Here is a 56,001-nt window from a genome sequence, read left to right on the forward strand (position 1 = left end):
ACCGTGGTTGCGGTGGTGTTGGCTGTGCGTGCGGTGTGGCGGATGGTGGCGGTGATCCGGTTGGGTCAGCCTGATCCGTCCCGGTTTGTTGGTAAGTCGGTGCGGTTGAGGCGGATGTTGGCGGAGACGTTCGGGCATACCCGGATGTTGAAGTGGTCGGTGGTGGGGGCGGCGCACTGGTTTGTGATGGTCGCGTTCATCGTGTTGTCGCTGCTGGTGCTCGAGGCGTATTTCGAGGTGGTCGACCCGCACGCGGGTCTGCCGATCGTGGGTGGGTGGGCGGTTTACGGGCTGGCGACCGAGGTGATCGGGGTGTTCGGCCTGGCCGGTATCGCGGTGTTGATCACGATCCGGTTGGTGAACCGGCCGACCCGGCCGGCTGGGCGGTCGCGGTTTACCGGGTCGACGATGTGGCAGGGCTACTTCGTGGAGTGGGTGATCGTCGCTGTTCTGGTCTGCGGGTTCGTGATCCGCGGGTTCAAGACCGCGACCGGGCACATGCCCTGGCCGGCCTGGGCCGCCCCGGTCTCACACGCCCTCGGCGATCTGCTGCCCGCCTCCGAGGCTGGGCTGTCGATCGTGGCGGCGGTGAAGATCGTGGTGTCGATGACCTGGCTGATCACGATCGCCACGAACCTGACCATGGGGGTGGCGTGGCACCGGTTCGCCGCGTTCGTCAACATCTTCTTCAAACGGGACCCGGCCCGCCCGGCCGGCTCCGGGCTGGGCGCTGTCAAACCGATGACCTCGGGCGGCAAACTCCTGGACTTCGAGGAAGCCGACCCGGACAAGGACCAGTTCGGGGTCGCCGCCGTCGAGCAGTTCAGCTGGAAAGGGCTGCTGGACTTCACCACCTGCACCGAGTGCGGCCGCTGCCAGTCCCAATGCCCGGCCTGGAACACCGGCAAGCCGCTATCCCCGAAACTGTTGATCCTGTCGCTACGCGACCACGCCTACGCCAAAGCCCCCTACCTGCTCGCCGACACCAACAGCGACCACTCGACGGTGGACGCCCTGGCGTTGGCCGAGGCGCAGCGGCCGCTGATCGGCGGCGCCGACGAACAAGGGGTGATCGACCCGGACGTGTTGTGGTCCTGCACCACCTGCGGCGCCTGCGTCGAACAATGCCCGGTCGACATCGAACACGTCGACCACATCGTGGACATGCGCCGCTACCAGGTCCTGATCGAATCCGCGTTCCCGTCCGAAGCCGGCGTCATGCTCCGCAACCTGGAAAACAAAGGCAACCCCTGGGGCGCCCCACCCAACACCCGCGAAGACTGGACCAAAACCCTCGACTTCGACATCAAACGCGCCGACGCGGAGACGAAGTTCGAATACCTGTACTGGGTCGGCTGCGCCGCCGCGTTCGAAGACCGAGCCAAGAAAACCGCCCGCGCGGTGGCCACCCTGCTCCACCAAGCCGGCGTCGACTTCGCCATCCTCGGCGAAGGCGAAACCTGCACCGGCGACCCCGCCCGCCGCCTCGGCAACGAGTTCGTCTTCCAAATGCTCGCCGCCCAAAACGTCGAAACCCTCACCGAAGCCAACGTCACCAAGATCGTCGCCTCCTGCCCACACTGCTTCAACACCCTCGCCAACGAATACCCCCAACTCGGCCTCACCAACGTCCACGTCGTCCACCACACCCAACTCCTGGCCGACCTGGTCACCACCGGCAAACTCACCCCCGTCCAACCCCTACCCGGCACCATCACCTACCACGACCCCTGCTACCTCGGCCGCCACAACCGCGTCTTCACCCCACCCCGCCAACTCCTCACCACCACCACCGCCACCGGCATCACCGAAATGCCCCGCAACCAAGAACGCTCCTTCTGCTGCGGCGCCGGCGGCGCCCGCATGTGGATGGAAGAACGCATCGGCAAACGCATCAACACCGAACGCGTCGACGAAGCCCTCCACACCGGCGCCACCACCATCGCCGTCAGCTGCCCCTTCTGCCACACCATGATCAACGACGGCGTCACCGGCAAAGGCGCCAACGACCACGTCGAAGTCGTCGACGTGGCGACCGTCCTCCTCCGATCGGTCAAGGCCGAGGCGTAACGGCGTCAGGTAAAAAGGACCGTCTGAGAGTGAGAGGCGGTGTCCCGTGCTGGGCTGGGCGAACGACTTCCTGGCGCAACCGTGGCCGGCGCTGACGTTCGCCGTGCTGGCCGTGGTGGCCGCGTTGGCGCACCGCCCGGTCGCGCGCCGGCTCGGCTGGGCACCCTGGCCCACGCTGGGCGCGATGCTCGGCGCGGCCGCCGTCGCCACGCTCACGCTGCTGCCCGCCCCCGGCACCCCGCTGGCCGGACCGGACCTGGGAGCGATCGGCTCCTGCGCGGGTGCCCTCTTCGACCCGGCGGCGCTCTGGCACGCGTTCACCACCACCGCTGACCGGGGTGAGCGGGTGGGAAACGTGCTCATGTTCGTACCGATGACGTTCTTCGCCATACTCGCCTCGCGGCGCCCCGGCCTCGTCGCGGGTGTGGCGGTACTCGTGCCGGTCGCGATCGAGTTCACCCAGGTGGTCATGAGCGCGGGACGGGCCTGCATCGCCAACGACTGGGTCAACAACGCGATCGGCGCGGTGCTGGGCGTACTCCTCGGCGTCCTCGTCAGCCGCATGTCAACCCGCCAACACGCTCGCGTGGGAGAATCACCGCCGAGGTGAACCGACCATCGACGGCCTTCTACTGACCACCATCCTGCCGCTGCTCGGCTTCGCTGCCCTGACGGCGGGTAACGCCTTCTTCGTCGCCGCCGAGTTTGCGCTCGTGACGGTCGACCGGGCCGAGATCGGCCAGCGCGCCGAGGCGGGCGACCGCCGGGCCGCCGCGGTGCAGAAGGCGCTGCACGCGCTGTCGTTCCAGCTCTCCGGCGCGCAGCTCGGCATCACGATCACCGCGCTGCTCACCGGCTACCTGGCCGAGCCGGCACTGGCCAAGCTCTTCGCCCCGGCCATCCGCCCGCTCGCCGGCGACTCCACCGACTCGGTCACCCCGGTGCTCGCCCTGGTGCTGGCGACGCTGCTGTCGATGCTCTTCGGCGAGCTCGTACCCAAGAACGCCGCCCTCGCCCGCCCGATGCCGGCGGCGCTCTCGACGGCCGGGCCGATGCGCGGCTTCTCGATGGTCTTCGGGTGGCTCATCCGGACCCTCAACAACTCCGCGAACTGGCTGGTCCGCCGCCTCGGCGTCGAGCCGCAGGAAGAGCTGGCCAGCGCCCGCTCGCCGGAGGAGCTGGGGCTGCTGGCCGCCATCTCGGCGCGGGCCGGCGCGCTGCCCACCGAGACGGCGCGGCTGCTGCAGCGCACGATCCGCTTCGGTGAAAAGCGGGCCGCCGAGGCGATGACCCCGCGGGTCGACGTGGTCGCGCTGAAGAGCACCGCCACCGTGGCCGAGCTCATCGCCGCCGCCCAGGAGACCGGGCGCACCCGCTTCCCCGTGTACGAGGACACGCTCGACCTGGTCACCGGCGTGGTCGGCGTGCCGGACGCGCTCGGCGTACCCCCGACAAGAAGGTCGACCACGACGGTGGCCGCGGTGGCCCGCGAGCCGGTCTACGTCCCGGAGAGCCTGGATCTCGACGGTGTGCTGGCCGCGCTCCGCGCGGCCGACGCCGACCTGGCGATCGTGGTCGACGAGTACGGCGGCACCGACGGCGTCGTCACGGTGGAAGACCTCGTCGAGGAGCTGGTCGGGGAGATCGCCGACGAGTTCGACCCGGACGCGGTGGAGGACGCCGGGCCGGTGGAGCTGACCGTGCCGGGCGGCGAGCGCACGTTTCAGGTCGACGGGGTGCTGCGCGAGGACGAACTGGCCGAGCAGATCGGCTTCCGGCTGCCCGAGGGGCCGTACGAGACGCTCGCCGGCTTCCTCATGGCACGGCTCGGGCACATCCCGGTGGCCGGCGAGACCGTGGTCGAAAAGGGCTGGGAGTTTACGGTCGTGGAGGTCGACCGGCACCGGATCGAGCAGGTGCGCGTGGTGGCGCCGGAGGTGGCGCAGCCATGACCAAGGTACTGATCACGGTGGCGCTGCTGCTCGGCAACGCGTTCTTCGTGGGCAGCGAGTTCGCGCTGATCGCCTCCCGCCGCACGGTCATCGAGCCGCTCGCGGAAAACTCCCGGCGGGCCCGCTGGGCGCTCTCGGCGATGAACCAGATCCCACTCATGATCGCCGGCGCCCAGCTGGGCATCACGCTCTGCGCACTGCTGCTCGGCGCGATCGCGGAGCCGGCGCTGGCCCACCTGCTGGAGGGGCCGTTCCACGCGGCCGGCGTGCCGGACAGCGCGCTGCACCCGGTCGCGTTCGTGCTGGCCCTGGGCATCGTGGTCTTCCTGCACACGGTGATCGGCGAGATGGTCCCGAAGAACATCACGCTCGCCGGGCCGGAGCCGTCCGCGCTGTGGCTGGGGCCGGCGATGCTGGCGTTCTGCCTGGCCACCAAGCCACTGCTGCTCGCCATGAAGTGGGCATCCCGGGCGGTGCTGCGGATCTGGCGGGTCGAGGCCACCGACGCGGTCAAGACCGTCTTCACGGCCGAGGAGCTGGCCGGCCTGGTGTCGCAGGCGCGCACCGAGGGACTGCTCGACGCGGAGGAGCACGCCCGGATCACCGGCGCGCTGGCGCTCGGCCGCCGTACCGCCGCCGACGCGCTCCGCCCCTGGGCGCAGGTCACGACCGTCGCCGAGGACGTCTCGCCGGCGTCGCTGGAGGTGCTGGCCACGCGGACCGGCCGGTCGCGGTTTCCGGTGGTGCACCGGGCGACCCGCCGGGTGCTCGGCTTCGTGCACGTGAAGGACGTGCTCGGGTACGAGGGTCCGCGCCGGACCGCCCCGGTGCCGCAGGAGATCGTCCGCCCGCTGGCCGTGGTGCCACCCGAGCGGACGCTGGCCGAGCTGCTGCTCTCCATGCGCCGCGAACGGCGGCACATGGTGCTGGTCAGCGACGGCAGCGCCGCGCTCGGGGTGGTCACCCTCGACGACGTCCTGACCGCGGTCGTCGGCCCTCGCGCCGGCGTCTGAAGCGGTCAGGCCGTGATCGAAGCTCCCCCCATGTCGTTAGAACGACTTGACGGGAGCTTCGATCACCAACGCGGGGAACTAGAACAGCGACGGCACGATCGACACGTCAGCTAGATTTACAAACATGATCCGGTGTCCGAACTGGATCTGGACGTACTTCTTCTCGCCCCGGATCACGGTCCAGTCGCCGGGTGACGAGCCGTCGAACGTCACCGCCCGGTAGTACTCGCTGGGCAGCACGTCGCCCACGGCGTACCGCTGGCCGGCCGCGAACGTGTACTGCAACGGCGTGATCGTCTGGTACGGCACGCCCTCCGGGTAGGCCGCCTGCTCCGGGTAGGCCCGTCCGTACACCGGTATCGTTGCCTTTCCCGGTTTTGGTGTTACCACCAGTCCGGTGGCCCACTTGGCGGTCGGCGCCGAGCGCGGGTTGTGGAACCACGCCTTCTGCCCCAGGTACCAGATCGCCGTCCAGTCGCCCTGCCGGCCGGCCACCGCGTACGTCTGCCCGGCCGACACCCGCGCGCCGTGGTCGGAGACGTGCATGGTCGCGTCCTCGCCGCCCGGGCGGAGGCCGATGTCCTTGACCAGCGGTGCCGACGCGTCCGGCGCGGTGTGCAGGATCACCGCGGAGGAGCCGCGCGGCGGGCAGGGCGCGACCGGGTCACTGCCGCACCCGACGAACGCCGGCTTGTTCGCCGCGAACTCCGGGTCGATCGTGACCAGCCCGCCGCCCGGCCACCCGGTCGTGCGGAAGGGGGCCTTGAGCAGGTCGAAGTAGTGCGACCAGTCCCAGTACGGACCCGGATCCCAGTGCATGCCGCGCACGTTGGCCGGCAGGATGCCCGGCACGTTGTCGTGGCCGATGATGTGGTTGCGGTCGAGCGGGATGCCCAGCCGCAGCGCGAGGTAGCGCACCAGCTTGGCCGACGTGCGATACATCGCCTCCGTGTACCAGGTGCCCTGCGCCGCGAAGCCCTCGTGCTCCAGGCCGATCGCCTTCGCGTTGACGTACCAGTTGCCCGCGTGCCACCCCACGTCCTTGGCCTTGACGTGCTGGGCGATGTGGCCGTCGACCGAGCGGAGCGTGTAGTGCCAGCTCACGTACGTGGGGTCGAGCACCAGGTCGACCGACGGCTGGAAGTAGCCCTCGGTGTCGTGTATGACGATGTACTCGATTTTCTGCTGCTGCGGCCGGTTGCCCTTGTCGTGGTTGCCGTAGTCGCCACCGCCCAGGTCCTGGTAGGGCGCCGGGATCCACTCGCAGGAGATGTCCCTGGGGCACTCCAGGCCGTCCGGGCGGGCCAGCTTGCGCAGGCCCAGGCGGGCCAGCCAGCTCCGCGCCGGCGCCACGTCACGCGCGGCCAGCGCCACCCGCTGCCCGTCGTCGGTCACCCGCGCCGCCCCGCCCCGGATCGTCGCGAAGACCTCGTCGGCGAAGGCCGCCGCGGCATCGGCACTGTCCGCGCCGCTGTACCTGGCCACCGCGCCATACCAGGCCGCCGGGTCACTCGCGCTCCCCGCCGGTCCACCAAGATCCCTCTGGTACGAGGCGAGGAGTGCCGCCCCGCCGGCGATGTTTGCCGAGGGGGTGGAGCGGAGGGCAGCCTCGGACGCGCCGGTGATCGCCGCGGCACGGTCGAGCGTCTGGAGCGCCGCCGGGGCCGGGGCGGGCACGCCGCCCGAGTCGACATTTCGCACGGGGCGGCCGGTGTCGCCGCGCGGGTCCTCGCCGTCGTGGTCGTGGTGGTTGCCGGGCAGCGACGTCACGTACTCGGCGTCGGTCAGGTGCATCGGGCCGTACCCGCCGCTCGTGCTCGGCGTGCCGGCGTTCGTGTCCCAGCGGGACTCCAGGTACGACACGCCGAGCAGCACGCTCTCCGGCACGCCGTACTCGGCCGCGGCGGCCGCGTACTCCCGCTGCCTGATGTCTTGTGCGGGGCTGGCGGCGGGGACGGCGGCGGCTGGCACCAGGGTCGCCGCCCCGACCACCGCTGTCGTGAGGGCGATGCGCGTTGTCAGGTTGGGCATCAGGACCTCCGTTCGGGGGATGGGGTCACCCTGGCCGCCGTCGATGGCTGCCGTCAATAGGTTCCGCCAGATGTAGCGTGCTCGTAAAAAAGCTTCAAACCCCCGGTCGAGTGATTGCCCCGTAATGCTACGAATCTCCACAATCGAGCAATGTCGCTCAGGATGCACATGACACGCCGGCTGGCCGTACTGCTTTTCGGCGCCGCGAGCCTGCTCCTGGCCGCTTCCGCGCAGCCGGCGCAGGGTGGGCCGCCCGCGCTGTCGCTGCGGTACACGTTCGACGGCTGGTGGCACGGCTCGGTCACCGACGTCACCGGGCGGTACCCGCTCCAGGCCCGCGGCGACCTGGAGTACGTGCGCCGCGGCGAGGGTTGGGCGGCCCGCTTCCCGCCCCGCTGCACGGAGGGCGACTGCCCCCGCGTGATCCTCGAAGGCACGCCCGCGCCCGAGCTCAACCCGGGTACCCGTGGCGTGCGGTTCGGTGCCTCGGTGCTGATGACGGCCGCGGACACCGGCGACGGCGCGAACGTTGTGCAGAAAGGGTTTTCGACCGGCGGCGTGACTCAGCTCAAACTCCAGGTCGACGGCCGCGCCGGCCAGCCGAGCTGCGTGGTGGCCAGCAAAACCACCATCTACCGCGCGGTCGCCCGGGTGAACGTGGCCGACGGGCGGTGGCACGCGCTCGCCTGTTTCCGCTCCGGCCGCTGGCTGGCGATCGAGGTGGACGGAACGCAACGCGCTGCGGTCACGATGCCACCTAGTGTGTCCATTGTGAACTCCGAACCGCTGCGAATCGGCGGAAAGAGTGTGTCCGTCGACAATGACCAGTATGCCGGCCAGCTCGACGACGTGTTCTTAACCATTGACTGAGACCGTTTCGATACACGCGGTGCTACCACTCGGTATACGCAACGAAGGGGTTGTCCACACGGCTTGCGCGGGCGATTGCGCCACTCCTACCCTTGGGGGTCGTTGAGCCGGCGGTCGGCCTCCCAGCCTGGGAGACCACGGCTCAGCCCGCCGAGTCGCACGTTGAAACGAGCCGGGGACCCAAGCACCTCGGGGTGAATCCGCGAAAGCGGTAGGGCGCGCTCTCCCGCCCGAACCCGTCAGCTAACCCGGTAGGCGGCCAGGGAGAAGGAGTAACGGCTCCGGTGGCACGCTATGCCGCGCGTCGCACCGTAATCACCGCTCTCGTCGCTGTCGCGACCGTGCTCTCCAGTGGCACGGTGGCGCACGCCCAGCCGAGCCCAGCCGAGATTGAAAAGCAGATCGACGAGGCCTGGGTCAAGCTGGAGCCGCTGGCGGAAAAGCACAACGCGACCAGGCTGGACCTCCAGGCGAAGCGCAAGAAGGCTGACACGCTCGCGAAGAAGATCGCGCCGCTGCAGCTGCGGATCGACCTCGCCATGGCGAAGGTGGGAGAGTACGCGGCCGCGCAGTACAAGGGCGGTAACTTCTCGGCGGTCAACGCGGTGCTTACGACGGGTTCGCCCACGACGTTCGCTGACCAGCTCGAAGTGCTCGAGATCTTCGCTCGACGCTCACAAAAGGACATCCAGGCGGTCGTCGACCTCCGCGCGCGCTACATGGCGCAGAAGGAGCCGCTCGACCAGCTCGTCGGCCAGCTCACCGAGGAAGAGGCGCAGCTGGCGGTGAAGAAGAAGCAGCTCGACGCCGAGATCACCAAGCTGGAGAAGATGCGCCTCACGGCGTACGGCTCCGGTGGCGGCATCGGCGACCTGCGGCCGGCCCCCTGCCCCGTAGAGTACGACGGCAGCGCCGGCGCCAAGGCGGCCAAGTTCGCCTGTGCCCAGATCGGCAAGGGCTACGTCTTCGGTTCCGAGGGTCCCAGCACGTACGACTGCTCGGGCCTCACGATGAAGGCATGGGCCGCCGCGGGCGTGGGTCTGCCGCACAACGCCGCCCGCCAGCGCGGTCAGGTCCCCTCGGTCAGCCGGAGCAACCTCAAGGTCGGCGACCTCGTCTTCTACTACAACGACCTGCATCACGTCGGCATCTACGTCGGCGGCGGCTACATCGTCGACGCGTCCAAACCCGGCGTCCCGATCCGCATGCGCACCATAAACGCCGCGCCGATCCACAGCTACGGCAGACCCGGATAAGCGTTACCCACCCCCGTGGCCGCCGCATGTCGCGTGTTCCCCCGTCACGCGACCCGCACCGGCCAGTAAAGGAGACGCCCTCCCATCCACCCGGGGTGGGAGGGCGTTTCTTGCTGCGGTTTCCCTTGCCCTGAGTTGCTCGCCGGTCGGCGTTCGGCTGCTTGTCGGCGCTCGGTTGCCTGGCGCTTGGCTGCTTGTCGGCGCTCGGCGCTCGGTGTGGCGCTTACTTGCCTGTTGGCCAGGTCCGCCAGTTCTTCCATGCCCGGCTCGGTGTGGGGCCGCGCTGTCCCTGGTAGCGGGAGCCGTAGACGGTCGAGCCGTAGGGGTGCTCGGCCGGCGACGAGAGCCGGAAGATGCAGAGCTGCCCGATCTTCATGCCCGGCCAGAGCGTGATCGGCAGGTTGGCCACGTTGGAGAGTTCCAGAGTCACGTGGCCGGTGAAGCCCGGGTCGATGAAGCCGGCGGTCGAGTGGGTGAGCAGCCCCAGCCGGCCCAGGCTCGACTTGCCCTCCAGGCGGCCGGCGAGCTGGTCGCCGAGGGAGATGACCTCCAGCGTCGAAGCCAGCACGAACTCGCCTGGGTGCAGCACGAACGCCTCGCCGTCCGGCACCTCCACCTGCGAGGTGAGGTCGTCTTGCCGCACCGCGGGGTCGATGTGCGTGTACAGGTGGTTGTTGAACACCCGGAAGAGCCGGTCGAGCCGCACGTCGATGCTCGACGGCTGGACCAGTGCCGGCTCGAACGGATCGAGCGCGAGGTTGCCCGCCTTGATCTCGATGACGAGGTCACGGTCGGAGAGCAGCATCAACACACCATAGGGGACTACCTGTGTCGAACATACGTTCGATAAGATGTTGGTCATGGCATCCTGGTCCGACTTCTCCACCGACGAGCCCCGCCTCGCGGACGCGATCCGCACCCTCATGCAGCAGTACGGCCCGGGTCTGGGCTATCTGGCGACCGTGCGCGCCGACGGCGGCCCGCGGGTGCACCCGGTCTCGCCGGTCATCACAGACGACGGGCTGTATTGCTTCGTGGTCGACTCGCCCAAGCGCCGCGACCTTGAGCGCGACGGGCGATACGCGCTGCACTCGTTCCCGCCGGAGGACAGCGACGACGAGGCATACCTGGCCGGCCGCGCCACCGTCGTCACCGACCGTGCCAAGGTCGCCCGGCTGGCGGGTCACCTGCGCGCGGCGCCGCACGTCGACTGGCGCCTGTTCGAGTTCACGGTCGACGTGGCGATGATCGCCCGCCACGGCCGCAACGGCGCCACCCCGTTCGCGGTCGAGCCTCCGTCCCGCCCAGCGGTGCAGGTGTGGCTCGACCCGTCGGCCGCTTCGTCGTCACCGGCGCCGGTCGCACCTTCCGCGGAGGCGGCCTCGGGCTCGTCGACCGTCTCGGTGGGACCGGGCAGGGCGGCGACCGACGTCCCCGCTAGGGCGCCCGAAACGCGTCCCATCCGCTCAGCATTCGGGCTGCCTGCCCCGGCGTGAACTCGTACATGCAGGCGTCCGTGCTGTAGTCCATGTAGTTGTGGATCGGGTCCTCACCCGGATCCTCCGTGCACGTGTCCCGCCCAGCCGGGCAGCCACTCGCCTGCGACGCCTCCGCGGGCGTGTCGTCTACGAGGTCGCCGTCCTCGGTGCATCCGTTCTGAAACGTGTGGAAGAGGTTGAGCCAGTGCCCGACCTCGTGCACGGCCGTGTCCCCCTCGTTGTAGGGCAGCGAGGTCCCACCCGGCAGCGACTCGCCCAGGATCACGACGCCGTCGCTGGGGTCCAGGGCCGGCTGCGGGTAGGTGGCCCAGCCGAGGAGGCTGTCGCTGAGGTCGCCGAGGTAGAGGTTGAGAGTGTCCATGCCGCCCACCCGGAGCGCGCTCTTCATGGCCAGCTCGGCCGCCGACTCGTAGACGATGGGGTACCAGTCCGGGTTGACCAACCGATCGACCCGCACCAGCTCAAACACGAACTCGGTCGACGCCCCGTACGCGGCGTTGAGCACCTCGATCTGCGCGGCGATCATCTCGTCCGGGATGTTGCCGCCCTCCCTGGTGTCGTCGCCCGCGATGACATGGACGACGACCGGGACCGTCACCGCGGCCGTGGTCCGGGGCTGACCGGCAAGCCCTCGACGGGCGAGCGCCTGCTCCGTGAGCCGCTGCCGCTCCCGGACCTGTTCGGCGGTGAGATGATTCGGGTCACGAACGGCCGTCGCAGCCCCACCCGGCCGCCCCCGCGCCGCGACGCCGACACAGCCGCCATCGTCGCTGGCGCTGGCGGCGTCGATGGCCGTGCCGCTCCCGCCGCCGGTCGCGCTGGCGCGGACGGTGCTGGCCTCTGCTGTGTCGGTGCTGGCCTTGCCTGCGCTGTCGGTCGCCGCGCTGGCGGTGCCGGGCCCGCCACCCGCTGCCGGGCCGCCGACGAACGCCGCAGCGGCGACCATGGCAGCAGCCACACGCCAAGCCCGCATCGCAAAGCCCTCCCCAGGTAACCCGAGCCAGCCTGCAGCGGACATTACCGTGCATCGATGTTCTTGAAAATAGGTACGTGCGGATTGGCACACCTTTGGGCGGCTTAAGCCCAGCTCCGGTGAGGTGCGTGCGTGCCCGTTGACCGACCAGGTACAGTGGTCTCCGCTTGCGGGTGTAGTTCAATGGCAGAACATCAGCTTCCCAAGCTGACAGTGCGGGTTCGATTCCCGTCACCCGCTCCACAGACGCCGACCTGGGCTTTCGCTCGATCTCGATCTCTATCCGTCGTTCGTGCCCGCTGTGCCCCTCCGGCATACGGGACGGACAGGCGGGAGGGAGACTGTTGACTGAGCTGCCACGAGCCGGAGACGATCGCCTAGAGTGACCGGCGTGTCTGCCGTGTGGATCGCATACATCGAGGGCCACCGAGCGTCGAAATGAAGATCCGTACTCGGCGAGGAGTGACCGGCGATCAAGTGCGCGCTGCGTGCCAGTGGCCTGCGAAGCCGGTACGCGCGGGCTGGCACGACCATCCTGAGCACGGGCGCCGGCTGCTGGTGGTCGCCCACGACGAGCAGGGCCGGCTACTGAAAGTGATCCTTCAACCGGTCGACGTGGCCGATGGCACTTGGCGCCTTCGCACTGTCATCGTCGGAGGGTAGAGCGCATGATAGAGAGCATGCAGCAGGACGAACTGGCCGAGATCGACGTCACCGAGGACGAGTTTGACGCGATGATGGCTGCGAGTGAGCCGGTGGAGGTGACCGGCCCTGCCGATTCTGCCCGCAACGTTCGGTTCGAGGTGATCAGTGGAGCTTCGCACACCTATCGGTGGCGGGTAGTTGCGCCGGACGGTGAGATCCTCGCTGTGAGCGCCAACGCGTATCGCAGCAGGGGAGACGTCCACCGCGCCCTCTCTCTGCTCGTGACCGCTATGCAGCACGCTCCCGTGGTGGACGACGAGGAGATGATCGGCCACCGCAAGGCTGGCTAGCTGCCCTCGTGCTCCTACGTGCCCGGCTTACAAGTGCGGGTTCGATTTCCGTCACCCGCTCCAATGCCTCCAGGGCTTTCGCTTTCCAGGCGTGTGACGGTGCTACGTCATGTCGACGAGCTGGAGGCCGTCGTAGGTCGCAAACGCGGCGAAGTCCTCGGCCCTGAGCGTGGCCAGCGGCAGACCTTCGGCCAGACAGCAGGCCGCGATCCAGGTGTCGTCGACCGGCCGGGGACGGCCGCGGAGTTGGGCACGCGCCTGGAGGGTGCCCCACGTCGTCGCCACCCGCTCGTCGTACCTCAGCACCGTCACGTGCTGGCGCCAGGTGGCGAGTGCGGCGCGTCGCTGCGGTCCCCGGCTCCGGCTCGCCGTCCACTTGGCCAGCTCGCCCAGCGTCACGAACGTGGTGCAGGGCTCCCTGGTCGCCAGCCAGGCGTGGAGGTGATCGGGCAAGCGGCCCAGAAAGCTGGCGGAGGCGACGTCGGTATCGAGTACGACGAAGGTCACGCCATGCCGGCCCGGCGGGACGCGTACAGGTCGGCGAGGAACTCGTCCAGCTCCTCATCGGACTCGAACATGCCGGGCACGACCAGCTCGTCCACCGAAGTGAGCGGGCGGACGCCCTGCCGGCGCGCCTGTTCCTCTGCCGGGACATGTTCGTCGTCGGTGTGCCGTTCGGGCAGCCACTCCGGGTTGCTCGACGTCAAAGCGCTCACCTCCTCCGCTCGGCGCTCCGGCCATCGTCCCACCGATCGTGCCTGGTGACAGGCGCCCACAGGAGGGCCTGGTCACAGACGCCCACAGGAGGGCCCTGGTGACAGACGCCGAAGGAGGGTCTGGACAGGCGCCCAAGGCGGATCGCGCGGACCAGCGGGCAAGCCCACGCCATCTTGCTGAGAGACTCGCGGGCATGGGTGATCGGTTGGTGGAGTTTCAGGAGGAGGTGCGGGCCTTCGCCGAGGTTCGCGACTGGCAGCGGTTCCACACGCCGAAGAACCTTGCGATGGCCCTCGCCGGCGAGGTCGGCGAGCTCCTCGCGGAGTTTCAGTGGCTCACCCCGGAAGAGTCGGGTCGGGTGATGGGTGACCCCGACGCTGGCGGGCGGGTGGCGGCCGAGATCGGTGACGTCGTGGTCTACCTGGTGCGGTTGGCGGACGTGCTCGGCGTCGACCTCGTGGACGTCGCGCGCGCGAAGCTGGCCGACTCCGCGAAGCGTTACCCGGTGGGCTGGCAGCCGGCGTCAATCCGGGGCGAGGTCGTCTGAGGTGAGCAGCGACCTGATGCTCAGCTCGGCCGCGACCTGCTTCCCGCAGTCGGCGACCACCGTCGCGCATCCCACGGGTGCCGCGCCCAGCGTGCGGATCACCTCGTAGAGCGCGCGTACCTGGGCGCCGGTCGTCACCCAGTCGTCCACGACCAGTACGCGGTCGGACGGGCCTATCAACCTGCTCCGGATCCCCAGGCCCAGGCTCCGTCTCCGGTAGTCCGGTGCGGTGCGGGCCCAGGTGACCGGCTCGGCGATCTGGCGGTCGGCGCCCTCTTTGTGACCGGCCGCGAAGCCGACGCCCAGTGCGGTGGCCACCAGCGGGCCCAGCAGGTAGCCGGTCACCTCGGGCGAGACCACCACCGTCGGGCGCGAGGGGCGGAAGGGGTCGGCCAGGGCCGGCCCGAGCGCGGAGAGGATCTCCGCGTCGCGCCACCAGCCGGACATGTCGCTGACCAGGTGGGTGCTTTCCGGACCGGGGTCGATCCACCGGAACGTCTGGATTAGGCGTTTCACGAGGTCAGGCACAGGAACATCTTCCGCCAGTGGGACAACCGACCCACGGCGCCTCCTTCGAATGGCTGAACGTTTCACTGCAAAGTTGTACGAAAGCCATAGATCACTTTGACATCGGAAGCGCGCGGCTGGCTACGGTCCGCCGGTGACCGGAAAGCATCATCGCAGGTCCCAGGGGAGTCGGATCAGCGCCGTGGCCTCGGCGGCCGTGGTTGGCGCGCTGCTCGTCGGCGGTGGCGTGGGCGCGGTCCAGCTGGTCGGCGCGCGGAGCCCGGAGACGGTGGAACTCGTCCCGCCGGCGACGGTGAGCCCGTCAGCGACGACCGACGCGCCGACGCCGGCCGCGACGAGCCAGGCCGCGCCCACGCCGAGCCCGACGAAGACACCGCAGCGGGCATCGCGCGGAAACGCCCGGAGCGCCGAGGCCAGCCCGACGCCGACCCCGAAGAAGTCCAGCCCCGAGCCCAGGACGGAAACGGTCACCTCCACCGGAAGCTGCGGGGCCTCCTTCTACGACGAGCCGCAGGGGACCGCGAACGGCGAGCAGTTCGACCCCGAGGCGCTGACCGCGGCGCACAAGACCTGGGCGTTCGGTACGCGGGTGCGGGTGACCAACCCGGACAACGGCAAGTCGGTCATCGTGCGCATCAACGACCGCGGGCCGTACGTCGACGGGCGGTGCATCGACCTGTCCCGGGCGGCGTTCCGGGCGATCGCCTCGCTGGATCTGGGGCACATCGACGTGCGCTACGAAATCCTGAAATGACCGGGTGAGCCGAAATGACCGGGTGAAAGGCAACCCCCAGCCAAGCCGATCGCGAACTTTGCACCAGGTGGCCAAAACCCCATCGGTCGAGGGGTCAACTTCGTTCAGTCGCGCCCGTCGATCAGGCATGCTGTTCGGCGTACCCATGCGTTTGTTGCCGCCGGGCCGCCGCCCGTTGAGCCCTGGTTCCCGCGCCGGCCTCGGCGCGGCCCTTGTGCTGCTCGCACTCGTTTCCGCGATCGAGCTCGCGGACGGCTCCGAGGCCCGCTACATCGGCCTGATCGTGGCGGCGCCCTTCCTGGCCGCCGCGTTCGCCTCGTGGCGGGTGGTGCTGGGGGTCGGTGTGCTGGCCACTGCGGTGGGTGGGGTCTTCGCCCTGGCCGGGCGGGAAAACCGGCTCGCCAACCTGACCATCGTGGTGGGCATCGGCCTGGCCACGGGCATCGCGGCTGCGGTCGCGTTCATCCGGGAACGGCAGGCCGAGCGCATCGCCGAGCTCTCCCGGCTGGCTTCCGTGGCGCAGCAGGCGGTGCTGCGGCCGCTCGGTCCACAGGTGGGCACGCTGGCGGTGGCCGGGCGCTACATCTCCGCGACGGCGGCCGCCGACATCGGCGGTGACCTGTACGAGGCGCTGGACACGCCCTACGGCGTCCGCATGATCATCGGCGACGTGCGGGGCAAGGGCCTCGACGCGGTACGCCTGGCCAGCATCGTGCTCGGCTCCTACCGCCACGTGGCGTACGAGCGGGCCGACCTGCGCGCGATCGTGGCCGACCTGGACCGGGCGGTGGCCCGCAGCGTCGGCGACGAAGACTTCGTGACCGCGGCGCTCGTGGAGGAGCGGGGCGGCACGCTCACGATCGTCAACTGCGGCCACCCGGCACCGCTGCTGCTGCGCCGGGGCGAGGTGATCCCGCTGGAGCCGCCGGCGCCGGCGCCACCACTCGGCTTCATGCCGGTGGTACGCCCGCGGGTTGAGCGCCTCGAACCGGGCGACCGGCTGCTGCTCTTCACCGACGGGCTGGGCGAGGCGCGGCGGGATGGCGAGTTCTTTCCGACCGCCGACCGGGCCTGGCGGCTGCTCGGCCACGGCACCGTCGGCGACGGGCTGGCCTCGCTGGAGACCGCCCTGGTCGAGTGGGTGCACGGCCGCCTCGACGACGACATCGCGCTCGTGCTGATGGAGTACGCCGGCGCCCGTCCGGTCACCGCCGCCGCCGTGCCGAGCTGGGAAGTCGGGGCCCCGGAAAGCTGAGGGTCGGGCTCCGGAAAGCTGAGACCGGCAACGCCGGCGGAGCCCTGAAGCGCGGCTCAGCGGGCCCGGTGGCGGCCCACGTAGCGGCGGGTCAGGTGGGGCTCGACGAGCAGGTTGAGAAATTTGGCGATCATGGCGGCCTCCCCGGGTCCGTCCGCCTTCAGGTGGCGGGTATCCGACCCAACGAGGGGGCATCGACCGGCGTGACGAGACTGTCGGCGTGCCGACTTGTCTATCCGGCCTATCACCGCTAAAGGGACAAAAAATCGCCCTGTGGCGACGGTCACTTCGACCGTCTCCTTGTCGGCCCTTACTGGCCGGTAATAAAATCAACATTACTGACCGGTAACCACTGCCCGGGAGCGGGGGCCAGCAAGCATGACGCACTACAAGAGCAACGTCCGGGACCTCGAGTTCAACCTCTTCGAGGTCTTCGGCGCCGACGGGGAGGCGTTCGGCCGAGCGCCGTACTCGGATATCGACGCCGACACGGCCCGCAACATCCTGGGCGAGATGGACCGGCTGGCGCGCGAAGACCTCGCGGCCGGCTTCGCCGCCGGTGACCGGACGCCGCCCGTCTTCGACCCGGCGACCCACTCCGTCACGATGCCGGCGGAGTTCCGCAAGTCGTACGAGGCCTTCATGAAGGCGGAGTTCTGGCGGCTCGACCTGCCCGATGTGCTCGGCGGCACGCCCGCGCCGCGGATGTTCTGGTGGGCGCTGGCCGACCTGGTGCTCGGCTCGAACGCGCCGGTCTGGATGTACGCGTCCGGCCCCTCTTTCGCCACCACCCTCCACCGCGAGGGCACGCCCGAGCAGAAGGAGTGGGCGAAGCTCTTCGTCGAGAAGCGCTGGGCGTCGACCATGGTGCTCACCGAGCCGGACGCCGGCTCGGACGTGGGCGCCGGCCGCACCCGGGCGATCCCCCAGCCGGACGGCAGCTACCACATCGAGGGCGTGAAGCGGTTCATCACGAGCGGCGAGCACGACCTGGCCGAAAACATCATCCACTACGTGCTGGCCCGCCCGGTCGGCGTCGAGGGCGCCGGCGGCCCGGGCACCAAGGGGCTGTCGCTCTTCGTCGTGCCGAAGTTTCACTTCGACCCCGCGACGGGTGAGCTCGGCGAGCGCAACGGCGTCTTCGCCACCAACGTCGAGCACAAGATGGGGCTCAAGGTCTCCACGACCTGCGAGCTGACGTTCGGCGGGCACGGCGTGCCGGCCAAGGGCTGGCTCCTCGGCGACGTGCACGAGGGCATCCGGCAGATGTTCCTGATCATCGAGTACGCCCGGATGATGGTCGGCACCAAGGCGATCGCGACCCTGTCGACCGGCTACCTCAACGCGCTGGAGTACGCCAAGGAGCGGGTCCAGGGCGCCGACCTGCTGCAGATGAGCGACAAGACGGCGCCCCGCGTGACGATCACGCACCACCCGGACGTGCGGCGGTCGCTGATGCTGCAGAAGTCGTACGCCGAAGGGCTGCGGGCGCTGGTCACGTACACGGCGACGTGGCAGGACCGGATCAACATCGCCGAGGCGGCCGGTGACGAGCGGGCCGCCAAGGTCGCCAAGCGGATCAACGACCTGCTGCTCCCGCTGGTAAAGGGCGTCGGCTCCGAGCGGGCGTACGAGCTGCTGGGCCATGAGGCGCTGCAGACCTTCGGCGGCTCCGGCTACCTGCAGGACTACCCGCTCGAGCAGTACGTCCGCGACTCGAAGATCGACACCCTGTACGAGGGCACCACCGCCATCCAGAGCCTCGACCTCTTCTTCCGCAAGGTGGTCCGGGACGGCGGCAAGGCGCTGATGACCGTGGCCGCCGAGATCCAGGCGTTCCTGGAGAGCGAGGCGGGCAACGGCCAGCTCAAGGAGGAGCGGCTGGCGCTGGGCAAGGCGCTGGCCGAGGTGCAGACGATTCTCGGCACGATGACCGGATGGCTCGGCGAGGCGCAGGGTGGCGAGCCGCGCGCCCTGTACAAGGTGGGGCTCAACTCCCGCCGCCTCCTGCTCGCGCTCGGCGACCTGATCATCGCGTGGCTGCTCCAGCGGCAGGCCGAGGTGGCCCTGCGCGCGCTGACCGGCGAACCCTCCGCCGCCGACAAGTCCTTCTACGAGGGCAAGGTCGCCGCGGCCCGGTTCTTCGCGCACGAGGTGCTGCCGCGCATCGGCGCCGACCGCCGGATCATCGAGTCGACCACCCTCGAACTGATGGACCTGCCCGAGGACGCCTTCTAGGTTCCAGAGGACTTCGAGCTACCGCGACGTCCGCGGTGGTCCGGACGGGTGCGTTCCCGCGGCCTCACCCTCCGCGGTCGACAACCCCCGCCGGCCATCGCGGTCGTCCGGCCCGCCGCGCGGCTCGATGGTGCGGACTGTGCGCGATGTGTCAGTGCCCGGCATTTCGCTGCGCATCGCCCATAACGGACGCTGTAATGGTCCGATGGGCATCAGCGGCGGGATCTTCCTGATCGCGCTGGGCGCCATGCTGGCGTTCGCGATCCGTTTGGATCCATGGTGGATCGACATCGACATGGTCGGCGTGGTGCTCATCCTCGCTGGCGTAGCCGTGATCCTCGTGACCATCTGGTACTGGAAGGATCGGCGACGGCGCGTCATCCGCTCGTGGGTCGAGGAAAACCGGCTCTCCCACCAGACCGGCGACGGTGGCTCGCAGCCTCCGATCCCACCGGACGCGCCACCCCCACCGTCACCGTCCGGCTGAGACGCCCTAGCCGCGAGCGGTGTGGGTATCGGTCAGCAGGGCCTTGCCGGGCTCGACATCGGCCCACGCGCCCTCGAAGCGGTGCACCGCCAGCCCGCTCGTACGCAAGCCGTCGGAGTCGCGTGCCGCGGCGGGGTCGAGCAAGCCGGACAGGTCGGAGACGGTCGGGTTGTGGCCGATGACCAGCACGCTGTCGACCCCGCCGGCCACGGCGCGGATGAGGTCGAGCAGGTCGCGGGCGGTTCCCCCGTACACGATGGGCTCGTAACGGACCTCGGGCCCGGAACCGCCCAGCGCCAGGGCGACCCCGTGCCAGGTCTGGCGGGTCCTCTTCGCCGGCGAGCAGATGACCTCGGCGGGCAGCAGGTCGCGGCGGGTCAGCCAGGCGCCCGCCGCGGCGGCGTCGGCGTGGCCGCGGGCGGTGAGCGGGCGGTCGATGTCGGCGGTGCCCGCCGGGCGCTCGGCCTTGGCGTGGCGCAACAGCACGAGGGTGCGTTCCGTCATGCGTAACAGCTTGCCTGATTGAGGTACGAAACGCCTGGGTAAGCAACCCGTATGGGTATCGGTGGAAGCATTTTTCTCATCGCCTTGGGCGCGATTCTCGCGTTCGCGGTCGAGTTTGACGTCGGTTGGCTCGACATCAACGTCGTGGGCTGGGTGCTGATGGTCGCCGGGTTGGCCGGTCTCGTTCTCACCATCTGGTTCTGGCAGAACCGCCGCCGTACCACGGTCGTGCAGCAACCGACCGAGCGCGTGGTGCCCCTGCAGACCGAGCGGGTCGAGGAGCGCCACGAGGTGCGGCGCCCGAGCGGCCGGCTCTACGAGTAGAGCGCGAAGTAGATCGCGATGTGGTGGCAGAGCGCCGCCACCAGCGTGCAGGCGTGAAAGAACTCGTGGTGGCCGAAGACCGTCGGCCACGGGTTGGGGCGGCGTAGGGCGTAGAAGACGGCACCGACCGTGTACGCCACGCCGCCCACCATCAGCAACACCAGAGCGGCCGGGCCGCCGTGCCGGCCGATGTCGGGCAGCACGGCGATCGCGACCCAGCCCAGCCCCACGTACAGCGGTGCGGACGCCCAGCGCGGCGCGTGCGGCCAGACCAGCTTGAGCGCCACGCCGCCGACCGCGCCGACCCACACGATCGCGAGGAGGATGGTAGCGAGTCGCTGCGAGAGCAGGAGTACGCAAAACGGCGTGTACGTGCCCGCGATGAAGATGAAGATCATGGAGTGGTCGAGGCGCCGCATGATCTGGAAGCCGCGGGGCGACCACACCCGCCGGTGGTAGAGCGCGCTCGTGCCGAAGAGCCCGCACACCGTGAGGCTGTAGATCACGCAGCTCACCAGCGGTGCGACGCCGGGCCGGGTGGCGGCCAGCGAGCAGAGCACGATGCCGCAGACCGCGGCCACGAAGAACGCGTACGCATGCAGCCAACCGCGCATGCGCGGCTTGCCCACGTCCACCGGGCGGAGCCGGACAGGTGCCTGAGTCACGGCATCCAGGTTACGACACCGTAGGTTACTTGCAAGTAGAGCTGGGGCGTCAGGCACGATGACGTCATGCACACCCGCCGGGCCGGACGCGCCGCCCTCCTCATCGACTGCGCGGACGGCGCCGAGGTGGAAGCGTGGCGGGCCGAGCTGTGGCGCCGCCGCGAGCGGGGCGAGCTGGCCGCCGTCGAGATCGTCCCGGGCGCCCGCACCCTCCTCCTCGACGGCTTGGCCGACCCCGAAGAGACGGCCGGCCTGGTCGCCGGCTGGGCGCCGCCGCCACCCGCCAGCACCGCGCCGGGCCCGCTCCGCAAAATCCCCGTCCGGTACGACGGTGTCGACCTCGCGGCCGTGGCTTCAGAGTGGCGGGTGCCGGTGCGGGAAGCGGTGGAACGCATCGCCGGGACCGAGCTACGGGTGGCGTTCTGTGGCTTCGCGCCCGGATTCGCATACCTGACCGGGCTGCCCTGGCCGGTACGCCGCCTCGACACTCCACGTCCGCGCGTGCCCGCCGGCTCGGTGGCGCTGGCCGGCGAGTACGCCGGGATCTACCCGACCGCCTCGCCGGGCGGGTGGCGGCTGATCGGGAGCACCGACGCGCTCCTCTTCGACATCGACCGTGACCCGCCGGCCCTGCTCGCGCCCGGCACCCGAGTGCGGCTGGTGGCGGCGTGATCGAGGTGCTCTCGGCCGGACCGCTCACGACCGTGCAGGACCTGGGCCGGCCGGGCTACGCGCACCTGGGCGTTCCGCGCGCGGGCGCCCTGGACGGGCCGGCGTTGCGCCTGGCCAACCGCCTGGTCGGCAACCCGCCGGACGCGGCCGGGCTGGAGGTGACGGCGGGCGGGTGCGTGCTGCGGCTGGTGTCCGCCGGGACCGTGGCGCTGACCGGGGCGCATGCGCCGCTCTCCGTGAACGGCCGGCCGGTCGGTCTCGGCCTGCCCGTGCCGGTACGGGCCGGTGCGGTCGTCAGGGTGGGGCGGGCGGTGCACGGCGTGCGGTCGTACCTGGCGGTGGGGGGTGGGATCGCGGTCGAGCCGGTGCTCGGCAGCCGTTCGACGGACACGCTCTCCGGGCTGGGGCCGGCACCGCTGCGGGACGGCGACGCGTTGCCGGTCGGCGTGGCGGGCGAGCCATCCACTGTGGACTTCGTGCCGTGGCAGCCACCGCCGGCCTCGCTCCGGCTCCGGATCACGCTCGGCCCGCGGGCGGACTGGTTTACACCGGAGGCGGTCGCGGCGCTGCTCGGCACCGCGTACACGGTGAGCCCGGTCAGCAACCGGGTCGGCGCGCGACTCTCCGGCGCCGCCCTGACCCGCGCGGAGGCCGCGGAGCTGCCCAGCGAGGGCGTGGTGCTCGGCGCGATCCAGGTGCCGGCGAGCGGCCAACCGTTGATCTTCCTGGCGGACCACCCCACCACCGGCGGTTACCCGGTGATCGGCGTGGTCGACGACGTGACACCGCTCGCCCAGGCGGTGCCCGGCACTACGGTGAACTTTCATGGATCTCAACGCTGACCTGGGCGAGGGCTTCGGCGCCTGGCGACTCGGCGACGACGACGCGCTGCTCGACGTGGTCACCTCGGCGAACGTGGCGTGCGGCTTCCACGCCGGCGACCCGGTCACCATGCGGCGGGTCTGTGCCGCCGCCGCCAGCAAGGGCGTCGCGGTGGGCGCGCAGGTCGGCTATCGCGACCTGGCGGGCTTCGGGCGGCGCCGGATCGAGTACGCCTTCGACGAGCTGCGCGACGACGTGCTGTACCAGATCGGGGCGCTGGACGCCTTCTGCCGGGTGGCCGGGACGCGGGTGCGGTACGTGAAGCCGCACGGCGCCCTTTACAACACCGCGGCGATCGACGAGGCACAGGCGGCGGCGGTGGTCGCGGCGGTGGTCGACTACGACCGCGGGCTGCCGGTGCTCTGCCCGCCCGGTTCGGTGCTGGGACAGCTCGCGACGGGTGCCGGGCTGCGGGCGGTGGCGGAGGGCTTCGCCGACCGGGGGTACCTGGAGAGTGGTGCGCTGGTGCCGCGTTCCGCGCCGGGCGCGCTGGTGAGTTCGCCGGACGAGGTGGCCGCGCGGGCGGTGAGCATGGCCGTGGACTCGGCGGTGCGGACGGTCGACGGGACCGGGCTGCACCTGCCGGTCGAGTCGATCTGCGTGCACGGCGACACGCCCGGCGCGGTGGCGCTCGCCCGCGGGGTCCGGGCCGCCCTTGAGCGGGTCGGCGTCCGGCTCAGCCCTTTCGTGGAGGTCCCTGACCTCCGGGGGTTGTGAATCCACTGCGGAGGGTGAGGCCGCGGGAGCAACGGTCCGGACCACACGCGGACGTCGCGGTAGCCCAAATCCTTGTCTTCTAGGCGCCTTCGTCGAGGCCGCGCAGGACCAGCGGGAGTCGCATCGCGCCCTGCTGGGTCAGGCGGATCGGCACGCCCCAGTCCTGGCGGGTGAGGTGGCAGGCGGCGTGCTCGGCCTCTGCGTCGCAGGTGGCGGCCTGCGCGACCACCTGCAGCACGCCTTCGGGCACGGCGGGGTTGAGCACCAGGCGGCGGGTGAGCTCGGTGGTGGTGCCGGCGCCGTCGAGCAGGAGTTCCGGCGGGGAGGCCGACACCTCCAGGCGGGTCGACGGGCCGAACGACTCGTCGAGCTTTTGCCCCGGCGCCGGCGTGAAGACCACGTCGAGCGCCACCTCGCCGGCGGCGAGGTCGGTCGGGGGCCGCTCGGTGCGGTGGCGGGCGCCGGCGACCGTCGCGGCCCGCGGGATCGCGCCGGGCGCCAGCCGGACGATCCGGTGCGCGCCCGACTCCACCACGAGCACGTCGCCCTCGGCGGTGAGTACGACGTCGCTCGGCTCGGCCAGGTCACTCACCACAGTGGACACCGTGTCGGTGGTGGGGTCGTAGTGGCGTACGGCGCCGTTGTAGGTGTCGGCCACCAGCGCGGAACCGTCCGGCAGCGCGCACACGCCGAGCGGGTGCTGCATCAGCGCCTGGGCGGCCGGCCCGTCCATGTGGCCGAAGTCGAAGAGTCCCTGCCCGACCGCGGTGTGCAGCTCGCCGTCGCGGATGTAGCGGAGGGCGGACGTCTCGCTGTCGGCGAGCCAGAGCGTCGTCCCGCCGGTGGAGAGTCCCGATGGCTGGGCGAGCCACACGTCCGGGATCGGGCCGTCGCGGAGCGCCTCGACGGTGGTGCCCGCGTACACGCCGGTGGTGCGCTTGACCGGGTCGAACCACCACAGCTGGTGGATGCCGGCCATCGCGATGATCACCCGGCCGTCGTACCAGGCGGCGTCCCACGGCGAGGAGAGGTCGGCGGCGAGCGCGTCGTGCGCGTGGTTGTCCACAGTGGAACGCCAGGGGTGCCCGGTGCCGGCGATGGTGGTGACCTCGCCGGTGTCGAGACGTACGCCGCGGAGCAGGTGGTTGACGGTGTCGGCGACGAGCACGTCGTATCCGGCGATGCCGGCCGCGTGCTCGGGGAGCAGGCAGAGACCTTGCGGCTCGTTGAAGCTCGCCACGCCGGGCCCGCCGTCGGCGCGGCCCCGCCGGCCCGAGCCGATCCGGCGGACGAGTGTCTCGCCGTCGGGCGCCAGTTCGACCACCGAGTGGTGTGCCGAGTCGGAGACGAGCAGGTTGCCGCTGGGCAGGACGAGTGCCTTGCCGGGGAAGCGCAGGGCGGTCGCCGGGCTGGCCGGCGGCACGTACGGCCCGCCGCCCCGGTGCAGCGTCCCCTTGGCCTCATGGCTGGCGATCAGCTCGTCGATCAGGCGGCCGAGCCCTTCGGCATGCCCCTCGCCGGCCATGGAGGCGACCACGTACCCCTCCGGGTCGACCACGGAGAGCGTGGGCCAGGCCTTGGCCGCGTACTGCTGCCAGGTCTCCAGCTCCGGGTCGTCGAGGACGGGGTGCGCCACGCCGTACCGCTCGACGGCGGCCGCGAGCGCGTCGGCGTCCCGCTCGTGCTCGAACTTCGGCGAGTGCACACCGACGATCACGAGCACGTCGCCGTACTTCTCCTCGAGCGGGCGGAGCTCGTCGAGGACGTGTAGGCAGTTGATACAGCAGAACGTCCAGAAGTCGAGCAGCACGATCTTGCCGCGCAGGTCGGCGAGCTTGAGCTGCCGGCCCCCGGTGTTGAGCCACCCGCGCCCGCGCAGCTCAGGAGCACGTACGCGGGCGTGCCGGCCGGTCACTGCCCACCGCCTGTGGCCGGCGTCCGCCGATCACCCGCCGGCGTTCGCCCGGCTGGTCGGCTCTCTGCCGCGCGTGCGCGGCCGGCCGTTCGGTGGCTGGGTGGTCGGGCCGGCGTCTGGTGGCCGGCCGCCGGGGCGTGGCCGGGTGTTCGGTGGTCTACCGCTGGTGTGCGGCGGCGCGGCGTTCGGTGCTCAGCCACCGGCGGCGGGCTTGAGGCAGAGCACCTCGTCCTGACCGCCGTTACCGGCGAGCACGATGTGCGGCTGGCTCTTGTCGGCGCACTTGTCGGCGCTGGTCTCCTTCGACACGACGGTGAACGCATTCGGCTCGCCGCAGCCGGCCGCGACGGCGCCGGTGGAGCCGGACTGCTTGACGCAGGTGCCGACATCCGGGCTGAAGGCGCCGTCCGAACCGCGGGTGAAGACCCACACCGCGCCCAACGGAACGATCACCAGCAGCGCGGCGGCGATCACGACCAGCACGAAGACGCGCAGGTTGCGCTCCTTCGGCTCGGGCTTGGCGACCTGGGTCTCGACCGCCGGCTCGGGCTGGAACGCGTTGAAGCGATCCTGCTCACCGTCCGGCGCTCCACCCCAACCAGCGTTGGCGCCACCTTGGGGCCCCGCCTCGCCGCCTGGCGTCCCACCCCAGCCAGCGTTGGCGCCGGCCTGGGGTGGCCCCGGCGGGAAGCCCGCGGCGGGGAAGGCCGCAGTGCCCTGCGGAACGCCTCCCGGCGGACCCTGCGGGTGGCCATGCGGCGGCTGGAACGCGCCGGGCGGGTTGTGCGGGTCTTGCGGCCCGAATCCACCACCGGGCGGGCTGTGTGGTGGCTCGAACCCACCGGGCGGTCCGTGCGGCGGACCCTGTGGCGGCGGGAAGCCACCGGGCGGTGGCGGGTAGGTCGACGGCGGGTACGTCGTGGGCCCGGGCGGTGCGCCGAAGCCCTGGGGCGGCTGGTTGGGGACCATCGGCCCGGCGGGACTGCCCGGGGGCGGGCCCACTGGGCTGCCGATGCCGACCGGGCTGCCGGTCCCAGCAGGGCTGCCCGGCGGGGCGTCACCGTACGGGGAGCCGCCGGGAAAGACGCCGGTGGGCTCGGAGTACGGCGCTGCCGGAGAGCCGGGCGGCCCGGGCGGGGCGCTGGACGGCGGGGCCACCCGCGCGCTGGCCGTCACGCTGCCCTGGCGGGGGGCGGGTGGCGGTGGTGGCGGCGGGGCATCGTCCGGGTCGGCGGGTGCGGGCCGGCCGTACACGCGGGGCTGGGGCGTCGACACCGCTGGCGGTACCGGCTGCTCGTTGGGGGGTGGCGCGATCCGGCTGGCGACGGGCACCGAGGCGCTCGCCGATACCGGCTTGGGCTCCACGCCGGGCGCGCGTGGCTGCGGTACCGGCGGCGGGGCGTCCGGGGGCGGCGAGCCGAACTCGTGGCCGTTGGAGCCGAAGGGGCCGGCACCTGGCACCGAGGCGGCACCACTGGGGCGGGGAGCCGAGGCCCGCGCCGGCGGCGCCTCCTCGTCCATGCTGAACAGCCCGCGGCCGACCCCCGGGTCGCCGGGCGGCGGGGTGCCGAGGTGGGCACCGGGGATCCGTACCTCCTGGCCCTCGAACGGCCGGGGTGGCGGGGTGTCTTCGCGCTCGGGCTGCCGATGACCCGTACCGAAGCCGGGCTGGTCGTAGCCGCCGCGCTCGTCGTGCCCCTGCTGGGGCGGCTCGAACCCCCGGCCAGCCTCGAACGCGGCTGGCTCCTGCCGGCCAGGCTCGAACCCTCGGCCGGCCTCGAACGCCGCGGCCTCCTGGCGGCCGGGGTCGAAGCCGCCGCGCTCCTGGCGCCCAGGGTCGAAGACACCGGCCTCGAAGCCGCCGGGCTGGAAGCCGCCCTGGTCGCGGCCGCCGAAGTCGACGCCGCTCTGGTCGCGGCCGACGCCGCCCTCCGGGAAGCCACGGCCACCCGCGCCAGCACTCGGGCCGAACGGGCCGCCCGCGAAGCCGTTGGAGGCAGCGCGGTCGACGTCGTCCCGATCGTGATCGGCGAGACCGCCTTCGGGGTGCCCCAGGGCCTCGTACCGGCTCGGCGGCTCGGCCCGGCCTGGGCGGCTGGAGTCGAAGGCGTCCGGCCAGGCGGCACCGAAGCCGTCCACCTCACGTGGCCCGGAGGAGCCGCGCGGGTCCGGAGCCTCGTGCTGGCCTTCATGCGGGCCGGGGGCGGACGTAAAGGCGCCCGAGCCATCCCGGCCGCCCTCCCCGAAGCCCTCCCGGCCGGCGGACCCGAAGCCGTCGCGCCCAGCGGCGCCGAAACCCTCGCGACCGCCCTGCTCGTAGCCGTCACCGCCCGAGGAGCCGAAGCCCTCACGGTCGCCTTGGCCGAAGCTGTCACCGCCCGAGGGACCGAAGCCCTCGCGAGCGGGACCCCCAGCCGGGCCGAAGCCCTCGCGGTCGCCCTGGCCGTAGCCGTCACCGCCCGAGGGGCCGAAGCTCGCCTGGCCGTAGCCTTCCCGCTCACCCTGACGCGCTGCGTAGGCGCCGCCAAAGCCCCGGTCGTCCGCACCGCCGTGCTCGCCCGAGCCGGCGGGCTCTTCGACGCGGCCTGCATCGAAGCCGCGCTCGTCTACGCCGCTGGCGCTGAAGCCCCGGTCGTGGCCGGAACCGTGGTCGTTACGGCCGCCACCACCGAAGCCACCGCTGTCGCCGAAGCCGCGATCGTCGCCGGGCTCGCGGTCGGAGCCGAAAGCACCGCGATCGCCGTCGGAACCGAAGCCGGACGGCCTGGACCGTCCGCCCGCGAATCCACCCTCGTCCGCGAAGCCATCCCGGCCACCGTCGAAGCCGCCACCCTGCTCGCGGCCGAAGCCGCTCTGGCCGGAGGGGCTGAAGCCCTCCTGGCCGGAGGGACCGAAGCCGCTCTGGCCAGGGTGACCGAAGTCAGGCTGGCCGGAAGGGCCGAAACCGCCCCGGTCAGAGGGTCCGAAGTCGGGGGCGGAACCGAAGCCGCCCCTGTCAGCTGGGGGACCGAAGTCAGGCTCGTCGGGGCGGAACCCACCCCGGTCGGTGCCGAAGCCGTCCTGGCCTGGGTCGAAGCCGCCCTGGTCGGGGCGCGGAGCGCCGCCGCTCTGGGCGGAGCCGAAAGCCGCCTCGCGCGACATCGGCTCGAGTGGCTCGAACCGGCCGGGCTCACGCTTGGGCAGGTCGCTGCGGCCGCCGCTGGTCGGCGCCTCGGGGGGTGAGCCGGGTGCCGGCAGGTCGGGCGGCGGAAAGCCCAGGCCGGGCTGGTAGCCCGGCGGGAGTCCGCGCCCCTCGCCCTGGTCCGCCCCGGATGCTTGCGGGAAGCCGGGCTCGGGCGGGAAGCCGGAGGCCGCCCCGGATGCTTGCGGGAAGCCGGGCTCGGGCGGGAAGCCGGAGGCCGCCCCGGATGCTTGCGGGAAGCCGGGCTCGGGCGGGAAGCCGGAGGCCGCCCCGGGCGCCTGCGGAAAGCCGGGCTCCGGCGGGAAGCCAGAGGCCGCCCCCGACCCTTGCGGGAAGCCGGACTCCGGTGGGAAGCCCGAAGCCGGCGCGGAGCTAGAGGGCCGGCCCGAATCCGGCGGGAGCCCGGAGGGGGGCCCCGAGGCCGGTGGGAAGTCGGAGGCCGGCGGGAAGCTAGGTGGCGGGGCCGAAGCTGGTGGGAAGCCGGGAGTGGGCCCGGAGGGGGGCGGAAAGCCGGACACCGGTGGGACGCTGGGCGGGGCCGGCGGGGGGTAGGCGCTGGGCGGCGAGGTCGGCGAGGGTGGCCACGAGCCCGTCGGTGCCCATGCCTCAGGTGGCAGGCCGACCGGCTCCGCGCCGGGACGCGGCACCGAAGCGGACCCCTGCGGCGCCGAGGCCGAGCCGTGTGGCACCGAGGCGAAGCCCGGCGGGACTGAGGCGGCGCCCTGCGGTCGAGCGGACCCGAAGGCGCCGCTTGACGGGACGGAGGCCGAGCCGCTGGAAGCGGGCGGCGGCACGGAGGCCGAGCCGGACGGGCCAGCGGGCGCGGGTGGTGGGGGATATGCGGCCGGCGGGGGCGGGTAGGCCCCGGGGTGGGGGGACCAGCCGGCGGGGAAAGCCGGTGCGGGCGGAGCGGGCTCAGCACCACCCGGCGGCGGTGCGCCCCACGACGGGGTGCCCCACTCACTGTCGTGCGCCGCCTGGGGCGCGGGTCCGCTGGCGCCCCGCGCAGCGTCGTCCGGCTCGTGGCCGGGGTGCTGCGGGCCCTCGGACGTCATGTTGCGCCTCCTCCATCGCATCTCGGCCGTGCCGCCTCCGCGCGGGAGGTCCGGCGAAGCCGGCCGTGCACGTCGCCGACCCTTTACACACACCCGCTGCTACCTGTGGTTGATCGATGACGGCGGGTGCGTGGTGCGCCGGCGGCGACCCCGCCAACCGTACCGGGCGCTCGCAGCCGTGAGGAATCCCGGTCTCAGGACGTGTGAATGCCCAAAACGGCCAGCACACATGCCAACGACCCGCCCGGTGAAACCGGACGGGCCGTAGATCTTAGCGGTGAATCTACCCGTAGTAGCGCTGCGCGATGATGCGGATCTCGTCGCGTACGGCAGGCGAGCTGGCCTGGCGAAGCGCGCGCTCGATGGCGCGGGCGCGGCGCGTGGCCTCCCGGTGGCTGCGGTAGCGGTCGATCATCTTCATGGCACTGTCCCTCCCCCTGCTGCTCCCTTCATTGAAGCGCGGGAGAGGGGCGGGCGACCAACGATTATTAGGTGAGGTCGGCCACCTGCCTAACAAACTAAGTCCAAGCCAGGAGGCTTGCCTCCGGATCGGTGAGGAAGGCACCCACGTCACGCAGGAACTTCGAGCCCAGCTCGCCGTCGATGATCCGGTGGTCGAACGACAAACCGAGCGTCGTGACCTGCCGCACACGGATCTTGCCCTTGTGCACCCAGGGCGCCTCCTTGACCGTGCCGAGCGCGAGGATCGCGGACTCGCCCGGCGGCAGGATGGGCGTACCGGTGTCGACGCCGTAGATGCCGACGTTGGTGATGGTGAAGGTGCCACCCGTCATGTCGGCCGGTGCGGTACGCCCCGACTTGGCGGTCTGCACCAGCTCGGTCATCGCGTCGGCAAGCTCGCGCAGCGAGAGCCGCTCGGCGTCCTTGATGTTGGGAACGATCAGGCCACGGTCGGTGGCGGCGGCGATGCCGAGGTTGACGTACTGCTTGACGACGATCTCGTCGCCCGCCCAGGTCGAGTTGATCAGCGGGTGGCGACCGATGGCCACCAGTACCGCCTTGGCGACTATGAGCAGCGGGGAGATGCGTACCTCCCGCCACTCGGGCAGCGCCCGGAGCCGGTCGAGCGCCTTGACCGACCGGGTCATGTCGACCGTCAGGAACTCGGTGACGTGCGGCGCCGTGAACGCCGAGGAGACCATGTTTTCCGCCGTGAGCTTGCGCACGCCCTTGACCGGGATGCGCTGCTCCCGCCCGACGAAGGCGGGCGAAGGCGGTGCCGACACCGCGGCTTGGACGTCGTCGCGCGTGATCGAGCCCTCCGGGCCCGTGCCGGTCAGCGACCCGAGGTCCACCCCGAGGTCACGGGCGAGCTTGCGCACCGGGGGCTTGGCCAGCACGTTGGGCTTGGCCAGCACCTCGGGAGCGGGGGCAGGAGGAGCGACCGGCGGCGGAGGGGGAGGCGGAGCAACCGGGGAAGGAGGCGGGGCCACGGCCGTCGTACTCCCATTGGTCTTTCGGGGGCGACGCGACGCTGCGGCCGTCCGCGGACCGTAACCCACCAGGACCGGGGTGCGCTCCGCCTCGGCCGGCTCGCCGGCGTCGGGGTCGGTGTCGATCGAGATGATCGGCGTGCCCACCTCGACGGTCGCACCCTCTTCGAAGTGGATGGCGTGGACCTTGCCGGCCCACTTGGCCGGGATCTCGACGGCGGCCTTCGCCGTCTCGACCTCGACGATCGGCTGGTTGAGCTCGATGGTGTCGCCCACGGCGACCAGCCACTTGATGATCTCGCCCTCGACCAGGCCTTCCGCGAGGTCGGGCAGCGGGAACTCCTTGATCCGCGACATCCCGCTCACCAGCCGAACGTGCGGTCGACGGCGTCGAGCACCCGGTCGAGGTCGGGCAGGTAGTCCTCTTCCAGCCGCGCGGCGGGGTACGGCGTGTCGAAGCCGGTCACCCGCAGCACCGGAGCTTCCAGGGAGTAGAAGCACCGCTCGGTGATCCGGGCGGCGATCTCGGCGCCGAGCCCCACGTTGCTGGGCGCCTCGTGCACGACCACGCACCGGCCGGTGCGGCGCACCGACTCGTACACCGGCTCGAGGTCGAGCGGCGAGAGCGTGCGCAGGTCGAAGACCTCCAGGTCACGGCCGTCCTGCTCGGCGGCGGTCGCGGCGTCGAGGGCGGTGCGGACCATCGGGCCGTACGCCAGGACCGTCGCATCGGTGCCGGGCCGCAGGCGGCGCGAGGCGTGCAGCGGGTACGTGGCGTCGAGGTCGACCTCGCCCTTTTCGTGATAGCGCCGCTTGGGCTCCAGGAACACGATCGGGTCGTCGGAGGCGATGGCCTGCTGGATCATCGTGTACGCGTCCTGCGGCGAGCTGCACGCCACCACCTTGAGGCCGGCGGTGTGCGCGAAGTACGCCTCGGGCGACTCGGAGTGGTGCTCGACCGCGCCGATGCCCCCGCCGAACGGGATCCGGATCACCATCGGCACCTTGACCTTGCCCTGGGACCGGAAGTGCATCTTGGCGACCTGGGAGACGATCTGGTCGTACGCCGGGTAGACGAAGCCGTCGAACTGGATCTCGCACACTGGGCGGTAGCCGCGGATCGCGAGGCCGATGGCGGTGCCGATGATGCCCGACTCGGCCAGCGGGGTGTCGATCACCCGGTCTTCGCCGAAGTCCTTTTGCAGGCCGTCGGTGATCCGGAAGACGCCACCCAGCTTGCCCACGTCTTCGCCCATCACGAGCACCTTGGGGTCGTGCTCCAGGGCACGGCGGAGACCGGCGTTGAGCGCCTTGCCAATGGTGAGCTTTTCGGCCATCAGTGCGCACTCCCCTCGAACGAGTCCAGGTACTCGGCGAACCGCTCCCGCTGCGCGTCGACCACGGGTGAGCCGTTGGGGTACACGTGGTCGAAGAGGGTCAGCGGGTGCGGGTCGGGCATGGCGAGCACCCGCTCACGCAGGTGCAATGCCTCCTGCTTGGCCTGCTCGTCCACCTCGGCGAAGAAGTCCGCGCCGGCGATCTGCTGCTTTTCCACGAACGCTCGTACCCGGGCGATCGGGTCCTTCGCCTGCCACTCCTCGACCTCGCTCGCCACCCGGTAGCGGGTCGGGTCGTCGGTGGTGGTGTGCGCGCCCATCCGGTACGTGTACGCCTCGATCAGCGTCGGGCCCTGGCCGTGCCGGGCGTTGTCGAGCGCCGCCCGGGTCACCGCGTACGTGGCGAGCACGTCGTTGCCGTCGACGCGCAGGCCGGGGAAGCCGAAGCCGTCCGCCCGCCGGTACAGGGGGATGCGGGTCTGCTTTTCGATCGGCTCGGAGATCGCGTACTGGTTGTTCTGGCAGAAGAAGACGATCGGGGCGTGGAAGACGCTGGACCAGATGAACGCCTCGTTGACGTCGCCCTGCGAGGTGGCCCCGTCGCCGAAGTAGCAGAGCACCGCCTCGCCGTCGTCGCCGCCGACCTTGCCGTCCTTGGTGATGCCCATCGCGTACCCGGTGGCGTGGAGCGTCTGCGCGCCGATCACGATCGTGTACATGTTGACCTTGAACTCGGCCGGGTCCCATGCGCCGAGGTCGACGCCGCGGAAGAGGCTGAGCGGCATGATCGGGTCGATGCCGCGGCAGTAGAGCACGCCGTGCTCGCGGTAGGTCGGGAACGCCATGTCCTGTGGCCGCAGCGCCCGGCCGGAGCCCACCTGCGCCGCCTCCTGCCCCAGCAGGCTGGCCCAGATGCCCAGCTCGCCCTGGCGCTGGAGGGCCGTGGCCTCGGTGTCCAGGCGGCGGATCACCACCAGGTCGCGGTAGAGCCCCCGGTACTCCTCGTCGGTGAAGTCGACCGTGTACTCGACGCCGTCGGCACCGACCGACTTGTCGATCCGCTCCCCATCCGGGGTGAGTAACTGGACGAAATCCGGCACTGGTTCGCCGGCAACCTCCGTGCCGCGGGCAGGAGCCCCGCGGTCGCCCTTCGCCATCCGTCTCTCCCTGTCGTCGGTGCGGCTGCCGGGGGTGTCCCGGACCGCGCGGCTCGGTCGCCACGCCTAGCCCGGGTGTGGGTTGCCGCGCGGCGGTGCGGCGGCCCGTCTCGTGATCACCGCGGCTGGGGCGGAGATTACGGTGGCGGTGCCGTCGGGTCCATATTCGCAGAGGTGAGGAGGCTCTCTATAGAGCCACCTCAGAACCGGCGGCAGTCTTCTCCCAGCCTGCCTGGTGACGGCTCGTCTATGAACTTGTGGATCAAAAACCGCAATACCGGATCAAGGTCAACTGCGGGAGGAGATTGGCCGGATTACGCCGGAAAGTTGGCACATTGACACGCTCTACAGTAGTGGCGCTGTGTGTCACCTTGGTCCACCCTGTGTGAGGACCTTGACGCAAAGGAGCTTCGGTCGTGCCGCACTCCGGGGATAGCCCGGTGCCACTGCTCGTTCGCCACCGGCGGACGGGTGGCACGCACATCGCGGATCGGCGGGTCGCCGGGGTGCACCGAGCGGCCGGCCTGGCTGGTCCCACCCGGCGATACACGATGATCGTGGCCATGCTGGCGACCATGTCCTCGCTGCCGATCATCGCGGGCATCAGCGCCGGCTCGGCGAACGTCGGCGACTCGGTCGACGCGAGCGGCACCACGCCGTTCATCGCACCGCCCTCGGAGGGGCCGGTCGTCATACCGCAGCCCCCGCCCTCCGCCCTGCCGGCCGAGGCGCCGCTCGCGTTGGGTGTGGCCGAGCAGCTGCGCGCGACGGCGCCCAAGCGCGAGACCCGCGAGCCCCGCAAGGTGCGAAAGGTCCGCCGCCCGGCACGCACCACCGAGTCGACGACGCTGCCGCAGCGGCCGCCCAGCGCGCCGGTGAAGCCCGAGCCGACCAGGCCGTCCCCGCCGCCGGCGACGACACCACGGCCGACGACACCGCCGCCGACCACGCCCCCGGTCTCACCGTCTCCCTCGCCGACCCCGTCGCCGTGCCCACCGACCCTGTCCCGGCCGCCGCTGCCCTCCCCGCCGTACCTGCCGCTGCCGCCGTCGGCGACCCCGTCGGTGATCCCGCCGACCGGGCTGCCCACCTGCTGGCCCGACCTCGAAGAGTGCCTGTCACACCTGGGCGCTAGCTTCCGGCCATGAGCGAGCGAATCATCGGGCACCGGCGGCTGGGAGCCGCACGGCCGCCCGCGGCAGAGCGAGGGCGGCCATGAGCGTTCACTACCAGGTGACCTTCTCGACCGCCGATCCGCACGGCCTGGCGGCGTTCTACGCCGAGGCGATCGGCTACCTGGTGGAAGACCACTCCGGCCTGATCAAGTCGCTGCTGGAGCAGGGCGCGACCACCGACGACCAGGTGGAGACCGTCGACGGGCGGCTGCGGTGGCGCAAGTACGCGGCGATCCGCGACCCCGACGGGCCCTACGACGAGCGCTCCGGCACGGGCCGGGGTGGCCGGATGCTCTTCCAGGACGAGCCCACGCCCAAGACCGCCAAAAACCGCCTCCACCTCGACCTGCACGTCGGCGAGCGCCGCGACGAGGTGATCGAGCGACTGACCGCGCTCGGCGCGCGGCGGCTCTGGGAGGCCTCCACCGGCCCGATGAGCTGGGTGACGCTGGCCGACCCGGACGGCAACGAGCTCTGCGTCAGCTGAGGTCGTCGCGGTTGGCCTCGATCCAGGCGTCCAGGGCCGCCGGGTCGCTCGGGTCGATGCCGTCCGCGATCAGCTGGGCCACCGCCGCGGTCGCGGGGCTGCGCCGCTCGCCGGTCGTGTAGAGCCGGACGAACTCCGGGATCATCTCCTCCACCGCCGCGTCGGTGCGCTCCGCGGCCGGCGACGGGAGGCCCCGCTGGCGGTTGGCGTACGCCGCCCAGGCCCGCACCACCCGGGGCAGCATCGCCGCGTCGTCCATGTCGAGCACCGCCCGCCGGTGCACCCAGTCGAGCAGGAAGAGGCCGGCCACCGCCGGGCTCCAGCGCATCGGGTCGGGATCCGGAAACGAGTCGGTGTGGTCGAAGATCAGGCTGAGGCAGAAGTGCAGCGACGGCAGCTCGGCCTCGGAGACGTGGGTCAGGCCGAAGCGGGCCGCCTCCGAGGAGTCGAGAAACCGCCGTACCAGCCGGGTGCGCTCGTCGGACGAGGGCGGCTCGGGCTCGGCCGGCACCACCGTGAGCGCGGGCGCGGGCAGCAGCGCCAGCCGCGCGCCGGCCAGCGCCCGGTCGGTGGCGAGCGAGCCCTCCTCCGGCAGGTTGGTCAGGCCGTCGGTGATCCGCAGGTGGCGGGCCACCTCGCCGCGCAGCCGGCGCGGGTCCTCCTCGCGAAACCAGGTCAGCTCGTCGCCCGCGCACATCTCGCGCACCTGTTCCAGGATCCGCTCGGCCGGCCCGCCCACGAAGACGTCTTTGGTGATGCCGATGTTGTGGTCGACCAGGGCCACCACGGCGTGCTCGGGCCCGCCCGAGTCGCGGTCGTCGTAGGCGAAGGTGGCCAGGTAGGAGGTCTGGTCGCCCCAAACGTCCCCGTACGCGTAGGTGCCCGTCAGGCGTACCCGGCCGAGCTGGTCGGCCCACGACGGCGCCTGCGCCCCGCGCTTGACGGTGGCGGCGCCCGGCGCCTCGGGCACCAGCGTCGCGAAGATCTCCCGGATGGTGGTCGCGGCGGCGGCGCGGCGGCGCGACGTGGCCGCCAGGAACGCGCTCACGAAGTCGCGCACCGCGTCCGCGCGGTCGTCTTCGGCGACGGCGTAGACGCTCCCTAGCAGGGCCGTCCCGAGCATCTCGGCGTCGAGCGCGCAGTCCAGCTTGGTCACGTCCCGCGCGGCACGGAGCACCGCCTCGTATGGGGTCTGTGGCGTGGCCATGTGCCAGACCCTACGCCCGCTTTCGCCGATCCAGTACCAAAAGCGTGGCCGGGACAACCACGCCCATCATCAGCGCCGCGAGCGACGCCACCAGGTCCGCGCCCGCCAGCGAGCCGTGGTCGCGCAGGTGAAAGGCCAGGTGAAGGGAGGAGAAGACGAGCACCCCGCAGAGGACCACCGCGGTCACCTTGCGGTCCGCGAGCCAGGCCGCCAACAGCAGGAGTACGCCCAACGTGGTGAACGTGGCACCGAGATCCGTCACGAGATGGGCGTTGTAGGGCGGATAGGCGGCCGTCCAGGCGTGCCCGAGCCCGGGGAACGTGTCGAAGAACCACCGCGGCGCCAGCGTCGCCGGCACGCCCCACGAGAGGTGGAGCACGCCGAGCAGCACGAGCCCACCGCGGACGAGGAGGGTCGTCATGACCGGGCGGACTGGAGCGCCTCCCGCGCCTCGGCGTACGAGTGCAGGACCGTCCGCACCGGCGCGACGACGTGCTCGCGGGCCACGCCGGTGACCGCCGCCCGGAGCCGGTTTTCCGCGCGCCGGCGGGCCCGGCGGGACGCCTGGCGGATGAGCGGGCGCACGAGCAGGCCGAGCAGCAGCCCGGCCAGGAGGCCGCCGATCAGCATCGCGGTGGGCAGCGGGACCACGCCGACCTCGGGGTAGTCCAGCGGCGGGAGGCCGAGCACGCGCAGGGCGTACCCGAGGACCAGCCAGAGCAGCCCGCCCAGCGCGGTGAGCGTGACCAGCCACTGCAGCCAGCCGACCGCGCGCCACCAGGTCGGGCTGTGGTCCATGTGCAGGTTGGTGCTGGCCACCGCCTTGTCCAGCGCGTCGGGTACGTCGCGCAGGCGCGAGCGGGCCGCCGTGTTGACCGCGGCCGCCCAGGGTGCGGGCAGGGGCTTCGCGGCGCGGTCGGCGACCGAGCGGACGGCGAGGCCGACCGCCGCCCGCTGGGCGGAGTCCGGGTCCGGGACGGAGGTGGCGCCGACCGGGGTACCCGGCTCGACCGGTCCTTCCGGCAAGTGCAGCCGGCGCAGCGGGTCGGTGCGCAGCCGCCGCCAGCCGCGCACGATCGGCCAGCCGGTGGCCTTCGCGGCCCGGTGCTGGTAGGCGCGCTCGGTCGCCTCGGCCACCGTCGGTACGCCCGCGGCCACCGACAGCGCGTCGGTCAGCTCGCGTACGGTCTCGCGGTCGACCTCGTCTTCGGCCACGGCCGGTCCGACCAGGTCGGAGAGCTGGTCGACCACGGTGTCGACGTCGCCGGCGAGGCGGCGTAGCGAGGCCTGGCGCTCGGCGACGGTGCGTTCGAGCAGGCCGCGCAGCTCGGCCATCGCCGGCTGGTGCAGCGCCGTGGTGGCCAGCAGCGGCACGCCCTCGAGGTCGTCGGCGTCGAGCAGCTTGCGCAGGTCGTCGAGGACCCGGTCGACCTCGTCGCGGGGCAGGCGGTCGGCCTGGTTGAGCACCACGACCGTGACGTCCTTGTGGTTGCGAAAGGCCTGGAGGTAGCGCGTGTGCACCACGCGGTCCGCGTACTTCTGCGGGTCGACCACCCACACGACCAGGTCGACCAGGCCGAGCAGGCGGTCCACCTCCAGCCGGTGCGAGCGCTCGACCGAGTCGAAGTCGGGCAGGTCGAGCAGCACCAGCCCGCGCAGCGCGGCCTCGTCGTCGGCGTCGAGCGCGCTCTCCCGGATGAACCGGTGCCGGGGCAGCACGCCCACCCAGTCGAGCAGCCGGTTGGCGCCCTGCAGGTTGCCCCAGACGCAGGCGTGCGCCATGCCGGTCGTCGGGCGGCGTACGCCCACCGGCGACAGGTCGAGGCGGGCGAGCCCGTTGAAGAGGCTGGACTTGCCGCTGCCGGTCGCGCCGGCCAGCGCCACGACCGTGTGGTCGCGGGAGAGCGCCAGGCGGGTGCCGGCCCGCTCGACCGCGGTGTGTGCCGCGATCAGCCGCTGCTCCGGCAGGTGGCCGCCGACCGCGCGGACGAACCGGTCGATCGCCTCGACCCGCCCGGCGAGCTGGTCGGCGTCGATCCGCTCCTCGCCGCGCAACCTACTCAACAGACTCACGCTTCCACCCCCGGCAGGGTCAGGCCGGCGCCGCTGGTCAGCTCGGCTTTCGCCCGCGTGTACTCCACCAGGGCGGCGGCGTCGCGCAGGTCCTTGCCCGGGTCGGCGCTGATCCCGGCGGCGATGAGGCGGTCGGCGTACCGCCCGGCCTCGGCGTCGAGCAGGGCGTTGGTACGCGAGATCAGGTCTTCGCGGGCCTTCGTCGCCAGGGCGCGGATGGCCTGGTCACCGAAGATCGCTTCGAGCACCTTCTGCGCCGCGACCGTGGTGCCGCCGGCCACCGCCACCTCCGCACCCGTGGGGATGAACGCCGTCGAGGCGAACACCCCGACCATGACGAGAAGCCCGGTGGCGTTCACCGCGTACGCGGCGCCGCGGGCGGTCGTCCGCTTGTGCCCCGCCTCCTTGCGGATCAGCTCCAGCACGCCGCGCTGCCAGTCGCGGACCAGCCGCTCGGCCCGCTGCGGCAGGTCCTGGCTGGGGCGGCCGAGCGGCGGCTCCAGCAGGGCGGCACCGGCCGGGTGCGCCTGCCACGCCGTGTACGCCGACTCGGCCGCGTCCGCCGCCGCACCCCGGATCAGCGTCACCAGGTTGGTCTCGATCGCCGACTTCAGCTCGCGTCCCGGCTGGGGGCGGCCGGTCAGCGCGGCGACGACCCGGTCGCGCAGCCGCCCGACCCGCGCCTCCAGCGTGCGCAGGAACTCCCCGGTGCCGATGAACTCCTGCCAGCGCGCGAGCACCTCACCGCGGAGCAGCCGCCCGTCCTGTACGCCCTGCGAGATCGTGCGGCGGCCGGTCCGGTACGCGGCCCGCACCCGGTCGTCGAGCGTGTCCGCCGTGGTCACCTGCTCGTCGGCGGCCACCGCGAGCTCCTCCACCGCCGGCACGAGCGCGGCGAGCGCCCCGTCGAGCGTCTGCCGTACCACCGCGGCGCGGGTGGCCGCATCGGTCGCGATCCGCTCGAACCACTCGCGCAGCGGCGCCGTGACCCGCTCCGGCAGCAGCCCCTGACGGTCCACATCGGTCTCCGGCAGTACGAAGAGCGGGGCGGCGTGCAGGCCGTGGATGGAGAGCATCTCCAGCAGGTGGGCGGTGACCTCCTCGGCCGCCTCGGGCGGTACGCGGTCGAGCACCAGCGCCGTCACCGTGCCCCGGAAGCGCGCGGTCTGCAGCAGCTCCCACGGCACCGCGTCCGCGTACCGGGCCGCGGTCGTGAGGAAGAGCCAGAGGTCGGCGGCGGCGAGCAGTTGCGCGGCGAGGGCCCGGTTGGCGTCCACGACGGAGTCGATGTCGGGCGCGTCGATGAAGGCCAGCCCGGGCGGGAGCGCGGGCGCGGCGACAATCTGGAGCGAGTTGGGGTCGGCGGTCGCCTCGACGGTGCGGGTCAGCCCGGGCAGCAGGTCGCCGCGGCGGAACCACTGGCTGTCGGCCGGGTTGCAGACGAGCACGGGTGTGCGCGTGGTGGGGCGCAGCACACCGGCCGGGCTCACCGGCGCCCGCACGAAGCTGTTGACCAATGTGGACTTGCCGGCTCCGGTGGAGCCGCCGACCACGACCAGCAGCGGCGCGTCGAGCCGCGCGAGGCGGGGGAGCAGATAGTCGTCCAGCTGCGCGAGAAGGGCCGCGCTGAGCCGGCGGGCATCCTCCGCGGAGGCAAGAGCCAGCGGGTACGCCGAGCCGGCGATCGCCGCCCGGAGCCGGCGCAGCGCCTCGGCCACCTCGGCACCGGTGTCGTCGGCCTGGTCCGCTCGCGGGCTTGGCGACGCGTGCGCTGCCGGCGCCGGCCTGGCTGGCTGGATCTTGTGAGCGGGCTCGCTCGCCGGCTGGGTCTTGGCCGCGAACGCCGCGAACGCGGTGAGCGTCGGCGCCGGATCCTTGGCCACCAGCGGACCGCCCTCGGCCGCGCCGGCCCCAGCCCCAGCAGCGGACGCCGCAGGGGTTGCTTCGCCGCCCTGCGTCTCAGCGGCGCCGGCCTTCTCCGTGGCGGCAGCGGTCTCGGCTGCGCCGAGCGTCTGGCCGGCCTTCTCCGCGGCGCCGGCCTTCTCAGCGGTGGCGGCTGTCTCGGCGGTGCCGGCCGTCTCGACCGCAGGATCCGTCTCAGCGTCAGGGCCCGTCTCGGCGGCGGTCGTCTCGCTGGGCGTCTTAGCGGCGCCGGCTTTCTTCGTGGTGGCAGCGGTCTCGGCTGCGCCGAGCGTCTGGGCGGCCTTCTCGATAGCGCCGGTCTTCTCGGTGGCGCCGGCTTTCTCGGGGGCGGCGGTCGTCTCGGCAGTGGTCGTTTCGCCGGGCTGCTGAGCGGAGATCGCTCCGGGGGGAGCCTGGGCGGGAGTCGCTCCGGCGGGCGCCTGGGTGGCCGTCGCTTTCTCACCTGCCTCGTCAGGCTCAGCGGTCGCCTTGCCCTCGTCGGCGCGCGGTCCGGCCGTCGTCGCCTCGTCGCCCTCCGCGGCGGTCTCCGGGGCCTCCCCAGGCGCGCCAGAAGGCTCGCCCGTGGTCGCGATGGCAGGCCCGGCGGCAGCCACGGCCGGCTCGGCTGTGCCCTCGGCCGCCTTGGATTTCGCGGTCGGCACGGCCGGTGCCGGCTCGGCGGCCGCCTTGGGCTCTGCGGGCGGCGCGGTGCTCGGCTTGGGCTCGGCGGTCGGCCCGGCGGCCGCCTTGGGCTCAGCGGTCGACGCGGCGGGCGGCTTGGACTCAGTGGGTGGCGCGGGATCGGCCGGCTTGGCGGGCGGGTCGTCGGCACTTGCGGTGGGGGGCTCCCCTGCCGCCGTGCTGGTCGCCTCGTCCGGGTTGGCGTCGGGAGGGGAGTCTGTCGAAGCCTTGGCAGCGGGCTCAGCGTCGTTCACGATGGGGTTTGTGCCGTTTTCCTGGTTTTTGGGGCCTTGAAGGGTGACCTTACCCTCCGCTTTCTCCTCGTCCCGGTCCGGCGTGGCCGTAGGCTCCGGTGGCGTCTCGCGCTCAGCGTCGTCTGTGGCGCCGGCGCCCTGGTCAGGCCCCGGCTCCGGGCTGTCCGGCGGTGCCTTTGGGGTCACGGTAGGCGTGCCAGATCTGCCCGCCGGCATGTCACCGTGCGACGTCACGGGTAAAGACTGCCCGATCCAGGCATCGCAGACAACAGGAACCCTGCGGCTTCCGCGCGCCTTTGCCGGTTTTGGCCGGACCGGGGATCGCCCGGCCGATTCATCAGGATCTTCGGGGTGCGGCGACGTTGCGCGTGCTTGGCTCAACCTCTAACTTGACGCTGGCCGAGCCCGTGGCACTATTGAGTCCGGTCCACTCAACTTGACACAAAGACTCACGTCAGAAGCGAGGGAAGCGAACATGGCACGTGCGGTCGGCATCGACCTCGGCACTACGAACTCCGTCGTAAGCGTGCTCGAGGGTGGCGAGCCCACCGTCATCGCGAACGCCGAGGGATCGCGCACCACGCCGTCGATCGTCGCGTTCGCCCGTAACGGTGAGGTGCTCGTTGGTGAGGTCGCGAAGCGCCAGGCGGTGACCAACCCGGACCGGACGATCCGTTCGGTCAAGCGGGAGATGGGCTCCAACTGGACCATCGACATCGACGGCAAAAAGTACACCCCGCAGGAGATCTCCGCGCGGGTGCTGATGAAGCTCAAGCGGGACGCGGAGTCCTACCTGGGCGAGCGGATCACCGACGCGGTGATCACGGTGCCGGCGTACTTCAACGACGCGCAGCGCACCGCCACCAAGGAGGCTGGCGAGATCGCGGGCTTCAACGTCCTGCGGATCGTCAACGAGCCCACCGCGGCCGCTCTGGCGTACGGGCTGGACAAGGGCACCAAGGAGCAGACGGTCCTGGTCTTCGACCTCGGTGGTGGCACCTTCGACGTGTCGCTGCTGGAGCTCGGCGAGGGCGTCATCGAGGTGAAGTCCACCAGCGGTGACAACCACCTGGGCGGCGACGACTGGGACGAGCGGGTCATCGACCACCTGGTCAAGACGTTCCGCGGCCAGCACGGCGTCGACCTGTCGCAGGACAAGATGGCCATGCAGCGGCTCAAGGAGGCCGCTGAAAAGGCCAAGATCGAGCTGTCGGCGGCCACCACGACGAGCATCAACCTGCCGTACATCACGGCTGGCCCGGCCGGCTCCGACGGCAGCCCGTCCGCGCCGCTGCACCTCGACGTGACCCTGAGCCGCGCCGAGTTCCAGCGGATGACGCAGGACCTGCTCGACCGCTGCAAGGGCCCGTTCGAGCAGGCGATCAAGGACGCCGGTGTAAAGCTGGCCGACGTCGACCACGTGATCCTGGTCGGCGGCTCGACCCGTATGCCGGCCGTCTCCGACCTGGTCAAGCAGCTCACCGGCAAGGAGCCCAACAAGGGCGTCAACCCGGACGAGGTCGTGGCCGTCGGTGCCGCGCTGCAGGCCGGCGTGCTCAAGGGCGAGGTCAAGGACGTCCTGCTGCTCGACGTGACGCCGCTGAGCCTGGGCATCGAAACCAAGGGCGGCATCTTCACCAAGCTCATCGAGCGCAACACGACGATCCCGACCAAGCGCTCCGAGGTCTTCACCACGGCCGACGACAACCAGCCCTCGGTGCTGATCCAGGTGTTCCAGGGTGAGCGCGAGATCGCGGCGTACAACAAGAAGCTCGGCACCTTCGAGCTGACCGGCCTGCCGCCGGCGCCGCGGGGCGTGCCGCAGATCGAGGTCACGTTCGACATCGACGCGAACGGCATCGTCCACGTCAACGCCAAGGACCTGGGCACCGGCAAGGAGCAGTCGATGACGATCACCGGCGGCTCGGCGCTGCCGAAGGACGACATCGACCGCATGATGCGGGACGCGCAGGACCACGCCGACGAGGACAAGCGGCGCCGTGAAGAGGCGGAGACCCGCAACCTCGCCGAGCAGCTCCAGTGGCAGACCGAGAAGTTCCTGGCGGAGAGCGGCGACAAGCTGCCGGCCGAGTCCAAGGACCAGATCAACGAGGCGCTCGGCGACCTGCGTGCCGCGCTGGGTGGCAGCGACATCGAAAACATCAAGTCGGCGCACGAAAAGCTGGCCGCGGTCTCGCAGCAGGCCGGCTCGCTCCTCTACGCGCAGCAGGCCGAGCAGGCCGGTCCCGGCGGCGGTGCAGACGCGGGTGCCGGTACGGCGGGCGCGGCCGGTGCCGGTGCCGGTGGCGCCAAGCAGGACGACGTGGTCGACGCCGAGATCGTTGACGAGGACGACAAGAAGTGACCTCTGCACGAGACGATGGCCAGGCCGCCGAGCGGGTCGTCATCCGTGACAAGCGGAAGATAGATCCGTCCGGCGGCAAGGCGAAGGACGCCGAGACCGCCGCGTCGGACCAGACCGACGAGGCGCCCGCCGAGGCCACAAAGGACAGTGCGGCGACCGACAACGCCAAGAAGGAGCGGAAGCCCAGCCACGCGGCACCGGAGCCGGACGAGGCAGCGGCTGCCACCGACAAGCCGGCGGCGGACAAGGCCGAGCCGGGCGGGCCGCTCGGCGCCGAGCTGGAGGCGCTGCGGGCCGACCTGGAGGAGCGCACGCGCGACCTCCAGCGGGTCACCGCCGAGTACGCCAACTACCGCAAGCGGGTCGACCGCGACCGGGGTGTACAGGCGGAGCAGGCCACCGGCCTGGTGATCAGCGCGCTCCTGCCGGTGCTCGACGACCTCGACCGGGCCCGTGAGCACGGCGACCTGGTGGGTCCCTTCGCCGCGGTCAGCGAGCAGCTGGTCGCGGCGCTGGGCAAGTTCGGGCTGACCGCGTTCGGCGAAAAGGGCGACCCCTTCGACCCGACTCGGCACGAGGCGGTGGCCCACCGCACCTCGTCCGAGGTCACCGAGCCCACCTGCGTCGAGGTCATGCGCCGCGGCTACCTGCTGGGCGACCGCCTCCTGCGGGCGGCCCTGGTGGCGGTAGCAGACCCCGAATAACACCCCTCAGCTGATCAGGGAGTTGGTGCGGCGCCGCGCTGAGCGACCGCACCAACTCCCTCATCGGTAGCAAAGACGGAGGAGCGAGTGAGTTCAAAGGACTGGCTGGAGAAGGACTTTTACGCCGTCCTGGGGGTGCCGAAGTCCGCCTCCTCCGACGAGATCAAGAAGGCGTACCGCAAGCTCGCCCGCGAGCTGCACCCCGACCACAACCCCGGCAACACCAACTCCGAAGACCGCTTCAAGGCGGTCTCCGAGGCATACTCCGTGCTCTCCGACGAGCGCAAGCGCAAGGAGTACGACGAGATGCGCGCGCTGTTCGGGTCGGGCCAGTTCCGGCGTAACGCGCGCGGTGGCGGGTTCGACCCGTCCGACATCTTCGGCGGTTTCCAGGGCGCCGGCTCCGGCGCCGGTGGCGGCGACCGGCGGTTCGGCGGCGCCGGGTTCTCCGACCTCTTCAGCTCGATCTTCTCGGGCGGCACCGGCGGCGCGACCCGTACCCGCGGCCCGGTCCGCGGCCGCGACGTCGAGGCGGAGGTCGTGCTCGACTTCGGCGACGCCATCCGGGGCGTCACGCTCCCGCTGTCGCTCCGCTCGCCGGGCGTCTGCGACACCTGCCACGGCAGTGGCGCCAAGCCCGGCACCGAGCCGCGCACCTGCCCGGTCTGCCTCGGCTCCGGCCTGGTGACCCGCAACCAGGGGTCGTTCAGCTTTTCCGAGCCGTGCCGCGAGTGCCAGGGCGTCGGCTCGATCGTCGACGAGAAGTGCCCGGAGTGCCACGGCACCGGCGGGGTAACCAAGACCCGAACCATCAACGTCCGCTTCCCGGCGGGTGTCGCCGACGGCCAGCGCATCCGGCTGGCCGGGCGGGGCGAGCCGGGCGAGCGTGGCGGGCCCTCCGGCGACCTGTACGTGCTGGTCAAGGTCCGCCGGGACGACCTCTTCGGCCGCGCCGGCGACGACCTCACCCTCACCGTGCCGATCACCATCCCGGAAGCGGTCCTCGGCACCGACCTGCGGGTGCCGACGATGGACGGCACGGTGACGCTGCGGGTCCCGCCGGGCACCCCGAACGGGCGCACGCTCCGGGCCCGCGGCAAGGGTGTGGCCCGGCGCGACGGCAAGGTCGGTGACCTGCTGGTCACGGTCGAGATCGAGGTACCCAAGGACCTGACCGACAAGGCCCGCGACGCGATGGAGACGCTGGCCGGCGAGATCCCACCCGCCTCGCGGGAACAGTTGGACGCGCGGGTGCGTCGATATGGTTGACCACACGAGGAGGTGAGCCGGGGTGGAAGAGGAGTTCACGATTTCCGTCGAAGCCGCCTCCGACGCGAAGGTCTTGATCATCTCGGTGGCGGCGAGGCTGGCGGGCATGCATCCGCAGACCCTCCGGCAGTACGACCGGCTGGGGCTCGTGCAGCCCGGCCGGGCGACCGGTGGCGGCCGGCGATACAGCGCTCGCGACGTGGCGCTGCTGCGCGAGGTGCAGCGGCTCAGCCAGGAAGACGGCGTCAACCTCGCCGGCATCAAGCGCATCATCGGGCTGGAGCAGCTCGTCGCCGAGCTCCAGGAGCGGGTGAGCGAGCTGGAGGCGGCACTGGGTGAGGCCTACCAGCGGCTGGCCGAGTACGAGGCCGGCGCGTACCCCCGGCGGGGTGACCTCGTCCCGACCACCCGCACCTCCAACGCCCTTGTCGTCTGGCGTCCCCGCCGCTCCTCCTGATTCCCCCCGGATCTGCGTTTTCGCAGCGCAGGTGGGTACCCCTCGACTAACCTGACCTTTGGCCTGGACGGCACATTCCGGGCCAAAAGGAAGACAGAGGAGGGGTCAATGGGGATCGCCGATTCTTTCAAGGACAAGGCTGAACAGGCCGTCGACAAGATTGGCGGCGACCGGGTCAAGCAGGGCGTGGAGAAGGCCGGCGACAAGATCGACGAGATGACCGGTGGCAAGTTCGCCGGCCAGGTCGACAAGGGCCAGTCCGCCGCGTCTGACTACGTCGACAAGATGGACGACGACTCGAACCGCTGAGTTTGTCGGGCGCGATTTGGCGACAGCGCGCGGGCGGGGATCCACGGGGGGTCCCCGCCCGTCTCCGTCGTCAGGGGTGCTTGGCCGGGCTCAGGCCAGGCGGCGGGACTGGCGCACCAGGCCGCCCTCGCACCAGTCGTGGTAGTCGAAGAGGTCGGGCTTGGCCAGCAGCACGCGACTGTTGTGCGCCCAGGTGACCATCAGCTCGTCGCCGTACTCCTCGGCCTGCTCCACCAGCTTGCGCAGGCGCCGCTTGGGGTGGGCACGGAAGCTGGTGCGGATGCCGTCGGCGGCGTAGATGTACAGGCAGTGCAGCGCGAAGCGGCGCGCCGGGCACGAGCGGTCCATCGCGAGGTCGAAGAGGGTGCCGATCAGGCGGTCGCCGGACACGAGCAGGTCCCAGTCCTGCGGCATCGTCTGCAGCGGCACCGAGTCGGGCTGGTAGGCCCAGGCGCGCAGCTCAGCCGCCGTGGGATCGACAGCGTTGGCGAAGCCCCGAAACGTAGACTGCTGTAAGGTCACCCGCCGCTCCCCTCGCGAGCATGCCTCCGCAGCCCTGGAGCCCCGACCCCCAGGATTCTGCGGCGAAACGGTAACGCGTGGCGAGGTATTTGCGGAAGAGGCGATAAGCGCCATTCGCCAACCCGTTACGTAGGGGGTCCCTGTCAGTCCGTCGTCGGTAACGGCTCCGGACGGCGTACTGAGCGCTGAGTGCGCCGGATAATCCCCTTGAACCAGGCGAAGTCCGGCAGCCGCGCCAGCATCGGTCCGGTCACGACTGTGATCAAAACGTAGGCCGTCGCGAGCGGCGCCAGCTTGGGTTCGATGCCGGGCGTCGCCACCGCCAGGCCGGCGATGACGATCGAGAACTCGCCGCGCGGCATCAGCCCCAGCCCGGCCCGGACCCGACCGGGCAGCGCGATGCCGGCCCGCTTCGCGGCGACGTACCCAGTGATGATCTTTGTGCCCATGGTGACGGCGGCGAGGCCGAGCGCGGGCAGCAACACCGGCGGCATGTCGCTCGGGCTGGTCGCCAGCCCGAAGAAGACGAAGAACACCGCGGCGAAGAGGTCGCGCAGCGGAGAGAGCAGCTCGGTGGCGTGGTGGGCGACCGGCCCGGAGAGGGCGATGCCGACGAGGAACGCGCCCACCGCAGCGGAGACCTGCAACTGCGCCGCGAGGCCGGCGACGAGAAGGGTGAGGCCGAGTACCCCCAGCAGGAGGGCCTCCGGGTCGCGGGCCGAGATGAACGCCGAGATCGCGTGCCCGAACCTGAGCGCGACGATCAGCACCACGATGACCGTGCCGACCGCGATCGACAGGGCCTTGGCGCCGCCGATGAAGCCGGTGCCGGCCAGCACGGCGGTGAGCAGCGGCAGGTAGAGCGCCATGGCCAGGTCTTCGATCACCAGGATCGAGAGCATGACCGGGGTCTCCCGGTTGCCCAGCCGGCCCAGGTCGGCGAGCACCTTGGCGATCACGCCGGACGAGGAGACCCAGGTGATGCCGGCCAGCACCAGCGCGGCCACCCAGCCCCAGCCCAGCAGTAGGCCGAACACCAGGCCCGGTACGGCGTTGAGCAGCCCGTCCAGCAACCCCGAGCGCGCGTTGGTGCGCAGGTTGCCGATGAGCTCGCGGGCCGAGTACTCCAGCCCGAGCATCACCAGCAGCAGGATGACGCCGATCTCGGCGCCGACCGCGATGAACTCCTCGCTAGCCGAGAGGGGCAGTACGCCGCCGTGGCCAAACGCCAGGCCGGCGAGCAGGTAGAGCGGGATGGGCGAGAGCCCGATCCGCCGGCTGAGCCGACCGAGGAGTCCGAGGCCGAAGAGGATGGCGCCGAGCTCGATGAGCAGGACCGTGGTGTCATGCATACGGTCAGCTGTCCGGGTCGCCGTCGGCGAGGATCCGGCCGACGCCGTCGAGCCCCTGGCGGGTGCCGACGACCACGACCACGTCACCGGCCTGGAAGACGAACTCGGGTCCGGGGGAGACGATCACCTGGCCGTCGCGGAGCACGGCGACGATGGACGCGCTCGTGCGGGTGCGGGCCTTGGTCTCGCCCAGGCGCCGCCCGACGAAGCGCGAGGCGGCTGGGATCGAGATCTGCTCGGTGAGCAGGCCGGCCGCCTGCTGGCGCAGGCCGGAGAGCTGGCCGAGCATCAGCGAGGCACCGAGAACGTCGGCCAGCGCCTCCGCCTCGTCGTCGTTGAGCGGGATCGAGGCGATGCAGGAGTCTGGATCGTCATCGTCGTAGAGGACGAGGTCGCGACGCCCCGTCCGGTGGGACACGACGCCTACCCGCCGGCCTGACTCGGTTACCAGATCGTGGCGCACGCCGATGCCCGGCAGCGCGGTCTGCTCTACCCGTACTCGCACGTCGAACACGGTACCTTTCAGCTGTGAGCGAGCTTTCCCCTCAGCGTCGCGAGCTTCGCATGTCCGATGCCGACCGGGAGCGCGTTGTGCGACAGCTCAACGCCGCGGTCGGGGAGGGCCGGATCACGCTGGCCGAGTTCGAGGAGCGGGTCGCCGGGGTGCTGGCCTCCCGCACGTTCGGCGAGGTCGAGCCGTTTCTGGCCGACCTGCCCCAGCCTCCCGCGCCGCCGGTGCGCGACGTCATCGAGCTGAAGTCGATGGCCTCCACCCTCAACCGCTCGGGCGCCTGGACCGTGCCCCGCCGGCTCGTCGTGCGCAACTCGGCGGGGAGCGTAAAGCTCGACTTCACCGACGCGGTGATCACCTACCCGGTGGTCGAGATCCACCTCGACGTGCTGGCCGGCACCACAGTGCTCGTACTGCCGCTGGGCGCGACGGTCGACGCCGGCGAGGTGCACACGATGGCCGGCAGCCTCAAGATCCGCCAGCAGATCGGCGAGCACGGCGGCGACGTGCACTTCGTGGTGACCGGGCGGCAGCGGATGGGCGACCTCGTCGTGCGCCACCAGTACCGGTTCTGGCACTGGCGCTGGTGACTTCCGCGCGCCGTGCCGGGTGGGGCGCGGCCGTTGCCGGCGGAGCGCGCTAAAGTTGAGTGGTCCACGCTCAACTCTGGGGAGCCAGCTTGAACGCCGAACGTTTGACCACCAAGAGCCGCGAGGTCATCACCGGCGCGGTCGCCATCGCCAACCAGCGCGGGCACGCCACCGTCGAGCCGTGGCACCTGCTGCTCTCCCTGCTCGACACCGGCGGGTCCACCGCCGGCGGCCTGCTGCGTGCGGTCGGTGCCAACCCCGCCGACATCCGCCGGGCCGCCGCGCGCGCGGTCGAGACGCTGCCGAGCGCGCGGGGATCCAGCGTCGCCGAGCCGAGCCTGTCCCGCGAATTCGTCAACGCCATCGGTGCGGCCGAGCAGATCGCCCGCCCCCTCGGCGACGAGTACACGTCGACCGAGCACCTGCTCGCCGGCCTCGCCCGGGTCGGTGGCGCGGTGGCCGAGACCCTCAAGGCCGCCGGCGCGACCGAGGAGAGCCTGGTCGCCGCGTTCCCGAGCGTCCGTGGCGGCGACCGCCGGGTGACCACCGCCGACCCCGAGCAGACCTACCAGGCGCTGGAGAAGTACGGCGTCGACCTGACCGCGCGGGCCCGTGACGGCAAGGTCGACCCGGTCATCGGGCGCGACTCCGAGATCCGCCGGGTGATCCAGGTGCTCTCCCGGCGTACCAAGAACAACCCCGTGCTCATCGGCGAGCCCGGCGTCGGCAAGACCGCGATCGTCGAGGGCCTGGCCCAGCGGATCGTCGCCGGCGACGTGCCCGAGTCGCTGCGCGACAAGCGGCTGATCTCGCTCGACCTGGGCGCGATGGTGGCCGGCGCGCAGTACCGCGGCCAGTTCGAGGAGCGGCTCAAGTCGGTGCTCGAAGAGATCAAGAACTCGAACGGCCAGGTCATCACGTTCATCGACGAGCTGCACACGGTCGTCGGGGCTGGCAAGGGCGAGGGTTCGATGGACGCCGGCAACATGCTCAAGCCGATGCTCGCCCGCGGTGAGCTGCGCATGGTGGGCGCGACCACGCTGGACGAGTACCGGGAGAACATCGAGAAGGACCCGGCGCTGGAGCGGCGCTTCCAGCCGGTGCTGGTCGGCGAGCCGACGATCGAGGACACGATCGGCATCCTGCGCGGGCTCAAGGAGCGGTACGAGGTGCACCACGGCGTGCGCATCACCGACGCCGCCCTGGTCGCCGCGGCCTCCCTCTCCGACCGGTACATCACCGACCGCTTCCTGCCGGACAAGGCGATCGACCTGGTGGACGAGTCCGCGTCCCGGCTGCGCATGGAGATCGACTCGCGGCCGGTGGAGGTGGACGAGATCGAGCGGGCCGTACGCCGGCTGGAGATCGAGGAGATGGCGCTGGCCAAGGAGCCGGACGAGGCCTCGGCCCAGCGGCTGGAGCGGCTGCGGCGAGAGCTCGCCGACAAGCGCGAGCAGCTCACCGCCCTCTCCGAGCGGTGGCGCCTGGAAAAGGAGCACATCACCAAGATCTCCACGGCCAAGGAGGAGCTGGAGCGGCTCGGCGGCGAGGCCGACCGGGCCGAGCGCGACAGCGAGCTGGAGCGGGCGGCCGAGCTGCGGTACGGGCGGATTCCCCAGCTCCAGGGTGAGCTGGCCCGGGCCGAGGCGGAGCTGGCCGTGCTCCAGGCCGACGGCGCGATGCTCAAGGAGGAGGTGGGCGCCGACGACATCGCCGCCGTGGTCGCCTCCTGGACCGGCATCCCGGCCGGCCGCCTGATGGAGGGGGAGACCGCCAAGCTGCTGCGCATGGAGCAGTCGCTGGCCTCCCGGGTGATCGGGCAGGCCGAGGCGGTCGCCGCGGTCTCCGACGCCGTACGCCGGGCCCGGGCGGGCGTCGCCGATCCGGACCGCCCCACCGGCTCGTTCCTCTTCCTCGGCCCCACCGGTGTGGGCAAGACCGAGCTCGCCAAGGCGCTCGCCGAGTTCCTCTTCGACGACGAGCGGGCCATGGTGCGCATCGACATGAGCGAGTACGCGGAGAAGCACTCCGTGGCCCGGCTCGTGGGCGCCCCGCCCGGCTACGTCGGGTACGAGGAGGGTGGCCAGCTGACCGAGGCGGTGCGCCGCCGGCCGTACTCGGTGGTGCTGCTGGACGAGGTGGAAAAGGCCCACCCGGACGTCTTCGACGTGCTGTTGCAGGTGCTCGACGACGGGCGGCTCACCGACGGCCAGGGGCGTACCGTCGACTTCCGCAACGCGATTCTCGTGCTCACCTCCAACCTGGGCTCGTCGGTCATCGCCGACCCGATGCTCTCGGAGGACGAGCGGCGCGAGGCCGTGCTGTCGGTGGTGCGCTCGCACTTCAAGCCCGAGTTCCTCAACCGGCTCGACGACATCGTGGTCTTCCACTCGCTGACCGGGCCGGAGCTGACGTCCATCGTGGACATCCAGCTCGACCGCCTGCGCAAGCGGCTCACCGACCGGCGGCTGACCGTCGAGGTCTCCGACCCGGCGCGGACGTGGCTGGCCGAGCACGGGTACGACCCGATCTACGGCGCCCGCCCGCTGCGCCGGCTGGTGCAGTCGGCGATCGGCGACCGGCTCGCCAAGGCGCTGCTGGCCGGCGAGATCCGGGACGGCGACACGGTCCGGGTGGACCTGGCCGACTCCAAGGACGGGCTGTCGGTCTCGGCCGCGCGCGCCGGGTCTTGATCGCGAAGTACGGGTGCGCCCAGGCCAGGGCGGGTAACAATCGGGTATGACCGGATCCATCGCCGCGGCGGTTCGGGAGCTGGCGAGCGCGGAGGTCGTCGCGTTCGCCGGCGTGGGGCTGGCCGCCCGGGTGCTGCCGGTCACGGAGGCGTACCGGACGGTCGAGGCCACGCTGCCCGAGGGGGCCGACGAGGCCCGCCCGCACCTGGCCTGGCTGCTGGCGAACGGCTCGCCGGCCGGCAAGGCGTACGCGGCCACGCTCCTGGCCACCTTCGACCCTGAGGCGGCCCGCGCGGCCTGGGGATCACTCAGCCACGAACCGGCGGAGTTCACCACCTTCCACGGCTGCATCATGGATCGCACGACCCTCGGGCAGTACGCCACCGGCCAGCTGACCGTCGCGTAACACCGCGGACACAGTGGACTGCGGGCACCGTTTGCATCGCTCAACTGGCAGGGTATGCATACGTACTGACCGTGATCTAGGGAAGGAGCGTCGTGGCTGATCCCACGAGCCCGGCCGTGCCCGCGCGTCCGGCGACCGTCAATATCTCCAGCTACCTGCTCTACCTGTACGCCGCGCTCGGGGTCATCGGTGTGATCATCGGCCTATCGGTGATCGGCACTACCTCCGACGTCTACCGCGAGGCGTACGAGGGCACGTCGGCCGAGGGCACGGAAGGCTTCGTGACCGTCACCTCCATCGTCGTGGCGGTCATCAGCCTGCTCTTCGCCGCCGCGTTCGTCGTGCTGGCGATCTTCAACAACCGGGGCAAGAACGCGTCGCGGATCGTCACCTGGGTGCTGGGCGGCGTGTCGCTCTGCTGCTCCGGCGTCTCGCTGGCCGGTTCGGCGCTCACCAACTCGATGAACTTCGACACCGGTGACAGCGACGTGCCGGACGCGGCGGAGATCCAGCGGCGGCTCGAGGACGCGCTGCCGAGCTGGTACACGCCGGTCTCCATCACGGTCGCGGTGCTCAGCCTGCTCGCGCTGCTGGTGGCGCTGATCCTGCTGGCGCTCCCGCCGTCGAACGAGTTCTTCCGCAAGCCGGCCCCGCTCTGGGAGCCGCCGGTGCCGGGCGCGGCCTACCCGGGGTACCCGCCGGCCACCGCGGCACCGGCTCCCGGCGTACCGCCGGCTCCGGGGACCCCGCCGGCACCGCCCGCACCGGGGGCTTCGCCGTATGCCCCACCGCCGGTGTCGGGTGCGCCAGAGGCCGCGCCGCCGCCCGCGGCCGGTGCACCGGAGAGCCCGGGTGAGGACAAGAAGGACAACCCGAATTCACCCCCCGGTCAGTGATCAAGCCGGCGATCATGTAGTTCTAACTGCATGAGCGACGTCTCGATCCCCGAGCCGGCCCGGCCACGGCCGGCGACCGTCACCGCCGCCGCGGCGATCATGATCTTCATGGGAGCCGCCGGGCTGGTGAACGCGGTCGTCGGCCTGGCCGCCATCGGGGGCGTGGTCGACCGCTTCCGCGACGCGGCCGAGGCCACCGGCGCCAGCCAGTCCGACATCGACGGCCTCGCCGGGGTCGCCTGGGGCACCGTGATCGCCGGTGCGGTGCTCTCGGTCCTCTTCGCCGCCCTGCTGATCGTGCTGGGCGTCGGCAACCTCCAGGGCCGCAACGGCGCCCGCATCGCCACCTGGATCGTGAGCGGGCTCGGCCTCCTCTGCGGCTGCTGCGGCCTCCTCGCGGTGATCAGCCAGAGCGCCCTCTCCTGGAACATCTCGACCGACGACCAGACGCAGGACCTCACCCAGGCGCTCACCGACGCGTACCCGGGCTGGTGGATCGGGCTCAACGGGGTGGTTTCGGCGGGTCAGGCGCTGGGTTACCTTGTAGTAGCTTTGCTGCTGGCCCTGCCCGCGTCGCACCCGTTCTTCCGCCGCGGGACCGAGCCGGCCACGGTCACGCCCCCCACGACCCCGCCCGTCCCCACCGCCCCGCCCCCGCTCCCCGAGGTGAGGAACTCCGATTGGCAGCCCCCCGGACGGCCCTGATCACGGGGGCCAGCAGCGGCTTCGGAGCGGCGTTCGCCCGCCGGTTCGCGGCCGAGGGCCACGACCTGGTGCTCGTCGCGCGCGGCGAGCAGCGGCTGGCCGACCTCGCCACCGAGCTGTCCGGCCGGTACGGCGTCACAGTCACCCCGCTCGCCGCCGACCTGTCCACCGACGACGGCTGTGCCGTGGTGGAGAAGCGGCTCGCCGAGGGCGTCGACGTGCTCGTCAACAACGCCGGCTTCAGCCTCAACCGATCCTTCGTACGGTCCACGGTGGAGGCTGAGACCCGGCTGCTCCGGGTCAACGTGCACGCGGTCATGCGCCTCTCCCTCGCCGCCCTCCCGGGCATGGTCGAGCGCGGCCGGGGCGACGTGATAAATGTCTCCTCGGTCGCCGGCTTCGCCGCGGTGATGCCCGGTTCGACGTACTCGGCGAGCAAGGCGTGGGTCACCAACTTCAGCGAGTCCGTCGCGCACTCGGTGCGCCGGCACGGCGTTCGCGTGATGGCTCTTTGTCCTGGTTACACGCACACGGAGTTTCACGACCGGGCCGGCATCGACATGTCGAAAACTCCAGAGTGGATGTGGCTCCAGGTCGACCGGGTCGTCGACGACGCCCTGCGCGACCTGCGCCGCGGAAAAGTCGTCAGCGTGCCGGACTGGAAGTACAAGGTCGCCGTCTTCGGGATGCGGCACCTGCCGCGCGGTCTACTGCAGGCTGTCGCGCGCGACACGCGGGGACGCACGGGCCGCGACGAACAGTAATGGGTGATGTGACCGGGTCGACGGTACGAACCGGGCATACGGCAAGTACCCTTGTGCGCCATGGGGGACCATGACGACCTGCGTAAATCCATCACTGAACTGGCCATCGTCCGGGGCCGCGTGGTGCTGTCCTCGGGTCTCGAGGCGGACTGGTATGTCGATCTACGCCGGGTGACGTTGCACCATGCGGCCGCCCCGCTCGTTGGTCGGGTGATGCTCGACCTCATCGCGGACTGGGACTTCGACGCCGTCGGCGGCCTGACCCTGGGCGCCGACCCGGTGGCGGCCGCGATGCTGCACGCCGCCGCGGCGGCCGGGCGGCAGCTCGACGCGTTCGTGGTGCGCAAGGCGGAGAAGACGCACGGATTGCAGCGCCGGATCGAAGGTCCCGATGTGGCGGGCCGCCGGGTGGTGGCGGTGGAGGACACCTCGACGACGGGCAGCAGTGTGCTGACCGCGGTCGAGGCGCTCAAACAGGCCGGAGCCGAGGTTGTGGGTGTAGCGGTTATCGTTGATCGAGGTGCGGGTGAGGCGGTTCGGGACGTGGGACTCCCCTACCGCGCTGCCTACACGTTGGGCGACCTCGGCCTTTAGGTCTAACAAGTTTGTCGATTCGGACCTGCTGATATGCAGGCGGATCGATGGTGTAGGTGGAAGGATGGAGTACGTGGGAACTGCGTTGGCTGAAACGACCATGCCTCAGATCTCGCCGCTTGGCGGCGAGCCGATCGAGCGCGCTGATGCCGAGCGCCTCGCTGGGGTCCTGAAAGCACTCGCCGATCCGGCCCGGCTGCGGCTCTTGAGCCTCATCCAGTCGGCCCCGGAGGGCGAAGCGTGCGTCTGTGACCTCACCGCACCGCTCGGCCTCTCGCAGCCGACGGTAAGCCACCACCTGCGAATCCTCACCGAAGCCGGCTTGCTGGAGCGGGAGAAGCGCGGTGTGTGGGCCTACTACCGGCTGGTGCCGACCGCGATCGCTACGATCGCGGACCTGTTGACTCCTCCGCGTAAGCGCGCCACCAAGAAGGCTCGCTGAGTTAGCGCGGAATCGCCCGGCGTCACTGAGCTGCTCACCATTCTTGGTGACACCGGGCGATTTCCTCGTGCCTCGCTCTGTTACGTGGCGTAGCCGTCAGGGTTTTGATCAAACCTGGTAGTGCCGACCCGGAGTGGCCGGGGCCGTCTCTGCCGTCTCCTCCGCCGCGATGGCTGCTGCCCGCCGCTTGGCGCGGCGCTCGCGGATGATCTCGATGAAGATCGGCATTACCGAGATCAGGATGATCAGGCCCACCACCGGCAGGATGTAGCGGTCGATGTGGTCACCGACCGCGTCATAGATGCTGTCCGCCAGGAAGTATCCGCCGAGGATGATCCCGTCGGTCCAGATCACGCCGCCCACGACGTTCCACAGGAAGAAGGTCTTGGCCGGCATGCCGAGCACGCCGGCGACCGGGTTGAGGAACGTGCGGACGATCGGGATGAAGCGGGCCAGCACCACGGCCTTGGCCGGGCCGAACTTCTCGAAGTAGTACTCGGCCTTCTCCACGTACTCCCGCTTGAACAGGCGCGAGTCGGGTCGGTCGAACATCTTCCGGCCGTACCGGGCGCCGAGGAGGTGCCCCAGCTGGGCA

55 protein-coding genes, 1 tRNA gene and 1 riboswitch (1 of these 57 only partly in view) are annotated in these 56,001 nt (G+C 71.4%); of the genes, 34 read left to right on the top strand and 22 right to left on the bottom strand.

The annotated features are described in order from the left end of the window. The 4 genes from RB614_RS37855 to RB614_RS37870 all read left to right on the top strand — a co-directional run. Positions 1 to 2,070: (Fe-S)-binding protein (locus tag RB614_RS37855; RefSeq protein WP_308717527.1), on the top strand; the 2,070-nt coding region annotated here is incomplete at its 5' end. Between the two features lie 46 nt (positions 2,071 to 2,116). Beyond that, positions 2,117 to 2,680: a VanZ family protein gene (locus RB614_RS37860; protein WP_308717528.1), complete on the top strand. Its 564-nt coding sequence runs from the start codon at positions 2,117 to 2,119 to the stop codon at positions 2,678 to 2,680. Positions 2,681 to 2,714: 34 nt separating this feature from the next. Next, positions 2,715 to 4,022: a hemolysin family protein gene (locus RB614_RS37865; protein WP_308717586.1), complete on the top strand. Its 1,308-nt coding sequence runs from the start codon at positions 2,715 to 2,717 to the stop codon at positions 4,020 to 4,022. Beyond that, entirely contained in the window at positions 4,019 to 5,035 is a 1,017-nt protein-coding gene (locus tag RB614_RS37870) for a hemolysin family protein (RefSeq protein ID WP_308717529.1), read from the top strand. The genes RB614_RS37865 and RB614_RS37870 overlap by 4 nt, the downstream gene beginning before the upstream one ends. Before the next feature lie 78 nt (positions 5,036 to 5,113). On the opposite strand, the gene RB614_RS37875 is transcribed toward RB614_RS37870, so the two are convergent. Then, on the bottom strand, positions 5,114 to 7,066 hold the full coding sequence (locus tag RB614_RS37875) for an N-acetylmuramoyl-L-alanine amidase (RefSeq protein WP_308717530.1): 1,953 nt from the start codon (positions 7,064 to 7,066) through the stop codon (positions 5,114 to 5,116). A 168-nt stretch (positions 7,067 to 7,234) separates the two neighbouring features. Here RB614_RS37875 and RB614_RS37880 point away from each other — a divergent pair, with 168 nt between their 5' ends. Further along, positions 7,235 to 7,936, top strand: coding sequence for a LamG-like jellyroll fold domain-containing protein (locus RB614_RS37880; RefSeq protein ID WP_308717531.1), 702 nt, complete (start codon positions 7,235 to 7,237; stop codon positions 7,934 to 7,936). A gap of 138 nt (positions 7,937 to 8,074) precedes the next feature. Continuing rightward, positions 8,075 to 8,208: riboswitch (cyclic di-AMP (ydaO/yuaA leader) on the top strand. Positions 8,209 to 8,220: 12 nt separating this feature from the next. Beyond that, entirely contained in the window at positions 8,221 to 9,192 is a 972-nt protein-coding gene (locus RB614_RS37885) for a C40 family peptidase (protein ID WP_308717532.1), read from the top strand. A 223-nt stretch (positions 9,193 to 9,415) separates the two neighbouring features. Here the strand turns inward: RB614_RS37885 and dcd are convergent, their stop codons facing one another. Next, the gene (gene dcd, locus RB614_RS37890; protein ID WP_308717533.1) at positions 9,416 to 9,997 is read right to left on the bottom strand and encodes a dCTP deaminase; all 582 of its coding nucleotides are present in this window, start codon (positions 9,995 to 9,997) and stop codon (positions 9,416 to 9,418) included. Positions 9,998 to 10,052: 55 nt separating this feature from the next. On the opposite strand from dcd, the gene RB614_RS37895 reads away from it, so the two are divergent. After that, positions 10,053 to 10,688, top strand: coding sequence for a pyridoxamine 5'-phosphate oxidase family protein (locus tag RB614_RS37895; protein ID WP_308717534.1), 636 nt, complete (start codon positions 10,053 to 10,055; stop codon positions 10,686 to 10,688). Here the strand turns inward: RB614_RS37895 and RB614_RS37900 are convergent. Next, entirely contained in the window at positions 10,630 to 11,664 is a 1,035-nt protein-coding gene (locus RB614_RS37900; protein ID WP_308717535.1) for a zinc metalloprotease, read from the bottom strand. The genes RB614_RS37895 and RB614_RS37900 overlap by 59 nt on opposite strands. A 169-nt stretch (positions 11,665 to 11,833) precedes the next feature. On the opposite strand from RB614_RS37900, the gene RB614_RS37905 reads away from it, so the two are divergent. Both RB614_RS37905 and RB614_RS37910 read left to right on the top strand, forming a co-directional pair. Next, positions 11,834 to 11,907: transfer RNA gene (locus RB614_RS37905), tRNA-Gly, on the top strand. A 437-nt stretch (positions 11,908 to 12,344) separates the two neighbouring features. Next, positions 12,345 to 12,659, top strand: a complete 315-nt coding sequence (locus RB614_RS37910) for a YegP family protein (RefSeq protein ID WP_308717536.1) — start codon at positions 12,345 to 12,347, stop codon at positions 12,657 to 12,659. A gap of 102 nt (positions 12,660 to 12,761) precedes the next feature. Here RB614_RS37910 and RB614_RS37915 read toward each other — a convergent pair whose 3' ends face one another. Next, positions 12,762 to 13,166 carry a PIN domain-containing protein gene (locus RB614_RS37915; protein ID WP_308717537.1) on the bottom strand — a complete coding sequence of 135 codons (405 nt, stop codon included), beginning with the start codon at positions 13,164 to 13,166 and terminating at the stop codon, positions 12,762 to 12,764. Continuing rightward, on the bottom strand, positions 13,163 to 13,366 hold the full coding sequence (locus tag RB614_RS37920; RefSeq protein WP_308717538.1) for a hypothetical protein: 204 nt from the start codon (positions 13,364 to 13,366) through the stop codon (positions 13,163 to 13,165). The genes RB614_RS37915 and RB614_RS37920 overlap by 4 nt, the downstream gene beginning before the upstream one ends. A gap of 203 nt (positions 13,367 to 13,569) precedes the next feature. On the opposite strand from RB614_RS37920, the gene RB614_RS37925 reads away from it, so the two are divergent. After that, entirely contained in the window at positions 13,570 to 13,923 is a 354-nt protein-coding gene (locus RB614_RS37925) for a nucleotide pyrophosphohydrolase (protein WP_308717539.1), read from the top strand. Here the strand turns inward: RB614_RS37925 and RB614_RS37930 are convergent. Further along, positions 13,900 to 14,451, bottom strand: coding sequence for a phosphoribosyltransferase family protein (locus RB614_RS37930; protein ID WP_308717540.1), 552 nt, complete (start codon positions 14,449 to 14,451; stop codon positions 13,900 to 13,902). The two genes, RB614_RS37925 and RB614_RS37930, sit on opposite strands and share 24 nt — an antisense overlap. A gap of 133 nt (positions 14,452 to 14,584) precedes the next feature. On the opposite strand from RB614_RS37930, the gene RB614_RS37935 reads away from it, so the two are divergent. The 4 genes from RB614_RS37935 to RB614_RS37950 all read left to right on the top strand — a co-directional run bounded on the left by RB614_RS37935 (position 14,585) and on the right by RB614_RS37950 (position 19,185). Further along, positions 14,585 to 15,205: a septal ring lytic transglycosylase RlpA family protein gene (locus RB614_RS37935; protein ID WP_308717541.1), complete on the top strand. Its 621-nt coding sequence runs from the start codon at positions 14,585 to 14,587 to the stop codon at positions 15,203 to 15,205. Positions 15,206 to 15,332: 127 nt separating this feature from the next. Continuing rightward, positions 15,333 to 16,460: a PP2C family protein-serine/threonine phosphatase gene (locus tag RB614_RS37940; protein WP_308717542.1), complete on the top strand. Its 1,128-nt coding sequence runs from the start codon at positions 15,333 to 15,335 to the stop codon at positions 16,458 to 16,460. A 378-nt stretch (positions 16,461 to 16,838) separates the two neighbouring features. Continuing rightward, a complete protein-coding gene (locus RB614_RS37945) occupies positions 16,839 to 18,698 on the top strand; it encodes an acyl-CoA dehydrogenase (protein WP_308717543.1) in 1,860 nt (619 codons plus the stop codon). Between the two features lie 148 nt (positions 18,699 to 18,846). Next, positions 18,847 to 19,185 carry a DUF6458 family protein gene (locus RB614_RS37950; protein WP_308717544.1) on the top strand — a complete coding sequence of 113 codons (339 nt, stop codon included), beginning with the start codon at positions 18,847 to 18,849 and terminating at the stop codon, positions 19,183 to 19,185. Between the two features lie 6 nt (positions 19,186 to 19,191). On the opposite strand, the gene RB614_RS37955 is transcribed toward RB614_RS37950, so the two are convergent. Beyond that, entirely contained in the window at positions 19,192 to 19,689 is a 498-nt protein-coding gene (locus RB614_RS37955) for a SixA phosphatase family protein (RefSeq protein WP_308717545.1), read from the bottom strand. A 51-nt stretch (positions 19,690 to 19,740) separates the two neighbouring features. On the opposite strand from RB614_RS37955, the gene RB614_RS37960 reads away from it, so the two are divergent. Beyond that, positions 19,741 to 20,013, top strand: a complete 273-nt coding sequence (locus tag RB614_RS37960; protein WP_308717546.1) for a DUF6458 family protein — start codon at positions 19,741 to 19,743, stop codon at positions 20,011 to 20,013. On the opposite strand, the gene trhA is transcribed toward RB614_RS37960, so the two are convergent. Next, a complete protein-coding gene (gene trhA, locus RB614_RS37965) occupies positions 20,004 to 20,627 on the bottom strand; it encodes a PAQR family membrane homeostasis protein TrhA (protein WP_308717587.1) in 624 nt (207 codons plus the stop codon). The two genes, RB614_RS37960 and trhA, sit on opposite strands and share 10 nt — an antisense overlap. Before the next feature lie 117 nt (positions 20,628 to 20,744). On the opposite strand from trhA, the gene RB614_RS37970 reads away from it, so the two are divergent. The 3 genes from RB614_RS37970 to RB614_RS37980 are packed head-to-tail and all read left to right on the top strand — an operon-like array spanning position 20,745 to position 22,949. Continuing rightward, a complete protein-coding gene (locus RB614_RS37970; RefSeq protein WP_308717547.1) occupies positions 20,745 to 21,350 on the top strand; it encodes a 5-oxoprolinase subunit B family protein in 606 nt (201 codons plus the stop codon). Continuing rightward, positions 21,347 to 22,192, top strand: coding sequence for a 5-oxoprolinase subunit C family protein (locus RB614_RS37975; protein WP_308717548.1), 846 nt, complete (start codon positions 21,347 to 21,349; stop codon positions 22,190 to 22,192). The genes RB614_RS37970 and RB614_RS37975 overlap by 4 nt, the downstream gene beginning before the upstream one ends. Then, a complete protein-coding gene (locus RB614_RS37980) occupies positions 22,176 to 22,949 on the top strand; it encodes a LamB/YcsF family protein (protein ID WP_308717549.1) in 774 nt (257 codons plus the stop codon). Before RB614_RS37975 ends, RB614_RS37980 begins: the two co-directional genes overlap by 17 nt. 79 nt (positions 22,950 to 23,028) lie before the next feature. Here RB614_RS37980 and RB614_RS37985 read toward each other — a convergent pair whose 3' ends face one another. Further along, positions 23,029 to 24,864 (bottom strand): NHL domain-containing thioredoxin family protein, encoded by a 1,836-nt coding sequence (locus RB614_RS37985; protein WP_308717550.1) that lies wholly within the window; start codon positions 24,862 to 24,864, stop codon positions 23,029 to 23,031. 192 nt (positions 24,865 to 25,056) lie between these two features. Next, complete coding sequence (locus RB614_RS37990) at positions 25,057 to 27,003, bottom strand: LppU/SCO3897 family protein (RefSeq protein WP_308717551.1); 1,947 nt, start codon at positions 27,001 to 27,003, stop codon at positions 25,057 to 25,059. Positions 27,004 to 27,042: 39 nt separating this feature from the next. On the opposite strand from RB614_RS37990, the gene RB614_RS37995 reads away from it, so the two are divergent. Next, positions 27,043 to 28,086, top strand: a complete 1,044-nt coding sequence (locus RB614_RS37995) for a hypothetical protein (RefSeq protein WP_308717552.1) — start codon at positions 27,043 to 27,045, stop codon at positions 28,084 to 28,086. A 1,297-nt stretch (positions 28,087 to 29,383) separates the two neighbouring features. On the opposite strand, the gene RB614_RS38000 is transcribed toward RB614_RS37995, so the two are convergent. The 4 genes from RB614_RS38000 to pdhA all read right to left on the bottom strand — a co-directional run bounded on the left by RB614_RS38000 (position 29,384) and on the right by pdhA (position 33,048). Next, positions 29,384 to 29,521: a hypothetical protein gene (locus RB614_RS38000; RefSeq protein WP_308717553.1), complete on the bottom strand. Its 138-nt coding sequence runs from the start codon at positions 29,519 to 29,521 to the stop codon at positions 29,384 to 29,386. Between the two features lie 97 nt (positions 29,522 to 29,618). Continuing rightward, positions 29,619 to 30,911, bottom strand: coding sequence for a dihydrolipoamide acetyltransferase family protein (locus RB614_RS38005; RefSeq protein ID WP_308717588.1), 1,293 nt, complete (start codon positions 30,909 to 30,911; stop codon positions 29,619 to 29,621). Between the two features lie 5 nt (positions 30,912 to 30,916). Beyond that, positions 30,917 to 31,894: an alpha-ketoacid dehydrogenase subunit beta gene (locus tag RB614_RS38010; RefSeq protein ID WP_308717589.1), complete on the bottom strand. Its 978-nt coding sequence runs from the start codon at positions 31,892 to 31,894 to the stop codon at positions 30,917 to 30,919. Continuing rightward, a complete protein-coding gene (gene pdhA, locus RB614_RS38015; RefSeq protein WP_308717554.1) occupies positions 31,891 to 33,048 on the bottom strand; it encodes a pyruvate dehydrogenase (acetyl-transferring) E1 component subunit alpha in 1,158 nt (385 codons plus the stop codon). The genes RB614_RS38010 and pdhA overlap by 4 nt, the downstream gene beginning before the upstream one ends. A 440-nt stretch (positions 33,049 to 33,488) precedes the next feature. Here pdhA and RB614_RS38020 point away from each other — a divergent pair, with 440 nt between their 5' ends. Beyond that, complete coding sequence (locus tag RB614_RS38020; RefSeq protein ID WP_308717555.1) at positions 33,489 to 34,196, top strand: hypothetical protein; 708 nt, start codon at positions 33,489 to 33,491, stop codon at positions 34,194 to 34,196. 67 nt (positions 34,197 to 34,263) lie between these two features. After that, positions 34,264 to 34,710, top strand: coding sequence for a VOC family protein (locus RB614_RS38025; RefSeq protein WP_308717556.1), 447 nt, complete (start codon positions 34,264 to 34,266; stop codon positions 34,708 to 34,710). Here RB614_RS38025 and RB614_RS38030 read toward each other — a convergent pair. The 4 genes from RB614_RS38030 to RB614_RS38045 are packed head-to-tail and all read right to left on the bottom strand — an operon-like array spanning position 34,703 to position 40,827. After that, entirely contained in the window at positions 34,703 to 35,917 is a 1,215-nt protein-coding gene (locus RB614_RS38030; RefSeq protein ID WP_308717557.1) for a hypothetical protein, read from the bottom strand. The genes RB614_RS38025 and RB614_RS38030 overlap by 8 nt on opposite strands. A 10-nt stretch (positions 35,918 to 35,927) precedes the next feature. Beyond that, positions 35,928 to 36,338 (bottom strand): hypothetical protein, encoded by a 411-nt coding sequence (locus tag RB614_RS38035; protein WP_308717558.1) that lies wholly within the window; start codon positions 36,336 to 36,338, stop codon positions 35,928 to 35,930. Beyond that, complete coding sequence (locus RB614_RS38040; protein WP_308717559.1) at positions 36,335 to 37,990, bottom strand: GTPase; 1,656 nt, start codon at positions 37,988 to 37,990, stop codon at positions 36,335 to 36,337. The genes RB614_RS38035 and RB614_RS38040 overlap by 4 nt, the downstream gene beginning before the upstream one ends. Next, on the bottom strand, positions 37,987 to 40,827 hold the full coding sequence (locus tag RB614_RS38045; RefSeq protein ID WP_308717560.1) for a hypothetical protein: 2,841 nt from the start codon (positions 40,825 to 40,827) through the stop codon (positions 37,987 to 37,989). Before RB614_RS38045 ends, RB614_RS38040 begins: the two co-directional genes overlap by 4 nt. Positions 40,828 to 41,302: 475 nt before the next feature. Here RB614_RS38045 and dnaK point away from each other — a divergent pair, with 475 nt between their 5' ends. From dnaK to RB614_RS38070, 5 genes are all read left to right on the top strand, one after another. Then, positions 41,303 to 43,192 carry a molecular chaperone DnaK gene (gene dnaK, locus RB614_RS38050; RefSeq protein ID WP_308717561.1) on the top strand — a complete coding sequence of 630 codons (1,890 nt, stop codon included), beginning with the start codon at positions 41,303 to 41,305 and terminating at the stop codon, positions 43,190 to 43,192. Then, positions 43,189 to 43,896 (top strand): nucleotide exchange factor GrpE, encoded by a 708-nt coding sequence (gene grpE / locus RB614_RS38055; RefSeq protein ID WP_308717562.1) that lies wholly within the window; start codon positions 43,189 to 43,191, stop codon positions 43,894 to 43,896. The genes dnaK and grpE overlap by 4 nt, the downstream gene beginning before the upstream one ends. 87 nt (positions 43,897 to 43,983) lie before the next feature. Beyond that, positions 43,984 to 45,165: a molecular chaperone DnaJ gene (gene dnaJ / locus RB614_RS38060; protein WP_308717563.1), complete on the top strand. Its 1,182-nt coding sequence runs from the start codon at positions 43,984 to 43,986 to the stop codon at positions 45,163 to 45,165. A gap of 22 nt (positions 45,166 to 45,187) precedes the next feature. After that, on the top strand, positions 45,188 to 45,622 hold the full coding sequence (locus tag RB614_RS38065; RefSeq protein WP_308717564.1) for a heat shock protein transcriptional repressor HspR: 435 nt from the start codon (positions 45,188 to 45,190) through the stop codon (positions 45,620 to 45,622). Between the two features lie 108 nt (positions 45,623 to 45,730). Beyond that, positions 45,731 to 45,931, top strand: a complete 201-nt coding sequence (locus RB614_RS38070; protein WP_308717565.1) for an antitoxin — start codon at positions 45,731 to 45,733, stop codon at positions 45,929 to 45,931. Between the two features lie 90 nt (positions 45,932 to 46,021). Here RB614_RS38070 and RB614_RS38075 read toward each other — a convergent pair whose 3' ends face one another. The 3 genes from RB614_RS38075 to RB614_RS38085 all read right to left on the bottom strand — a co-directional run bounded on the left by RB614_RS38075 (position 46,022) and on the right by RB614_RS38085 (position 48,310). Then, on the bottom strand, positions 46,022 to 46,453 hold the full coding sequence (locus RB614_RS38075) for a hypothetical protein (protein ID WP_308717566.1): 432 nt from the start codon (positions 46,451 to 46,453) through the stop codon (positions 46,022 to 46,024). 143 nt (positions 46,454 to 46,596) lie between these two features. Next, the gene (locus tag RB614_RS38080; protein ID WP_308717567.1) at positions 46,597 to 47,805 is read right to left on the bottom strand and encodes a cation:proton antiporter; all 1,209 of its coding nucleotides are present in this window, start codon (positions 47,803 to 47,805) and stop codon (positions 46,597 to 46,599) included. Positions 47,806 to 47,809: 4 nt separating this feature from the next. Then, positions 47,810 to 48,310 carry a cation:proton antiporter regulatory subunit gene (locus RB614_RS38085; protein ID WP_308717568.1) on the bottom strand — a complete coding sequence of 167 codons (501 nt, stop codon included), beginning with the start codon at positions 48,308 to 48,310 and terminating at the stop codon, positions 47,810 to 47,812. Between the two features lie 59 nt (positions 48,311 to 48,369). Here RB614_RS38085 and RB614_RS38090 point away from each other — a divergent pair, with 59 nt between their 5' ends. From RB614_RS38090 to RB614_RS38125, 8 genes are all read left to right on the top strand, one after another. Continuing rightward, complete coding sequence (locus tag RB614_RS38090; RefSeq protein ID WP_308717590.1) at positions 48,370 to 48,906, top strand: DUF1707 SHOCT-like domain-containing protein; 537 nt, start codon at positions 48,370 to 48,372, stop codon at positions 48,904 to 48,906. 89 nt (positions 48,907 to 48,995) lie between these two features. Beyond that, positions 48,996 to 51,599, top strand: a complete 2,604-nt coding sequence (clpB, locus tag RB614_RS38095) for an ATP-dependent chaperone ClpB (protein ID WP_308717569.1) — start codon at positions 48,996 to 48,998, stop codon at positions 51,597 to 51,599. Between the two features lie 46 nt (positions 51,600 to 51,645). Then, on the top strand, positions 51,646 to 52,005 hold the full coding sequence (locus RB614_RS38100; RefSeq protein ID WP_308717570.1) for a hypothetical protein: 360 nt from the start codon (positions 51,646 to 51,648) through the stop codon (positions 52,003 to 52,005). A gap of 92 nt (positions 52,006 to 52,097) precedes the next feature. Continuing rightward, the gene (locus tag RB614_RS38105; protein WP_308717571.1) at positions 52,098 to 52,901 is read left to right on the top strand and encodes a DUF4064 domain-containing protein; all 804 of its coding nucleotides are present in this window, start codon (positions 52,098 to 52,100) and stop codon (positions 52,899 to 52,901) included. Between the two features lie 30 nt (positions 52,902 to 52,931). Next, positions 52,932 to 53,606, top strand: a complete 675-nt coding sequence (locus RB614_RS38110; RefSeq protein WP_308717572.1) for a hypothetical protein — start codon at positions 52,932 to 52,934, stop codon at positions 53,604 to 53,606. Next, a complete protein-coding gene (locus RB614_RS38115; RefSeq protein WP_308717573.1) occupies positions 53,582 to 54,370 on the top strand; it encodes an SDR family NAD(P)-dependent oxidoreductase in 789 nt (262 codons plus the stop codon). Before RB614_RS38110 ends, RB614_RS38115 begins: the two co-directional genes overlap by 25 nt. A gap of 60 nt (positions 54,371 to 54,430) precedes the next feature. Continuing rightward, a complete protein-coding gene (pyrE, locus tag RB614_RS38120) occupies positions 54,431 to 54,964 on the top strand; it encodes an orotate phosphoribosyltransferase (RefSeq protein WP_308717574.1) in 534 nt (177 codons plus the stop codon). Between the two features lie 64 nt (positions 54,965 to 55,028). Continuing rightward, positions 55,029 to 55,406, top strand: a complete 378-nt coding sequence (locus tag RB614_RS38125) for an ArsR/SmtB family transcription factor (protein ID WP_173040617.1) — start codon at positions 55,029 to 55,031, stop codon at positions 55,404 to 55,406. A gap of 108 nt (positions 55,407 to 55,514) precedes the next feature. Here the strand turns inward: RB614_RS38125 and RB614_RS38130 are convergent, their stop codons facing one another. Then, on the bottom strand, positions 55,515 to 56,001 hold the 3' portion of the coding sequence (locus RB614_RS38130; protein ID WP_308717575.1) for a DedA family protein. It continues 281 nt past the right edge of the window; 487 of the gene's 768 nt are visible here — the last part of the coding sequence; its start codon lies beyond the right edge, outside the window; the stop codon is at positions 55,515 to 55,517.

It is taken from the genome of Phytohabitans maris (assembly GCF_031085175.1).
GTDB lineage: Bacteria > Actinomycetota > Actinomycetes > Mycobacteriales > Micromonosporaceae > Phytohabitans > Phytohabitans maris.

Bases quoted from the DNA above. Each gene is read 5' to 3' on its own strand.
- RB614_RS37880 (WP_308717531.1), top strand. From the start codon at position 7,235: ATGACACGCCGGCTGGCCGTACTGCTTTTCGGCGCCGCGAGCCTGCTC.
- RB614_RS38035 (WP_308717558.1), bottom strand. From the start codon at position 36,338: ATGACGACCCTCCTCGTCCGCGGTGGGCTCGTGCTGCTCGGCGTGCTC.
- RB614_RS37955 (WP_308717545.1), bottom strand. From the start codon at position 19,689: ATGACGGAACGCACCCTCGTGCTGTTGCGCCACGCCAAGGCCGAGCGC.
- RB614_RS38005 (WP_308717588.1), bottom strand. From the start codon at position 30,911: ATGTCGCGGATCAAGGAGTTCCCGCTGCCCGACCTCGCGGAAGGCCTG.
- RB614_RS37895 (WP_308717534.1), top strand. From the start codon at position 10,053: ATGGCATCCTGGTCCGACTTCTCCACCGACGAGCCCCGCCTCGCGGAC.
- RB614_RS38070 (WP_308717565.1), top strand. From the start codon at position 45,731: ATGGGGATCGCCGATTCTTTCAAGGACAAGGCTGAACAGGCCGTCGAC.
- RB614_RS37980 (WP_308717549.1), top strand. From the start codon at position 22,176: ATGGATCTCAACGCTGACCTGGGCGAGGGCTTCGGCGCCTGGCGACTC.
- RB614_RS37970 (WP_308717547.1), top strand. From the start codon at position 20,745: ATGCACACCCGCCGGGCCGGACGCGCCGCCCTCCTCATCGACTGCGCG.
- RB614_RS37940 (WP_308717542.1), top strand. From the start codon at position 15,333: ATGCTGTTCGGCGTACCCATGCGTTTGTTGCCGCCGGGCCGCCGCCCG.
- RB614_RS38125 (WP_173040617.1), top strand. From the start codon at position 55,029: ATGGAGTACGTGGGAACTGCGTTGGCTGAAACGACCATGCCTCAGATC.
- dnaK (WP_308717561.1), top strand. From the start codon at position 41,303: ATGGCACGTGCGGTCGGCATCGACCTCGGCACTACGAACTCCGTCGTA.
- RB614_RS38110 (WP_308717572.1), top strand. From the start codon at position 52,932: ATGAGCGACGTCTCGATCCCCGAGCCGGCCCGGCCACGGCCGGCGACC.
- RB614_RS37875 (WP_308717530.1), bottom strand. From the start codon at position 7,066: ATGCCCAACCTGACAACGCGCATCGCCCTCACGACAGCGGTGGTCGGG.
- RB614_RS37945 (WP_308717543.1), top strand. From the start codon at position 16,839: ATGACGCACTACAAGAGCAACGTCCGGGACCTCGAGTTCAACCTCTTC.
- RB614_RS37960 (WP_308717546.1), top strand. From the start codon at position 19,741: ATGGGTATCGGTGGAAGCATTTTTCTCATCGCCTTGGGCGCGATTCTC.
- RB614_RS37925 (WP_308717539.1), top strand. From the start codon at position 13,570: ATGGGTGATCGGTTGGTGGAGTTTCAGGAGGAGGTGCGGGCCTTCGCC.
- RB614_RS38030 (WP_308717557.1), bottom strand. From the start codon at position 35,917: ATGGCCACGCCACAGACCCCATACGAGGCGGTGCTCCGTGCCGCGCGG.
- RB614_RS37910 (WP_308717536.1), top strand. From the start codon at position 12,345: ATGCAGCAGGACGAACTGGCCGAGATCGACGTCACCGAGGACGAGTTT.
- RB614_RS37870 (WP_308717529.1), top strand. From the start codon at position 4,019: ATGACCAAGGTACTGATCACGGTGGCGCTGCTGCTCGGCAACGCGTTC.
- RB614_RS38100 (WP_308717570.1), top strand. From the start codon at position 51,646: ATGACCGGATCCATCGCCGCGGCGGTTCGGGAGCTGGCGAGCGCGGAG.
- dcd (WP_308717533.1), bottom strand. From the start codon at position 9,997: ATGCTGCTCTCCGACCGTGACCTCGTCATCGAGATCAAGGCGGGCAAC.
- RB614_RS38080 (WP_308717567.1), bottom strand. From the start codon at position 47,805: ATGCATGACACCACGGTCCTGCTCATCGAGCTCGGCGCCATCCTCTTC.
- RB614_RS37900 (WP_308717535.1), bottom strand. From the start codon at position 11,664: ATGCGGGCTTGGCGTGTGGCTGCTGCCATGGTCGCCGCTGCGGCGTTC.
- pdhA (WP_308717554.1), bottom strand. From the start codon at position 33,048: ATGGCGAAGGGCGACCGCGGGGCTCCTGCCCGCGGCACGGAGGTTGCC.
- trhA (WP_308717587.1), bottom strand. From the start codon at position 20,627: ATGCGCGGTTGGCTGCATGCGTACGCGTTCTTCGTGGCCGCGGTCTGC.
- RB614_RS38090 (WP_308717590.1), top strand. From the start codon at position 48,370: ATGTCCGATGCCGACCGGGAGCGCGTTGTGCGACAGCTCAACGCCGCG.
- RB614_RS38000 (WP_308717553.1), bottom strand. From the start codon at position 29,521: ATGAAGATGATCGACCGCTACCGCAGCCACCGGGAGGCCACGCGCCGC.
- RB614_RS38025 (WP_308717556.1), top strand. From the start codon at position 34,264: ATGAGCGTTCACTACCAGGTGACCTTCTCGACCGCCGATCCGCACGGC.
- pyrE (WP_308717574.1), top strand. From the start codon at position 54,431: ATGGGGGACCATGACGACCTGCGTAAATCCATCACTGAACTGGCCATC.